A 57671-nucleotide genomic window follows, 5' to 3' on the forward strand; every position below is an offset into this window, starting at 1 on the left:
GTAGGAACTCCAATAGGAAATATGAAGGATATTACTTATAGAGCTATAGAGATATTTAATAAATGTGATATTATACTATGTGAAGATACTAGGTGTTCTCTTAAACTTTTAAACTATTATGGTATAAAGAAGAAACTGATATCTTACCATAAATTTAATGAATTTAAATTATTAGATAGGATTGTATTGGAGATTAAGTGTGGTGTTAAGTATGCTATGATAAGTGATGCTGGTATGCCTTGTATAAGTGATCCAGGTCAAATTCTTGTCAATAGATGTATAGAGGAAGGTATAAGTGTAGATGTTATTCCAGGGGCTTGTGCTGTTATAAATGGTAAAATACTGAGTGGATTTAATAATGAGATGTTTACGTTTATAGGTTTTTTACCAAGAGAATCTAAGAAGTTAAAAGATAGGGTAGATTTAATGAAAAGTATTAAAACTATTCTTGTAATTTATGAATCACCACATAGATTAATAAAAACTCTGAATATGTTTAGGGAGGAGTTTGGAGGAGAAACTCGTATATACATAGGAAGAGAATTGACAAAGATGTTTGAAGAAAACTTTAGAGGTACTATTGATGATTCTATAGATTATTTTTCAAGTAATGAGATTAAAGGAGAATGTATAATTTGTATAGAAAATAATGTGAAGATCGAGGCCATAGAAGATAATTGTATAATAGAAGAGTTTATAAAGAATAGGAAGCTAGGTATAACAAATAAAGATAATATAAGGAAGATATGTAATGAATACAATCTTAAGAAAAATTATGTATATAATTTAATTACAAATGAAATCAACCTCACATAAATGTTAAAGTGAGGTTTTGTACTACACATTGTTTATTTCTGATAAGCATGTCTTACATATATTTTTATCTTTAAATGTACTTATATCTTTAGAATTACCACAGAATATGCATGCAGGTTCATATTTTTTAAGTATTATGTGATTTTTATCTACATATATCTCGAGTAAATCTTTTTCTCCTATATTAAGAGTTCTTCTTAGTTCTATTGGAATAACAATACGTCCAAGTTCATCTACTTTTCTAACAACTCCAGTTGCTTTCATTTAAATCCTCCTAAATTAAATAATTATTAATTATGAATTATAAACATAAATATACATTTTTTTAAAATAATTGTCAACATTTTACAGTACAAAAAACGACAAAAAAAGGCTATATCTTTAAGATATAGCTTTTATTTTAACATGATGAATGTTTAGACTTAACTTTAAAAGTTGTTCCCATGAAGTTTTTAGAATGAGATATAGTAGAATCATCTAAAAATTCTTCAAATTCACTATCAACAATTATAGTTAAATCGTTTATATTAACAACAATATCATTATTATTTATTTGTTCTTCCAGAACAATTCCAAAAGCAGGACCACCTCATCCAAATCCAGCCACATTAATCCTTATATATTTTTTAGATTTTTTAGATAATTGAGCTTTTAATAGTTCACAAGTATCATTAGAAACGTTTATTTTCATTTTTTTATTCACCTCCTCTCAATTTATTATTCATAATTTGAAGATATTCATTTATGCTAATATTAATTATAGGGTAATTAGAATAATTAGTATCATCAAAATGCCACCATTCAGTGTATATTGGTTTAAAACCGTGTTTTATCATTATATTTTTTAATAATTCTGCATTTCTAATTTGTGTTTCAGATGCACCTATATAACTTCTGTGTGCTTTATCTGAAAAATTATCAAAATCAGTAGGCATGTCTATTTCTATATCATTTAAATCAGTTAATGTAACATCTACAGCACATGCCCTATTATGATTGGAACCACCAGTATATGGATTAGCTATATAATTACTATTTGGAACTATATCCCATAATATTTTTTGAATGTAAAATGGTCTATAAGCATCCCAGATTTTTATTTTATATCCAAGAGATTTAAATTCATTTTGTGCGTCTAATAATTTTTTTAGAGTGCTTTCTTGTAGTATACATGCGTCTGCATCATAGAGTACTTTATGTGTAAAATTATTTTTAGATGCATATCTAATATCCAAAATCATTTCATGATGAAAGGAATTTAATAACCTAAGACCATTTATAGATACATCATAGTTGTATGAATATTCTTTAGTATTTTCAAAATTTTTGATCATAATTTTTTTATCAATTTGTGCTAATGATTCATGTGTATAATATAGTCCACCGCTTATCAAGATGATACCAAATGATAGTATAATTATAGATATTTTATTAATAAAATTCAATATTATCACCTATGCATATTTTGCATAAAAAAAATAAAACTATGTAATTTTACATAGTTTTATTCTGAATATAATATATCATTGTAAATATAATTTTGTAATTTTTCCATTGTCTTGTTTCTATCGAAAGTCAGATACCAAATATCATTTATAATTTTACCACCATCATCATAATCTCCTTCAAAAGGAATACGAACTTGTTCAATTGTATATTTGTTTAAAAGTAAGTTTGCACCAATTGAAAGTATTTTATTTAATGATAAGCTAGTTTCTATGGCATCTATGTTTTTTTCCAATAATTTTGATAGTTTTAATGGTGAAATTGATTGGGCTTTCTCTATCATTGCCATTATTACTTTTCTTTGTCTTTCTGTTCTCTCAAAGTCTCCGTCTCCAGCAGTTCTTATGCGGGCATATGAAAGCGCCTGTATTCCAGAAAGTATTTGAAGACCTTCTTCCTTTATTACATGTTCTCCAGAGATATTTAATAAATATTGATTTTCCTTTATGTATTGATTTAAGTTATCTATTTCATATTTTTTTATATCTAATTCAATTCCACCTAGGTCATCTATAATATTAGGTAAACTGAAAAAATCCACTGAGATGTAATCTTCAACATTTATATTAAATGTATCATTAAGTGTTTTGAGAGACAATGAGGGTCCTCCATAAAAATAGGCATGATTCAATTTGTCTTTTCCAACATCATCTATATTTACATAAAGATCTCTCATTACAGATATAAGTTTAATTTTTTTTCTTGAGGTGTCAATTGTAATAAGCATTATTGCATCAGATCTTGGTATTTCATCTTTTGATCTTCTATCTAATCCGAATAAAGCAAGAGTTATAATTTTATTGTTTAGAAATTCTGAATCCATTATTGTATCATCTAGTCCTATAGAACTCTTATCTAGTTGAGTTTCAGGAGCAATTTTTGATAAAAGTTTTAAGCTTTTGCCTGTAAAGAATCCACCTATGAATAAAATAATAATAATAAGTACATATGTCGATAGCCTAATTATTTTTTTGGTATCTTTTGGAATATTATTGAACATTTGACTTACCTCTAATAATCAATTAATTGTTAAAGTATATCATAAATATAGCATAAATAAAACTTATTTATATAATTCATATACCTAATATAAATTTTTTCAATATATTGGATTTTCTAAGGATAAATTTACTTACAATAATAGGAGAAAATCCTATTAAGAATGATATTATAACTACAAGGTTATAATTTAAATTTAATAATTGGAGTAATAGTATTCTTGTGAATATTTGTGGAAACCAAGATAATAAATAGATATCAAAACTATACTTATTTAGAGTATCAAATGTATTTGATACTAGCTTAATATGTCTAAATTTATAGAGTAATATACATATTATAAAAGATACATATATTCCCAATAGGCTCTTTAAAATAAATAAAATATTTGTTAAATATTTATAAAATACATTTAATGAATTGTAATCAATGTTAAAATTCAATAAGAATAAGATAAGTGGTATTAGTATAAATAGTATATTTCTATATTGTTTTAGATTAATATTTAAAATTTTATTTCTATAATTCATGTATACTGGATATATGTAGAGTCCTATAAAGAAGAATATATAATATTTTAATATGGTAGATATAGCCAAAAACTCTATGTTATCTATAGTTAAGATTGACATAGCAAGTAGTATTGTTAGCACTAAATATTTATTTATTTTTATTAATACTGGGGCAAATAGAAACATAAAGAATAGTACATATATGAACCAAAAAAATATTATAGGGTTATTCCAAGGGAAAAATAGTATATCTTTTATAGTTTCAGAGAGTACTAAAGGTCTTTCTGAAAATTTATTTAAAATGAGTTTTATAGGTATAGTTAATGTACTTATTATAAAATAAGGTATTAGTAGTTTTTTAAATTTAGATAAAATAAATGATTTAAAATCTTTTAAGGATTTTATTTTAAAAAGTTTATTTGCAAAAAAACCAGAGATCATAAAAAATAATGGCATATGAAATGAATAAATAAGAGAATGAATATAGTTATATATTGGTGTATTTATGTCTTTTATGTATGGAAATGAGTGGCCAAGTACAACTAAGAATATACCAAATCCTCTTAAATAACTGAATTCAATAAGAGTTATATTTGATTGTTGTTTTTTCGATATCATTCAAATGTCTCCTTAAGTATAGTTGAGTTAAACATGATATTTATTTTAAACTAATTACTATACTTTTACATAAAATAATAAAAAATATCAACATTTTTATGAAATATATTTTATTTTTTATTATAATAGAGAATACTAGGATTAAATGGAAAAAATAGGAGTGAATTTATGAATATTGCTTTAGTGCATGATTGGTTACCGTTTATGGGAGGGGCTGAAAGAGTTATCACAAATTTCTTAGAAGTATTCGAAGACGCTCCGATATATACTAGTGTTTATAATAGAGATAATTTAGAAGGTATACTTAAGGATGCGAATATATATGGATCTTTTCTTCAAAATTTAAAATCTGCACGAAGAGATCATAGAAAATTTTTGCCATTAATGCCAACAGCATTTGAAACATTTGATTTAAACAAGTATGATGTTGTATTAAGTAGTAGTTCTTCGTGTGCTAAAGGGGTTGTAACTAATCCAAATACTTGTCATATATGTTATTGTCATTCGCCTATGAGGTATGGATGGGAATTTTATTATGAGTATATAGAAAATTTAGGTAAATTTAAAAAAAGTATTATAAAATACATAATGAATTACATGAGGATTTGGGATAATGCTTCATCTAATAGAGTGGATTATTTTATTGCCAATTCTAAAAATGTGGCGAATAGAATTTGGAAACACTATAGAAGAGAGAGTGTTGTCATACATCCACCTGTAAGGAGTAAATTTTTCAAAGCGTGTGAAAAAAAACAAGATTATTTTTTAATAGTATCTAGACTACAGGAATATAAGAGGGTAGATCTAGCCATTGAAGTTTTTAATGATCTCAATATACCTTTGGTAATTATAGGTGATGGACCATTGAAAGAGAAACTAGTTAATAAAGTTAAACGAGATAATATAAAATTTCTTGGAAGGCAGCCAGATGATGTCGTGAAAAAATATTATGGAGAGGCTAGGGGTTTTTTATTTCCAGGTGAGGAAGATTTTGGTATAACATCATTAGAGGCACAATGCAGTGGTACTCCAGTTATAGCATATGGCAAAGGAGGAGCCTTAGAGACTATTATTGATGAAAAAACAGGCTTGTTTTTTGAAGACCACACGGTAAATTCTTTAAAATCAGCTATAGATAAGTTTTGTAAAATAGAATTTAATCCTAATGAAATAAGAGCTCATGCTGAAAGTTTTGATGAAGATATTTTTAAACATAAGATAAGTAATTTTGTATATGATAAGGTAGACGAATTTAAGAATAATAAAAAATGGGTAGTTCTATAAAAATATACATTAATTTGGGAGACGACGTATGATTTTATTTAATGCACTTCAAAAGTCTATTAGCGCAGGTATTGGTAGATATAGTTTTGAATTATCTAAAGAGTTATATTTTCAATTGAAAGATGATATTAAAATTATAGTAAGAGAAGAGGATATTAAAGATTATGAGTTTGTTAATTCTAAATCTTTGATAATATTTAAGAATATAAAAAATTCTAAGGATAGAAATTTGTTTGAGCAAGTATATATACCTAAGCTTATTTCTGAGAAATATAGGGGTAGCATATTACATTATCCGGATAGTATGTCGCCTTTATTTTTGAATAGTAAAAAAATAGTTATAACAGTACATGACTTAGCTTTTAAATCATTAACTGGAGTTTTTACAAAGAAAACTTTAATTTGGAAGAATATGATGACTAATTTATCAGTTAAAAAGGCTAATAAAATTATATCAATAACTAATTTTACAAAGAATGAATTGCTTAGATATTATAAAGGTATAGAGAAAAAGGTAAATGTTGTGTACAATGGATTTAATAATTTGAGTAATAGTAGCATATGTGATAAAAATATTTCTGATAAAATATCAAAATTACTTGTATGTAGATATATCTTAACGGTTAGCACAATTTCTCCGCGAAAGAACATAGATACACTTATTAAGGCTTTTAATGAAATAGATAACAAAGAAAATATTAAGTTAGTTATTGCTGGGAGTAATGGATGGATGTATGAATCTATTCATTACTTGGTTTGTGATTTGAATCTTTCTGATAGAATCGTTTTTACTGGAAAAGTAAATGATGATGAGTTGAAGTTTTTGTATAAAAATGCTAGTGTGTTTGTTTATCCTTCTCTTTATGAAGGATTTGGATTACCACCACTTGAAGCTATGAGTTATGGTGTAAGAACTATTGTTTCTGATGTAACATGTCTTAAAGAAGTTCTAGGTGACTCTTCTGAGTATTTTCCACCGAAAGATTATAAATATCTCTCAAGTATATTAAATGGAATTTTTAAATCAAATAATCAAAATGAATCTTATGATTATAATTATACGTTAAATAAATATTCATGGAGAAAATGTGCAAATGAGACAATTAAGATATATAATGAGATTATGAAGGGAGTTTAAAATGTATTTTACGTTTATAGGAATAGTTGTTTTAATTATTACGGTATGTTTGTTTTTATTCACAAGAACTAGAACACTCTTCTATTTTACTTTTTTTATATCAGCTTTTACAGCAACTAGTATGATAAATTTTCCTAAATCAAGAAATTCTGTGCTTTGTTATTATATAGTTGGAAGTTTTTTAATTTTAAAGGTTATATATGAATTGGTAATACGCAGATACACCTTAAAAAAGATAAAGATATTAAATGGATTATTCTATTTTATGGTATATGTTACTATATCACTTATTTTACCAATTGTTTATTCAAATAATACATTAGTATTTACACCGGATTCTCCATTTACATATATTTCATTTTCTTCTCAAAATATAACCCAATATATATATTTATTATTTGCATTTATAATATATTTAGCAAGTTATATAGTATTTACAAATGAAATTAAGGTTGATATTAAAAAAATGATTAACGTAACATCTTTTGCAGTAATTATTTTAGGATTTTTACAATTTTTTATGAATCATATATATTTTGATTTAATATTTAGAACAAATTACTCTCATTTAGTGCAGTATTTGGAAACTGGACTTACAAGGATTTCTTCTGTTACAAATGAGCCGTCCATGTTAGCACTTTTTGTAACTCCAATAAGTGTGTATTATTTTATAAATATAATAAATGGTTTTAAAAAGAAAAATTTACATAAGTTTGATATAGTTATATTTGTTATGATTATAATTACATCTTTGTTAAATAGATCTTCAAGTTTTTATTTAGCAATAGCTATAATATTTATAGTGTTAATCATTGATTTTTTAAGAGAAATTTTTAATAAGAAAAATAAGGAATTTATACAAGCTTTTATAATGGATAAAGTGTATAAATTTATTAAGGAAAATAGGATTAAGAGTACAATAATAACTATAATTTTATTAGCTATTTTTTTGATTTTACTTAAGATAGTTGGACATAGATTTTTGATTTTGGGACTTAAACTATTGGGTCTTGATGATTCAGGTAGTACGAGAATGGAATTATTTTCATATCATATGGGTATTTTTCTTAAAAATTTATTTACAGGTGTTGGTTTTGGAACATTGCGTTCGAATGATTTATTGTCTATGTGGTGTGCTCAAGTTGGATTAATAGGAATAGTTCCTATTATATATTATTTTACTTCAAGATTTGTATATTTGTTTAAGACTAGGAATGATGGAGATAATAGATCAGTTTTCTATCTAATATTAACTAGTGTAATAATTCTTGTAACATCTGTACCTGAACCATATTTTATTTATGTGTGGATATATATAGCACTAGGAGAGGCTTTGTATAATAAGAGAGAAATTTCTAATAAAACTATAGATAAGTTAAATCAAGAATTTAATAGTTAAAAATAGAAGTGAGTAGATCTCATTTCTATTTTTTTATTTAAAAATCTAAATTTAACTTATTAGCTCTTTCTGATAATTCTGCTTCATTGCATATTCTAAGTATAATTTGAGATTTGGCAGTTTTAGGATCCATTTTATTTTGATAACTCATAAGCATATTTAACCAATAATTATAACCAGTTTGATCGGGCTTTCTATTGGCTATTATAGAGTACATAGATGTTATGAATTCCTGATTAGATAAATTTTTATCTATAAATTCTTTTTCGTTTAAAATATTTAAAATAAAATTGCGTACTGAATATTCATATGAAATGAGTTTATTATACCAATAATTGAATCCATATTCTTCAGGCATTCTTGAAAATGTGTTTTTGTATACATCTGATATAAAAATTTTAATATTGTCATCACTATTAAATTCTTTAGTTTGTATATAAGATATAGTGTTTTCAAAATCAATTTTATTTAATAGATTATCAACCATAATAGTTCTTATATTTGGTGATCCAATAAATAGTTCATCATTTGTATTTATTATTTGTAGAGGAATTTTACATTCTCTAAGTAATTTCGCTTTTATTTTAATTAATTCACATTTTCCTTCGATATTTTTACTGCTATTTATGCCGACAAATGTCTCGAAAAATTTTATTATTTTAGTATTATTATCGATATTTTTATAGTTACCTCCAAATTCTATTTCATCATTTTTTAGGCACTCTCCAGGTTCTATATATAATATTTCCATTATATTTGGATTGAATTTTAATTCAAATGTAATGGTGTACAATGATGATATATTCTCTGAGTTTAAGTAAATGTAGAATTCTTTATTTGTATCTATGGTACTAATATTGGTTGTTAATGTTAAAATATTTTTAGATGTCATTGCACTAGTTTTTACGCAGCTTAGGAGTAACAGTGAGATTGTTACGAAAAAATTTCTACATATTTTCAAAATCATCCCAACCTTTTAAAAAATATTTACTTACAATTAGATTTTTGTGAATCACCATATGGGTGTATATCTTCAAATATATATTTTTGCATTATATCTTGGGTTTTTTCTTTATTGTATTTTAGGTACCAAATATTATTAATTAGTTCACCATTACAATCCCCATCTAGGGGAAAACGCATTTGTTCAATATTATTAATTTTATTGAATATTATATTTTTAGCTAATGAAATTGCTTTTGTTGTTGTTATATTGGTTTCTATTAGTTCTGATGCTATATTGATGAATTTAAAGTAATCATTGTAAGGTATGCTCTTAGCTTTTTCGTATAATGCCATGAGTATTTTTTGTTGTCGTTCATTTCTTTCGTAATCATCTCTTCCTATTTTTCTAATTCTTGCGTAAGAAAGAGTTTGTATACCATTTAATGTTTGAAGACCTTCATTTGTTATGTAAGTGGGTTCCTTAGATTGAATATGACTTATTTCTTGTATACATTTATTTAAATAAGGTATTTCCTTAGATTTGATATCTATAGGTACTCCTCCAATTAAATCTATTATTTTCTGTACATTATAAAAATTAATTGTTATGTAATCCTTTATGTTTAATCCATAATTTTTGTTTAATGTTTTAATGGCAAGTTCATGTCCACCGAAAGCATATGCATGGTTTAATTTATCATTTCCAAATCCATCAATTGATACCAATGAATCCCTCATTATAGAATTTAATTTTATTTTTTTGTTTTGTTCATCTATTGTTATTATCGTTATGGAGTCGGATCTTTTAGGTTCATGTTCATATCTAAAATCTAGTCCAAATAGGGCTATATTAGTAATTTTTTTATCACTAAATTTATTTATAATACTTTCTTCTATTCCTAGAATATCATTTTGTAATGAAATAACATTTTCTTTTTTTAGGAAGGTATCTTCATAAAAATAGTTAAAGTAGCCTATAAAACCTAGTAAAACTATGAAAATTAATAATATTTTATATTTTAAGCTGTACATATTAACACCCCATAATTATTTATATGAGAAATATTATGTTCAATAAATTTTATAATATAAATAAATATTATTATTAATAGTTATATAAAAATTAAAATTTTATCTATTGTGATATAATAAATATTTGTTATACATTTATAGAAGTGGGTGAAATCTTGAAAAAATTATTTAAAAAGATCATATTTTTTATATGTATTTTGATAAAAAAGATGGATGATGATGAATTGATAGCTCTTTCTGCACAATTGTCATATAGTTTTGTATTAGCTTTTTTTCCATTTTTAATTTTTTTAATGACAGTAATAGGTTTTTTAAGATTAGATAGTCAACAAGTTTTGATATTTTTGCAAACACTTCTACCTGATGAAATTTATCTTTTAGTTCATAATATTGTAAAGTTTGTAATTGACTCTAGAGAGGGGTCATTATTGTCTTTGAGCTTATTTTTGAGTATATGGTCTAGTTCAGCAGGTTTTAGAGCAGTTATGAGAGGGCTTAATAAAGCCTATGATGTGGTTGATACAAGAAACTATATCGTAAAGATAATACTTTCTATTTTGTATACTATAGGACTTGTTTTGTTAATTGTATTAATGTTAATACTTGTTGTGTTTGGTGGTATAATTGGGGATTTGTTTGTCAAATTTTTTGTAGACTATGTGGATGTGAATATAGTATTGAAATCATGGTATTTAATTAGGTATACATTTATAATAACATTGATGGTTACAGTTTTTGCTGTGATATATTATTATGTTCCAGTTGTTAGAGATAAGAAACTTAGATGGGTATTACCCGGAGCTGTATTTACAACAATAGGGTGGATACTTATATCTATGGGATTTACGTATTATGTAAACAATTTATCTAATTTTTCGACGCTTTATGGTAGTATTGGAACAGTTATTGTGTTAATGATATGGCTTTTTTTAACATCGATGATAATACTATTGGGTGGAGAGATAAATGCTATATTGACTAATAAAAATTTGGAAATATTAAAGTTTAACAATACAAAAAAGATTTTAAATTAGTATAGGGGTGTCAAATCTGAAGAAGATTTTAATTTGTATTTATAATTTGCAAGGTGGTGGTGCTGAAAGAGTTCTTATAAATTTATTGAATTTATTTGCTGATGAAGGTTATAATGTAACTCTTTTAGTTTTAAGAAAAGAAGGAATTTATTTAGATAAAATTCCAAGTAAAATCAAAGTCATATATGGATTTAGAACTTTATTTGGCAAAAAAATTTCCAATAAAGTTTTAAGTTTTTTTGGTTCTAAGGTTTTGTATAAAATGTTTGTTAGAGGAAATTTTGACATTGAAATTTCATTCTTAGAAGGATTTCCAACCAAGCTTATAAGTGGATCATCATCTGATAGTAAAAAAATAGCGTGGGTCCATGCTGATTTTGGTAGTTATCATTGGACAAATAAGATGTTTTCTTATGGTGAAGAGAAGAAATTTTATAGTAAATTTCACGATATAGTTTGTGTTTCTAAACTTTGTGCCAGATCTTTTTCAGATAAATTTGGATTTACGGATAACGTAAAAACAGTTTACAATTTATTAGATAAAAATTTAGAAAATTATACAAAAATTAAATTTAATGATGTATTTAATAAATATAAAACAACAAAAATAACATATGTGGGAAGAGTTGAAATAGAAAAGTCAGTTGATAGACTTATTAAATCTTTTGAGGAAATATTAAGTATGGGATACAAAGATATAACTCTTTTTATTCTTGGAGATGGTTCATTAAAAGAAGATTTGGAAAGATATGTTTCTCAAAATAATTTAAGTAGTAATGTAAAGTTTATATCATTTAAATATAATGTTTATGACTATATATTATCTAGTGATTATATAATAATGCCATCTTATTCTGAATCATTCTCTTTGGTTTTAGCTGAATCGATTTATTTAGGAAAAATGTGTATAGCAACAGATACTGCTGGGGCTCGGGAGGTTTTAAAAAATGGAGAATATGGATTAATAGTTGATAATTCAAAGGACGGAATAAAACAAGGTATATTAAAAGTGATTAATAATCCAGAATTGAAAGATGAATACATTTTTAGAATAAATAGGAAGGATTATGAATTTAGTAGGGTAAATGTAGTTAAGAAAATATTTGATATTATAAATTTTTAAGCAAGGAATATTTTAAATGAGTGTTGATTTTAAAAAGTTGTTTAATAATAAAATTATCAAAAATTTTGTTATTGTTTTTTTAGGAGATGGATTTTCATCTATATTGACATTACTTAATTTAAGCATAATGATTAGAGTTTTAGGATTAAATGGTAGTTCTAATGTAAATTTAGCTATATCATATGTATTAGTATTTGATGCCATATTTAATTTTCAATCATTTAATTCAATAATTAAGTTTTTGCCACAATATATAATATCAAATAATATACGTAAAATTAGACAATATATTCAACAAGGGTTTGTATTGGACATTATAACATCTATAATTTCATTTATATTTTGTAACTTGTTTATAGTAATAATGTTTTATATATTTAATTTAGATAAGGGTTTAATAAAATTAATCAATATATATTCATTTTCTATACTCTTTAATTTAACAGGAACTAGTATAGGTATAATTAGGGTTTTTGATAAATTTAAGTATTCTTCATATATAAATGTAGTTGTTAATTTATTTAAGTTTATTTTTTATGTATTATCATTCTTTATAAAATCAAGTATGTTATATTTTATATGGGTTGAATTGATATTTAGTATAGTTAGTATGGTTTTTATATTTACTGTTACAAAATATATACTTAATATTAAAAATATTAAAAATATATTTAAAATTGGAATTAAATGGGATAATGAATTCTTGAAATTTAATTTTTATTGTAATTTTATGACGACGTTAGATGTACCAATGAGTCATTTAACCCCGTTTTTAATTAATAGATTTATAGGTATAGAATTTATAAGTGTTTATAAGGTTATTGAGAAAATAGGAGGGATTATTGCGAAAATTGCGTCTCCATTGGTAAATATAATATATCCTGAAATAAGCACTAAAATATCTGAAGGTGATATATATAGTTCCTTAAATTTAGTTAAAAAGTTATTTTTTTATATAGTATTATTTGGAGTATTATGTTTTATTTTTTTGGGAGTATCCTATAAAATTTGGATAAATATTTTGATATTAGATGGTGAGAAATTTATAGGAAATATAATGTTTTATTTGGCGTTTATTATATTTAAATTTTCATTTGTTGGAGTTTATCCTTTGGTTTTATCTTTGGGATGTATAAAATACAATATGTATATTGTGTTAATCGCTAATCTTGTATATTTATTATGTATACCGGTATTAGCTAATATATTTAATATAAATGGTATTATAATTTCACAGTTTATACAGGTTTCATTTGTTATATTTATGCAAATTTTTATTATAAATAGGAAATTAAGACTTAAAGTTTAATTTGCTTTGATAGACTATAAAAATATTATATGTTAAAATTATTTCGTTAATATATAAGGTATTAAATGGGGGATTGTATTGGAAAATATATATTTATTAGATGTTAATATGGATACTCATTTTATACAAATTTATAAAAAATATAAAAAGTCAATTATTTATGAAATATTAAAAAGGACTTTAGACATAATTGTATCACTGATATCTTTAATAATTTTATCTCCAATTTTATTAATTGTAGCATTATTAGTTAAAGCGGATTCTAAAGGTCCAGTTATATTTTCTCAACCTAGAGTTGGGAAAAATGGTAAAATTTTTAAAATGTATAAATTTAGATCTATGGTTGAGAATGCAGAGGATATATTAAGAGAGCTAAAAAGTAAAAATGAAATGTCTGGACCAATGTTTAAAATAAAACATGATCCGCGGGTTACTAGGATAGGGAGATTTATAAGGAAAACTAGTTTAGATGAATTACCACAACTTATAAATGTGTTAAAGGGAGATATGTCATTAGTTGGGCCAAGACCTAATCTACCGAGAGAGGTTAAGCAATTTGATAAATGGATGCTTGACAAATTGGTTGTTAGACCAGGATTAACGTGTTTTTGGCAAGTTATGGGAAGAAATTCTATTGGTTTTATTGAATGGATGAAATTGGATATTAAGTACGTTGAAGAACGGAATTTGATATTGGATATAGTTCTTATAATTAAGACTTTTAGGGTGCTGTTTGGTGATAAAACAGCAAGTTAATAGGGGAGATGTTAAAATATATGTTATGTGCTATTATAATGGCTGGTGGTAAGGGAACCCGATTTTGGCCACTATCTACGGAGGAAAAACCCAAGCAATTTCTAAACCTTTTAGGCGATAGGACTATGATAAAAATGACATATGATAGAATAAGTAGAGTTGTGCCTAAAGAAAGAATATTTATTTCTACTAGTTTAAAATATAAAGATTTAGTTTTAGAACAATTAGATGGTATTTTACCTCAAAATATAATAGTTGAACCTGAATCTCGCAATACATCAGCGTGTGTTTGTTTATCTAATTTATATGTAAAAAAGAAGTTTAATAATTGTAATGTTATAGTATTACCTTCAGATCATTTAATAAATGATGAGGAGGTTTTTATAGATGCTATATTAGATGCTAATGAGTTTTTATATAATAATGATAGAAGCATTATTACTTTTGGTATTAGACCTGACAGACCAGAAACTGGATATGGTTACATAAATTCTGATTTTAATAGTTTTTCTAAGATAAATAAAGTTAATTCGTTTGTGGAAAAACCGGATTATGATACTGCTTTAAAATATTTGGATGCAGGAAATTATTATTGGAATAGTGGTATTTTTATTTGGAATGTAAATTTAATTTTGGATCTAATAGATAAATTTTTAAATAATACATATAAGGTTTTAAGTCCAATTCTTTATCTTAACCAAGATGAATGTAATGCATTTGTAAATGATAATTATAGTTTAACAGATAACGTTTCAATTGATTATAGTGTCATGGAAAAATATAATAATATTTTTGTTATTGAGGGTAATTTTGGTTGGGATGATGTTGGAAGTTGGTCTAGTATTGATCGGTATAGTAAGAAAGATGTAGATGGAAATGTTTTAAACTCTGCAGGAGTTTTAATGAAATCTAATAATAATACTATATTGACAAAAAAGAAGATTTTGTTAAATAATGTTAATGATTTAATAATTGTAGAAACAGATGATTATATAGTGGTTTCATCTAAAAAACATGCTCAAGATATAAGATTTGCGCAAGACTATATGTAATTTTAATGGGTTAGTTATTAAATAATAATTAGCCCTTTTTATTTTAAGGAGTGGTATATTATGAGATTTTCTTTAATAATGGCTACATTGGGTAGATTTGATGAAATAAGAATATTTTTAGATTCAATAGATTTACAAAATTATACTGATTTTGAACTTATTATAGTTGATCAAAATGAGGAGAATATTTTAGGGGATATAATATTACCCTATAAGAAAAAATTTTACATAAATCATATAAGAATAAAAGAGAAAGGATTATCTTTAGCAAGGAATGTAGGTATTAAATATGCTAAAGGGGATATTATTGCATTTCCAGATGATGATTGTATATATAGTTTGGGTATACTTGATTTTGTAAATAAGTTTTTTATAGAGAATAAAAATGTAGATTTCTTAACTTTTAGATTAAGGGATAAAGAAACTGGTGATGATGCTAATTTAAGATGGTATAATAGAGATGTTGAAATAACTAGCAAGAATATTTTTAGAACAGTTATAAGTCCGTCTATATTTATAAGAGTTAAAAATATAAATGATGTATTTTTTGACGAGAATCTTGGGGTTGGAAGAAGATATGGATCAGGAGAAGAAAGTGATATGGTTTTAGAGTTGTTATACAGAGGATATAAAGGTATGTTTTTAAATAATTTTATAATATACCATCCAAATAAAAAGGATTCTATTAATAAAATTTACTCATATGGACTTGGATATGGTGCAACATTGAAGAAACATGTTAAACTTCGAAGAGGTAATAATTTGATTTTTGATTATCTAATTATTGATTCTGTCATAAAACCCATTTTTGGGATGGTTATCAATATAGCAAAATTTAATAACGAAGGATTTATTCTATATAAGGAACGAATGAGATCGAGAATTAAGGGTTATTTAGAATATGAGATTTAATAAAGGGGGATGTTGATGTGTCACTAATAAAAAAAGCGGTAATTCCAATAGCAGGTTTTGGTACTAGATTTTTACCTATAACTAAATCTGTACCTAAGGAAATGATACCTATTTTAGATAAACCGACTATACATTATATTGTAGAAGAGGCGGTTAATTCAGGTATTACAGATATATTATTCGTTACGAGTAAACATAAAAAATGTATTGAAGATTATTTTGATAATTTTAAAGAATTGGAGAATGTTTTAGAGTTATCTGGAAATTATGAAATGTTAAATATAATTAAAGATATATCTAATATGGCTAATATAAGTTTTGTTAGACAAAAGGAGCAGAAGGGATTAGGTCATGCAATATATCATGCTAAAGCTTTTGTGGGTTCAGATCCATTTTGTGTATTACTTGGAGATGATTTAATTTACAATGATAATAAACCTTGTTTGAAACAATTGATAGATATACATGATGATTATGGGGGAAGTGTGATAGGAGTTCAAAAGGTTGATTTTAAAGATGTAGATAAGTATGGTATTATTGATGGTGTAGAAGTTTATAAGGATTTATATGAGGTTAAAAATTTAATTGAAAAACCTCATGTAGATCATGCTCCAAGTAACATAGCTATTCTTGGTAGATATATAATAAGTCCCAGTATATTTGAGTTTTTAGAGGAAGGTTTGGTAGGTAAAGGTGGAGAAATACAATTGACTGATTCTATATTAAAATTGCTTACAAATGAAAAGGTATATGCTTATGATTTTGAAGGAATTAGGTATGATATAGGAAATAAGTTAGGATATTTGGAAGCAACAATTGATTATGCATTAAGAGATAATAGTATAAATAGAGATTTAACAAGGTATTTAAAAGAGAGGTAAGTTTATGATTGATATAGAGCTAGATAATGATTTAATAGTTGATTATAATAAAAGTCTTTTAATAATAATTGATATGCTTAAAGGATTTACAGATATTGGTAATTTAAAGAGTAGATATATATCGAATATAGCATTAGATATAAGAGGTTATAGTAATAGATTTTCTAATATTATTGCCATAAATGATAATCATGGAAATAGTGATTGTGAGTTTAATCTTTATCCAGCTCATTGTATAGATGGTACAAAAGAAAGTGAACTTTGTGATGAATTAATAGACCTAGATTTTGATTATATACTTTATAAAAATTCAACTAATGGATTTTTTTCATATAATTTTTCAAATGTATTTAATGATTATATAGAGAATAATTTTAATTTTATAGTTACAGGGTGTTGCACAGATATATGTATATTACAATTTTGTTTAACGTTTAAGGCGTATTTAAATCACATAAATAAAAATCTTGATATAATAGTTCCTGTTAATTTGGTAGAAACATATGATGATATTAATCATCCGAGAGATGAATTAGCGAAGTTTTCACTATATTTCATGAAAAATATGGGTATAAGGTTAATAAATACTCATATATAAATTATTAATTATATACTTAAAAATATATTGAAAATTGTATAAACTTACTGAAATTAGAAATAATTTATATAAAAGGATTTATTTGTAATTAGGAGGAACATTTAAATTGAATAAGATATTGTTAGTTGGGCGACTCGTTAAAGATCCTGAGCAACGAATTATTGAAGATTCTCAAAAAGCTTTAATAAAGATAATTATAGCTGTGAATAGAGATTATAAGGAACCAGATGGTGAGAGAAAAGCTGATTTTATACCAGTTTCTTTTTGGGGTAAAAAAGGAGAGATTATTCTTAAACACCTGCATAAGGGAGATCTTATAAGTGTAGGTGGAAGACTTAGAATGGGATCTTATGTAGATAAAGACGGTAATAAAAAATATATAAGTGATGTTGTTGCTGAGGATTTTAAATTTGTGAGAAATCAATTTAAGGTTGAAACAAAAGTTCAATAAAATATTTAAATATAGAGGCATTAAATCACTTTTATCTTTGAATATATAAAAAGGAACCACTTTTATGTTAAGGTGGTCCTTTTTGTTTGGATAAATAATTTTTATAATTATTTATTTTAATATTTATTTTTTATTAATAGATATAAATAATTTTTCTTTAAACGCACGTCCAAAATTATAAGCATCCTTTAAATCTTCTTCACACGGTTTGAAATTTATTTTAAGGGATGGGGTTAGAAGTTTCATTTTTAATTCTTTAAGCCTAGATTCAGTATTAGGAACACCCTCTCCACTCCATCCATAAGAACCAAAGGCTGCAGCGACTTTTCCACCGTGGATTATTGGATTTAAATGTGTTAATAAATCACGAATAGGTTCTAGCATATCTGAATTTATTGTTGGTGTACCAAACAATAAACCATCCGCTGAATTTATTTCATCTAATAATTTGTTTTTATCATGACTTATAACATCATACAATTTTACATCTACGTCATCATTTTCACATATAGATTTTGAAATTGTTTCGGCAAGAGTTGCTGTATAACCATACGCAGATACGTAACATATAACAACTTTTGGCTTTTCATTTTTAGGTTGAGGAGTACTCCACGCTTTGTATAAGGATATTATTTTTTGTATATCTCTCCTTAAAATAGGACCATGACCCGGACAAATATAATCTATTTCTAATTTTTTAATCTTATCTAGAGCTTTAAGCATAAATGATTTGAATGGTCCGAATATGCAGTCATAATAGTATTTTAGTGCATCCATATAATCTTCATAATTTTCAACGGAGTCATCAAAAATATTTTCTGTACAATAATGAGCTCCAAATGAATCACAAGTTATTAGAGTATTTAATTCTTCAATATATGTGTATATAGTATCTGGCCAATGTAAAAATGGAGCAGATATAAATTTAAGAGTTTTATCACCTAGAGATATTACTGAATCTTGGGTTGCTTCTAGATATTTAAAATCTTTATTAGCAACTTTTTTTAGATATTTTATGGCAGTTGGTGATGCTACGATAGTTATATTTGGACAAAGATCTATCATTTTTTCAACAGATCCTGCATGATCTGGTTCAGTATGGCTAACTATTAAATAGTCAATTTTTTCAAGATGTATATTAGTTTCTTTTAGTCTTTCAATATATTGATCGAAAAATTGAGCTTTGACAGTCTCAAAAATAGCAGTTTTTTCAGTACCTGTAACCACATATGAATTATACGTTGTACCGTAAGGCGTGTTCATTATTATATCAAACACTCTAAGTTCTGGGTCGAGGGCACCTACCCATAGTAAATCATCTTGGATTTTATAGCTTCTCATATTTAAATCCCTTCTTTTTATTTTAAAATAAATTTATATAATTAAGTTTATGTATAATATTATAAATTTTAAATAATATTTTAGTCAAAATATTATTTTCTAATTAGGGGATAAAAACAAAAAAATATATATAATTGCGATAATTGTCGTTTAAAAATATTATTTTTATATAAAAAATTTTGGAATAATGACAAATTCCCAAAAAATATTGTGATAGAATTTTGTTATGTTATATTATTTGTTAGGAAGGTATTATTTATGAAAGTAATTGAAGTTTTGAAGGGAAGAGAATATAGTTTAAGTGAGATAATTGAGTATTATTATAAAGTGATTGAAACGGAAGTTACAATAGATATTGAAGGTAATATGGATTCTAGATTGGTATATGGTATACAAATAGATAAGATTTTGATAAAAAAGGATGGACAACAGATAACTGATAGTGAAAAAGTTGAAATTATAAGTTGTAATTTAGAATTTGTTAGAGAAATTTGTAGAACTTTTCACAAACAGCTAGTATCCCCATTCCATTTAATTGATATTCTAGAAGATAATATAAGTGCGTCTTTTAGGATTAATTCTAAAATAAGGTTTAAAGAGAAAGTGTAGATATTTGTTTGAGGTAGAGTTTTGATAGTAGGTAGTGGGTGTGATATCTTAAGTATACGTAGAGTGGAGTCGCTTTTAAGATATAATAAATTTTTAGATAAGTATTTTACTGGTAATGAAATATGTATGTTTAATAATCAGAAAAATAAAAAAAATTATGTAAAGAAAATAGCTTCTAACCTTTGTGTTAAAGAAGCCTTTTTTAAATCTATATCACATAAATTTAAAAAGTTTAGTTTTAAAGATATAGAGGTGTTAAGGGATAAAGATGGAAGGCCTTATTTAAGATTGCTAAATAGCTTGAAGGAGTTTATAAATATAAATATTAATGTGACTATATCTAATGAGAGAGATTATGTTATATCATTTATTATTTTAGAAATTTAGTATAAAGAATATTAATAAGTAATAAAAAAAAATGGATTGAATAAGTATTATCTATAAATTTTTTAGAAGGGATGTACTTATTTTGAAAAGGAATATTATATTTTCTATATTATTTCTATTTATTTTAGTTTCTTGTAAACCTATAAAAATAGAAAATTCTGAGCAAGCTTTTGATTATGTTAAGGGAATTAAAAATTATACATCTGATGTAAGGATTACATTTAAAAATGAGAGAAATGAAGAGAGTATATTTTTGAGGCAGTATAGTTGTTATAATGGAAGTTATAGACTAGATTTGGAAGAGGAACGCATATACATATATGCAGATGATAAAATATTTGTAGAGGATTTAAAAAATAAGAAGAAGTATTTTTTAGAAGAAAATTTTGATGAAGTATATAAATATAGTTTTTTAAATGAATATATAAAACTAATTTATTCAATGGATCAAGTTGAGTATTTTAAAGAATTTTATGATGATGGAAACAAAAAAATTGATATTTATGGAGCTAAGGTAAATCTTCCTATTAACAATCTTAATATAAATTCTGCAACTTTATATTTGGATGGAGAGAAGCTTTCTCCTATTAGGCTTGAAATATTTGATATTAAAGGGAATATTAGAATTTTAATAGAATATCTAACGTTTGAGGTTTTAGAGGAAATTGACTTACAGTTATTTGAATATTAGCTATTGAGATTTAGGAGGAATTATGAGAATTAATTATAATGTTTATGCGGAAGTAAATTTAGATAATTTAGTTAAAAATTTAAAATTCATCCAAAATATTAATGGTAATAATAAGATTATACCTGTTATTAAGGATGATGCTTATGCTCATGGAATTATTGAAGTTGCAAATAAATTTATAGATAATGGAATTCAAATATTATCTGTTGGAGACATAAATGAAGGTATTTTATTAAGGAAATTTGGGGTTAGGGTTCCTATCTTAGTATTTGGAATTACGCCTGCTGAAAATATAGATGATTTAATAAAAAATGATCTTACACAAACAGTATCAAGTTTTGAATATGCTAATATAATTTTAGAAAAATTGTCTAGAATAAATAAGAGATTGAAGGTACATATAAAGGTTGATACTGGAATGGGAAGAGTGGGATTAATTGCAAGCGATGAAAATTTTAAAATTGTAAATAATATATGTAGTAATCCCTTAATTGATATTCAAGGTGTATACTCTCATTTTTCGGATGCGGGGGGAGAGGATAAGAATTACACAGTTAATCAATATAAATTATTTAAAATGTTTTGTAATAATTTATCAAAATTAAAACTAGATATTAAATATAAACATATATGCAATAGTGAGGGAAGTCTAAATTATAGATTTGATGATATTGAATATATAAGACCAGGACTTTCGCTATATGGATATAGTATGGGTAAAAATTATGAAGAACTTAAACCTGTTATGAGTCTAAAGGCTAAAGTTGTACATATAAAGAAGGCTAATAAAGGTGAATATATAGGATATGGTAAGACATATAGAGTTGATAAAGAAAGTTATATTGCTACTTTAAACATTGGGTATGGTCATGGATATCCTAGATATTTGTCTAATAAGGGAAGAGTAATAGTTAATAATGAGTTTGCTAATATTGTTGGTAGTATATGTATGGATCATTGTATGATTGATATTACAAATATTATTAATATTAAATTGTTTGATGACGTTATATTGATAGGTAGTAGTGGAGAAAAGAATATAGATGCACATGAAATAGCTAGGTATGGTAATACTATTTGCTATGAGGTATTATGTGGTATACGTAGGAAGGTTCCTAGAGTTTATTTGGAGGATAATAAGATAAAATATATTAGAGAAGGGTATTATTAGAACTTTTATTAACTAAAGTTCTATAAAGTTGTAAAAAATTAGAAGATAGTATATAATTAAAGAAGTACGTAATTAGATAGAAATGAGCTATAATTGTAATTTATAATTATGGGGGTACTTCTAGGTGAGTATATATAAAAGACCATTCTCTAAGCCACGTGTAAGAAATGTTAAATTAGAACAAAAATGTAGCATAAATTTGAAGAATAGCATATTAATATTTATTAGAAATAGGAATTGGAGAACTATAAGAAAAGGATATGAATGTATGGGAGATATAAATATAGAATTATCTGAATATGGATTTTTATCAGCTTTTGAAGAATTAGTTAAATATGAGATAAGGCTTTCGGAGAGTGATAGTTTAGATGACTACAATGGTAGTAAAAAGAGGAGACATATTTTATGCTGACTTGAGTCCTGTTATAGGGTCTGAGCAGGGAGGGATACGACCTGTTATAATAATTCAAAATGATATAGGAAATAAGTATAGTCCTACTGTTATAGTTGGAGCAATAACTTCCCAGATCAATAAAGCTAAGTTACCTACTCATGTTGAAATTTCGTCTGAAGAATATGGATTAAATAAAGATTCTGTAGTTTTGCTAGAACAGGTAAGGACTTTAGATAAAAAAAGACTTAAGGAAAAAATAGGTCATATGACTAAAAGTGATATGAAGAAGGTGGATAAAGCATTATTTATAAGTTTAGGATTAGAATGAAAAATATAAAAATATTATTATATATAGAAAAGTATATTAATGGCATTTTAAAAATGCCATTAATGTTTTTTGGAGATATATTTTATGAAAATTGTTAAGAGGATCTCGTGTATATTTTTGATGATGTTGTTTATCTTTTGTTTTGAATATACTGTATCTCAAGCAATAAATTTTGTTAATACTGATTATATACATGAATTTAAGCAAGACATAAATAATTTGTTGGATGATAATATCGATACATATTTTACATTACCTGATTTTACTAATTATTTAGAATTTAAATTAGAAAATCATAGTGGAGTAAGTGGTATAGAATTGGTTTTTGATGATACTGAGTTTGATTATAAATATAAAATATATTCCAGTAACGATGGATATACGTATAACGAAGTTGCACTTGATAGGGAAATTATAGACTCAAATACTGAGGTAGCTTATGTTGATATAAAGGATATTTATGTAAGATTGAGAGTTTTAAGTAGTAATAGTGAAGATTATGTACATATAAAGGATATTAATTTTTTTAACAAAGATGGAAATAGGATTAGTAATGTAGAGATAGAGAAAGATGAGCCGGTTATAAATGAATATAAGTTTCAAATGGAAGATGTATATTATAAAGATGCGATTAATGGTTTAATATCTAGGACATTAGGAAAAGAGTATGTAAATTTTTTTGATTTATCTCTCTTGCCTGATGATAAAGGTAAGGATTATTTTGTTATATATACAGAAAATGATAAAGTGATACTTAAAGGTAATAATATTAATTCTATAAGTGTTGCTCTTAATTACTATTTTGAGCATTACTTGGAACAAACATTTGAAAGGTTTGGTAATTCTAAGATAAAGGTTACATTACCTTTACCTCAAATAGAGGGTGTAATAGAAAAAAGTATAGATATGAAGTACAGATATAATTATAATTACGTAGCTTATGGATATACTATGGCTTATTGGACGTTTGATGAGTGGGAAAGAGAAATTGACTGGATGGCTTTAAATGGTTTCAATATGGCATTAAATTTAGTTGGTCATGAAGAGGTTGTTAGAAGATTTTTAAAAGAATTTGGGTTTAGTTTCTTTGAAATAGTGAATTATTTAACTTCTCCAATATATTTGCCGTGGCAATTTATGGGAAATATAAGTGCTGTTGGAGGTGAATTAACACCTAAGTGGTTTGAGGATAGAGCTAAACTTTCTATAGATATTCAAAAAAGGATGCTTGAAGTTGGAATAGAACCTATACATCAGATGTTTATAGGATATTTCCCTTACAAAGAAAATAGTGGGGTTAATGTTATAAATGGAGGATATTGGAGTAAAATAAAGGGACCAGATAGGTTGGATTTTAATAATAATAACGTAGAATTTATTAGTAGTGTATATTACGAGAAACAGAGAGAATTACTTGGTAAATCTAAATATTTCGCAGGCGATTTGTTTCATGAAGGGGCTAATTTATATGGATATGATGCAGGAGAGTTATCAAATAGAGTTTTAAGCTTGCTTAAAAATAATACTGGAGAAGATTCTGTATGGATCATACAGTCTTGGGCTCATAATCCTTCATCAGAGAGTATAGAGAATCTTAATAAAGATAATATATTGATATTGGATTTACACTCTCAGTTAAATACTAGATGGAAGGGAATATCTAAGTTTAATTATATGTCATGGGATAATAAGGAGTTTGATAATTCAAATTGGATATTTGGTATATTAAATAATTTTGGAGGAAGAAATGGCTTGTATGGTCATTCAAATCATTTATTAAGGCAGTTTTATGATGCAAAGTATAATTCAGATTATTTAAGTGGAATAGCAAATACCTCTGAAGGTGTTGGATTTAATAATTTTATCGATGAACTTTCAACTGAATTAATATTTTCAGATGAAGTTAATATGGATGAATTTGTAAAAAGATATTTAAAGAATAGATATGGGAAAAGTGATAGAGATTTATTGGTAGCGTTTAATATTTTGTTAGATACAGTTTATAATCCGGTAACTGATATTTATCATGAAGGAGCTTCAGAGTCAGTCATAAATGCTAGGCCTTCTCTAGAAATTAATAGTGCGTCTAAGTGGGGAACTATTCATAAAAATTATGATTCCAGGAAGTTAGAGAGAGTTATTGAAATTTATATTTCTAAGTATGATGAATTCAAAGATAATGAAGGATATATAATTGATTTGATTGATATAGCAAGTGAAGTTATAATTAATTTGGCAAGCGAGTATTATCAGATTATACAAGAATATTATAATAATGGTAATATTAAGTATTTGCAATTGATATCCAAGAAATTTTTAAATCTTATTTTATTACAAGCAAATATATTATCGTATAATGATAAAAAAAGTCTCCAAAAAATAATTAATAAGTTGGATGCTTTAGATTATGATGATTATTTTAAAGATACCTTAAAATATAATAAGAAAATGATATTAACTACATGGTATGATAAATTAGTTTCTGAAGATGGTGGGCTTAGAGACTATGCAAATACTGATTTTTATGATATCGTAGGAACTCTTTATTATAATAGATGGAAAAGATTTTTTGATGAGATATCAAGTAATGAGTTAAAAGGATTTTATGATGATTATAGATTTGATGTTAAATGGATAAATGATGATGATTCATTAAACTTTAATAAGTCTGATAAATCTTTAAATAGTTTAATGGATTTATTATTAGTTGAGATAGGTATTTATAGAAATAATTTTTCATTCTTAGGAGATTTGATATATTCTATAAATGATTTATTTTAATAGAGGACAGTAAAAATGCTGTCCTCTTAAATTTTTTAACATCTTAATATATAAACTAGGAAATATAGTGTTAAAATTTATGTTATAATTAAGTATATAGCATAAACATAGGAGAATTTGTTATGATTGATTTTATAAAGGTATCTAAGATATATGAAAAAAACGTAAAAGCTTTGATAGATGTTAGTGTATCTATAGAACAAGGTGAATTTGTTTTTTTAGTTGGGTCAAGTGGGGCTGGTAAGTCTACTTTTATAAAAATGATCCTAAGGGAAATAAAACCTACAAGTGGGAAGGTTATAATAAATAATAAAGATGTAAGTTTGATAAAAAGAAGGGATATTCCTCATCATAGGAGAAGTATAGGAATGGTTTTTCAGGATTTTAAATTAATATCTAATTTAAATGTTTATGAAAATGTTGCTTTTGCTATGAGAGTGGTTGAATCTGATGAAAAAGAGATTAGAAAAAGGGTTCCTGTTGTTTTGAGTTTAGTTGGTCTTTCAGATAAATATAAGGTTTTTCCTCACGAATTATCTGGTGGGGAACAACAAAGGGTGTCTCTTGCAAGAGCAATGGTTAACAATCCATCGATATTAATAGCGGACGAGCCTACAGGAAATTTGGATCCGGATACTTCGCTTGAGATAATGGCGCTTCTTCAGGATATAAATAGAGGTGGAACTACTGTTCTTATGGCAACGCATGCTAAGGATATTGTGGACAGAATGAAGAGAAGGGTTGTGGCAATTGAAAGAGGAGTAGTTTTAAGAGATGAGAAGAGAGGAAAATACGAGTAATGAAAGTTTCAAGTTTTAAAGGATTTACTATTGATGCTATTAAGAGCCTATTTAGAAATAAGACTATAAGTATAGCAACTATAGTTAATATAGTTGTTACTCTAACAATTTATGGTATATTTTTAATACTAATGAATGTTATTGTTGCGAATGTAAATGATGTTGAATCTCGTCTTCAGCTTAAGGTTTATTTAAAGGATAATATAACTGTAGAGCAACAGCAGCAGATAAGGGATGCTATAGGTAGTGTTGAAGGTATAGATGATGTATACTATGAAAGTAAAACAGAGGCGTTAATTAATTTTAAAAATCAACTTAAGGACTATGCGTGGATGATTGAGGGATATGATGAGAATAATAATCCTCTCCCAAGTTCATATGTTATTAAAATAAAAACACCAGAAGTATCAGAACGTATAGAGAATGCAGTTGAAGGATTTGATGGTATTGATGATATCGGGAGTGATAAGGTTCTTGTTAAGGAAGTATCTAAGATATCCACGTTTATTAGAATTGCATGGGCTATTTTATCATTTATTTTGATAGTGGTTTCTTTATTTTTAATAATGAATACAATTAAACTTACTATATATTCTCGTAGAAAAGAAATATATATAATGAAATTTGTTGGTGCTACAGATTGGTTTATAAGATGGCCATTTGTGATAGAGGGAATTATTTTAGGAGTTATAGGAGCGATTATTTCTCTTGGGATTATATATTATGGTTATTTTTCTGTATATAGTTTCTTAAATGATAGGAATTTATTTTCGTATTTAATTTCACCTAATGTTATTTTGATACAATTAGTTATGCATTTTTTCTTAATTGGTATATTGGTTGGTATTGCAGGAAGCATATTTTCACTAAGAAAGTTTTTGAAGGTTTAGTTTATTATATATATAATTTGAATATTTAGGAATAAATAGGGGAATAACTAAAATTAGTTGTTAGTTGGTTTGGAGGAATTTATGGATATTAATGATAATGACAAAGATATATCAAATGGTAAACAAGATACATCGATAAATTCAAAAAAGAATGTAGGAGTATTTAACAATAAGTGTTTAATTGTGATTTTTACCGCACTGTTGTTTCTTATTAGTAATGTTTTGTTTTATATATTTGGTCTAAATTTTTCCTCTGGATCCTATTTGTCTTCAGGAGGATTAAAAGCACTTTCAGGTGATATATCCGATTATAGGAAGCTTATGCTTGTTAAAAATATTATAAGTAGGACTTATAATCCATATAGTGGTGCTGTTGCTTCTGACATGATGGATAGTGCTATAAAAGGTATGGTTGATTCATTAGGTGATCCATATACTGTTTATATGGATCAGAATGAATTTTATGATTTTAACTTAAGGAGTAAAGGTAATTACGTTGGAATTGGTATACAGGTTGCTCCTAAAGAGGGCAAGATATTTATAATATCAGTGTTTAAGAATTCTCCAGCAGAGAAATCTGGTATTAGAGCTGGAGATTATATTATAAATGTTTCAAATGAAAATGTTTATGAAGATAGTATTGATAGAGCGATATCTCTTATAAAAGGAGAAGAAGGCAGTAGTGTGAATTTAACTGTAGAGAGAGAAGGAAAGCATATACAATTTAATGTTAATAGAGAAAAAATAGATGTTATGCCTGTGGAGTATGAAAAAATTACTGAAGATATTTTATACATAAAAATAAATTCATTTGATGAAAATTCATCAAAAGGTGTTAATGAAGCTTTAATTAGTTCTAATTATAGAGGTATTATTTTAGATTTGAGGGGTAATCCAGGTGGACTCTTAAATGAATGTGTTGATATAGCATCACAGTTTATACCTGAAGGGAAAGTTATAGTTTCAATGGATGATAAATATGGTAATAGAGAGTTTATTAATGCTAAAAAAGGAATAGCAGAGGATAAAGAAATTGTTGTACTTGGCGATTCTGGAAGCGCTTCGGCATCAGAGGTATTGATAGGTGCTCTTAAAGATCATAATAGAGCTATTTTTGTTGGTGAAACTACATTTGGTAAGGGATTAGTACAGAGAGTTTTTGAACTTGGAGATGGTAGTGGTGTTAAGGTTACAGTTTCTAAATATTATACACCGTCTGAGGAATATATAAATAAAGTTGGAATACATCCTAATGTTGAGGTTATATATTCTCAAGATGAAATTCTAAGACATAAACAAATGTCTAATGGTGATTATGTGAAGATGAGGGAACTAGATCCACAATATATAAAGGCTCTAGAGATATTAAAGGAGAATATCAGTAGTTAATGGTTTTATATGTTTATTTAATATCTTTTGTTTTAAATTTGATTAATATATATTGGAGAAATAAGGTGGGAATTTATTGCCACCTTATTTTAATATGTAAAAACATTTTGTTAATACTTTTTTTTAATCTCGTATTTATGGATGTGACTAATAGGACTGGTTTCCATTTTTTAGATAAAAGAGTTTTAATAGGAATTTGTTTATTTAGTTTATTAAATTATTTTTTAATAAATAAGTATATATGCATATCATTTAGTGGGATTATATCTTATTTGTTTTTAAAGTTATTGGGTATTCAAGTGTGCGCTGGTTCAATAGTTTTATTGGTTGGAATGTTACATATATTTGAGGGAGTATTTATTTGCTTGAATTTTGATAGTGATAATAACAAGCTTTATTTACCATTGTATTTTGGGAATATTCCTATAGTATTTTTTATTTTTTTTAGAAGAGGTTACTTAAATGATTTTAAATATAGTAAATTTATATCAGGATTGTTTGTTTTTGTATATGGTTTGATTGTTATGATATTATATGAGTTCATAAGAAATTTATTTTCATTGATAATTATTTGTGTTCTTCACGAATTTATGATTGTATTAGAAAAGAGAGTTATTAAAGAGATTTGTAAGATTATTTAGGAGATATATAAATGAAAGATTTTAAGATAAATTCAAAGTTAAAACCCATGGGAGATCAGCCTAAAGCTATAGATGAACTTGTAAATTCTATTAATAGTGGTAATAAATACCAAACTCTTTTGGGTGTTACTGGATCTGGAAAGACTTTTACTATGGCAAATGTTATAGAGAGGTTACAGAGACCAGCTTTAGTATTGGCTCATAATAAAATATTAGCAGCACAATTATGTTCGGAGTTTAGAGAGTTTTTTCCAGATAATTCTGTTGAGTATTTTGTGTCTTATTATGATTATTATCAGCCAGAGGCCTATGTTCCTCAAACGGATACATTAATAGAAAAGGATGCATCTATTAATCAGGAGATAGATAAATTAAGGCACTCTGCAACATCTTCTTTAGTTGAAAGAAGAGATACCATAGTTGTGGCTTCTGTATCTTGCATATATGGTTTAGGAAATCCTATAGAGTATAAGAAGCTTGTAGTAAATCTAAGAGTTGGTATGATTCGTGATAGGGATGACGTTGTAAGGCAACTTGTTGAGATACAGTATGAGAGAAATGAGATAGATTTTGCTAGAGGGACATTTAGGGTTAAGGGTGATGTTCTTGATATTGTCCCAGCATCTTCTTTCAGTGTTGGAATTAGGGTTGAATTTTTTGGAGATGAGATAGAGAAAATAAGTGAATTTGATGTTTTGACAGGAAAAGTATTTTCTAAATTAGCTCATATTTCTATATATCCAGCTACTCATTTTGCTACATCTAAAGGAGTGATTGAAGAAGCTATAAGTGAGATAAATTTGGAACTTGAAGAGAGAATTAGGTATTTTAAAGAAAATGATAAACTCTTGGAAGCCCAGAGGATTAAAGAGAGAGTTAATTATGATATTGAGATGATGAGAGAAATCGGGTATTGCAGTGGTATTGAGAATTATTCTAGAATTTTAGATGGAAGAGAGAAGGGGAGCAAACCTTATACTTTGTTTGATTATTTTCCGTCTGATTATTTGTTGTTTATAGATGAGTCTCATGTTACTATACCACAAGTTAGAGCAATGTATGCGGGAGATAGATCGAGAAAGGAGTCCCTTGTTAATTATGGATTTAGACTTCCTTGTGCTTATGATAATCGTCCTCTTAAATTTGAAGAATTTGAGGAAAAGATAAATCAAGTAGTTTTTGTGTCTGCAACACCATCAGATTATGAAAAAGAGCATCAAGAATTTATAGTAAATCAAATTATAAGACCAACGGGACTTTTAGATCCCTTGGTTGAGGTTAGACCCATTGAAAATCAGATAGATGATTTATATGAGGAAGTTATAAAAACGATAGAAAAGGGATTTAGAGTTTTAGTTACAACTCTCACAAAAAAGATGGCAGAGCATTTAACTGATTATTTAAATGATTTAAACATTAAAACTACATATATGCATTCTGATGTAAAGACTATAGATAGAATGGAGATAATAAAATCTTTAAGAAGTGGGGAATTTGATGTTTTAGTTGGTATAAATTTATTGAGAGAGGGACTTGATATACCTGAAGTATCTCTTGTGTGTATTCTTGATGCTGATAAAGAGGGATTTTTAAGATCTGAAACAAGTCTTATCCAAACGATAGGAAGAGCTGCAAGAAATGCAGAGAGTAAGGTTATATTGTATGGTGATGTTATAACTAAGTCCATGAAAATGGCAATTGATGAAACAAAGAGAAGAAGAGCAATACAAATGGAACACAATAAGAAGTATGGAATAACTCCTAAAACTGTTATAAAAGGTATCAGAGAAGTAATACAAGCAACGAAGATATCAAATGATGAAGTTAGTAAGAAGAAGGTTAATATTAATATTCCAAAAGATTTTGATGAGTGTATGAAGCGTATTGGTATGCTTGAGAAAGAAATGAAGAAATGTGCGAAAGAACTTGATTTTGAGCGTGCTATGGAATTGAGAGATGAGATAAAAGAAATTAAGAAGATTATATTTATTTAGGAGGAATAATGGAATATATTGAGATAAAGGGTGCTAGGGTTAATAATTTGAAAAATTGTGATGTTAAGTTTCCAAGGAATAAACTTGTTCTATTTACTGGAGTTTCAGGATCTGGTAAAACTTCCTTAGCATTTGATACTTTGTATGCGGAAGGGCAGAGGAGATATGTTGAATCGTTGTCTACATATGCAAGGCAATTTTTAGGTCAAATGGATAAACCAGAAGTTGATGCAATAACTGGGTTATCTCCAGCTATATCAATCGATCAAAAAACAACTTCAAGGAATCCAAGATCTACAGTTGGTACTGTAACTGAGATATATGATTATTTAAGGCTTTTATATTCAAGAGCTGGAACTCCTCATTGTTATAAATGTGGCAAAGAGATAAAAAGACAAACTATAGATCAAATAGTAGATAGTATAATGGATATTGGTGAAGGATCTAAGATTCAGATATTTTCTCCTATTGTTAAAAATCAAAAAGGTAGACATGAAAAGCTTATAGAGAATATTAAAATGCAAGGATTTGTAAGGGCTCGCATAGATGGAGAAGTTTATGATTTATCAGAAGAAACTATAGATTTAAATAAAAACAAGAAACATACCATAGAGATTTTGGTTGATAGAATTGTAATTAAGAATTCATCAAGAGGAAGAGTTTTTGAGTCTGTTGAGAGTAGTTTGAAATTTTCTGATGGACTTGTAATTGTTGATGTTGTGGGTAGAGGAGAGATACTTTTTTCAGAGAAATTTTCTTGTATTGATTGTCAAATAAGTATATCAGAGCTTGAGCCAAGAAGTTTTTCTTTCAATGCTCCTTTTGGTAAATGTGATGAATGTGATGGTATTGGTAGGAAGTTTGAGATAGATAAGAAGTTACTTGTAAATGAAGAACTTTCTATTTTAGAAGGATGTATAAATAGTATTGGAGAAAATGCCTTAAAAGAGAGTAGTTGGAGTTTTAAGATATTTAAGGCTTTGAGTGAAAAGTATAATTTTTCTTTAGATGAACCGTTTAAAAATTTGAATGACGAGGTAAAAGATATAATATTAAATGGAGTGAAGGAGAAGGTATGCGTTAAGTATGGTGATGAAGGAAATACATATAATTATAAATTTGAAGGAATTATAAATATTTTAAAGAGAAGATATAGGGATAGTTCATCAAATAATGTTAGACAAGATATTGAAAGATATATGTCAAATAAAGTTTGTGAGAAATGTAATGGTGCCAGGCTTAAACCTGAAGTTTTAGCTGTTAGGTTTAATGGAATTAACATATATGAATTAACTTGTATGAGTATAGAAGATTCTATAAAGTTCTTAGATGGAATTGAGCTTCATGGGAAAAATAAAATTATATCAGAAGCTATAATTAATGAAATTAGGAGTAGACTATCTTTTTTAAACAATGTTGGATTATCTTATTTAAATTTGGCTAGAACAGCCTCCACTCTTTCAGGTGGTGAATCGCAGAGAATAAGACTTGCAACACAAATAGGATCAAGTTTAGTTGGAGTTTTATATGTTTTAGATGAGCCAAGTATTGGTCTTCATCAAAGAGATAATGATAAGCTCATAGAGACTCTTAAAAATTTAAGAGACATTGGGAATAGTGTTGTAGTTGTCGAGCATGATGAAGATACTATAAGAGAGGCGGACTTTATAGTAGATATAGGTAAGTTTGCAGGAGATCAGGGAGGAGATGTTGTTTATCAAGGAGATTATTGTGGAATTCTAGATTGTAAGGATTCTATAACAGGAGCTTATTTAAGAGGGGAAAAAGTTATTTTAGTTCCAGAGTGTAGGAGGAGCGGTAATGGTAAATTTATAGAAGTTTTGGGTTGTAGCGAAAATAATTTAAAAAATATTTCAGTAGATATACCACTTGGGACATTAACTTTAGTCACAGGGGTTTCTGGATCTGGAAAAAGTACTTTTGTAAACCAGATTTTGTATAAAGGGATAAATAAAGAATTAAATAATTCTAAAGATAAGCCTGGAATATTTAAAGAGATAAAAGGTATAGAAAATATAGATAAAATAATTGATATAGATCAGTCTCCTATTGGGAGAACTCCTAGATCAAATCCAGCTACATATATAGGAGTATTTGATTATATAAGAGAATTGTTTGCGACAACAAATGATTCAAAGGTTCGAGGATATAAGCAGGGCAGGTTTAGTTTTAATGTTAAAGGGGGAAGATGTGAGGCTTGCCAAGGTGATGGAGTTATAAAAATAGAGATGCAGTTTTTATCTGATGTATATGTGAATTGCGAGGTGTGTAAGGGTACAAGATACAATAAGGAAACACTAGAAGTTAAATACAAGGATAAGAATATATCTGATATTCTTAACATGACTGTACATGAGGCTATGGAATTTTTTGAATCTATACCTAAAATATATAATAAGATAAAGACATTGAATGATGTGGGATTATCTTATATAAAACTTGGTCAAAGTTCTACTACATTATCAGGTGGAGAAGCACAGAGAGTTAAGCTTGCGAATGAGTTATCTAAAAAGAGTACTGGTAGAACTCTTTATATATTAGATGAACCAACAACAGGTCTTCATGTATATGATGTAAGTAAGCTTGTAGAAATTTTACATATGCTGGTTAATAATGGGAATACTGTAATTGTTATAGAACATAATTTAGATGTTATAAAGAATGCTGATCATATTATTGATTTAGGTCCTGAAGGTGGATCTTTAGGTGGAGATATTATAGCTAAGGGTACACCAGAAGAAATTTGTTTAGTAAAGAAGTCTTATACAGGTAAATATTTAAGGAAATATTTGAACATTGAATAGGATTTTATATATGAATTTTTGGGAATTAATTTCAAAAGGTATATCTATATGTGGAGTGTTTTTGATTTTTTATATAGTTTTGACGCTCATAAAAAATTATATATTTAATGATTTTTGATTTGGAGAATTTTTGATATTAGGATTTTTTATAAAAATTTGGATTATGGGGAGTGAAGATGGTAGAAAACGTAAATGAAAAGAAACTATACTTTGTACTTAACCTGATCTTATCTATTATAGTATTTTTAAATTTACTTGTAGGTAAAAGGAGCATAGATTTTTATCTATGCTTTATATCAATATCGTACATATTAATCATATCTATTGTATCCTTATTGCAATTTTTAGTATTTAAAGTGGATAGTTCTTTAAACTTAATTGTGAATTTATTTGTCCTGCTTGGGCTCACTATTATATATAGAATAAATCCAGCTATGGCCTTTAAACAGTGTATATTATTTTTGTTTGGATATATATTCTACTTGCTTATTATGTTTTTCGGGAGAAATATACATGAGTTTGTTAGATTTAAATGGATATACTTTTTTTTATCTCTTGTACTCATGAGTTTATCCTTTTTATTTGGGGAATACATAAATGGATCTAAAAATTGGATTTCTTTTTTTGGTATAACATTTCAGCCTTCTGAATTTGGTAAAATTTTTGTAATTTTATATCTTTCATCTATACTTAGAAATAACAGGGATAAGATAGATAAATATATGGCTATATTTTTGATATTATTTAGTTTGATATTTTTAATACTTCAAAAGGATTTGGGTACAGCTATTATTATAATTTTTTTAAGCATGCTTATGTATTATATAAGAACCTCTAAATATAAGTTTTTATTAATTATAATTATAGCTACTTTAATACTTGGAGTACTTGCGTATATTAATTTTCCTCATGTAAGGGTTCGCATTCATGCTTGGCTAAATCCTGAAAGTGATCCTAATTTTACGACATATCAGGTTTTACAAGGATTTTTTGCTATGGGATCTGGAGGTTTTTTAGGAAGGGGATTATATCGAGGTAATTTAGAGCTTATACCTGTCAATTATACTGATTATATATTTGTTTCTATTGTAGAGGAGCTTGGTATATTTACAGGTATACTTATAACTTTGTTGTATTTTTTATTTTTTATTAAGGTTATGAAAAATAGTATGAAAATGAAAGCTAAGGATGAGAGTAAGCTTCTTATGGTTGGGTTTAATATAATAATTGCACTTCAGACTACAATTATTTTGGGAGGAGTGTTGAATCTAATACCTTTAACTGGAATAACACTACCTTTTATAAGTTATGGAGGGAGCTCAATTATAAGCATGTTTATTATGTTTGGTATTATGCAAAAATTATTAGAAGGTGATTTTTTATGAATAAGAACTTGAAAATAATATCATTTATGTTTTCGTTTTTATTCCTAGTTATTATATCTTCTTTAATATATTTTTTGGTATTTAGATCTACATATTATTCGAATCATAGTTTAAATAAAAGAATATCACAAGAAAGATCTAAGTTTATCAGAGGGAAAATTTTAGATAGAGATGGAAATGTGGTAGCGTACACAACTGAAGATGGACAAAAAAGGATTTATCCTTATGGTGAGGCTTTAGTACATCCAATAGGTTATGCAGATATTAAATATGGGATGTCTGGAATTGAAAATGATATGGATGAGTATTTGAGGGAACCAAGAGGATTTATAAGCAGTATCAAATCTTTTTTTGGTTATGAGGATGTACATGGTAGTGATGTTAAATTAACTATAGATAGTGAACTTCAGAGTTACGCATATGAATCTTTAGGAAATAATAAGGGAGCTATTGTTGTTATGAATCCTAAAACTGGGGAGATTTATGCTCTTGTGAGTAAACCATCGTTTGATCCAAATAATTTAAATGAGATTTGGGATAGTTTGATAATGGAAGGGACTGCTCCTTTGTATAATAGAGCGATAAACGGTAAGTATCCACCAGGATCTACCTTTAAGGTTATAACATCAGCTTCATCTATAGAAAATATTGATGGTGCACTTAATAGAAAATTTAAGGATGATGGTTTTATTGATTTTAATGGAGTAGATAAATTATATAATCAAAACAGGATAGCCTTTGGAGAGATGAGTTTGAAGGATGCCTTTATAAGATCTAGTAATGTTGTATTTGGAAATTTAGCGTTAGAACTTGGAAATAGTGAACTTAAAAAGTATGCTGAAAGATTCTATTTTAATAGGGATTTGGATTTGAAAGGGTTAAATGTTTCTAATAGTTATTTTCCGGAATTAAATGATCATGAGACTGGACTTATTGCACAAACTGGAATTGGTCAGGGGTCTATATTAGTTACTCCGATTAATCTTGCTTTAATATCGAGTGCGATTGCAAATAATGGTATTATGATGAGGCCTTACATAGTAGATGAAGTATTAAATTCATATGGAGATATTATAAACAAGTGTTCAAAGTTTATATTATCTAAGCCTATAAAATGTAAGACTGCATCTATTATATCTTCATATATGAGGGGCGTTGTTGAGAATAATTTATCTCATATAAGTGAATTTTCATCTATTAAGGCAGTTGGAAAAACGGGAACTGCAGATTATAAAAATGGAGATGAAGATGGTGTTCCTCATTCTTTATTTATAGGTTTTGCCCCATATGATAATCCTAAAGTTTCTATATCAGTAGTAGTTGAAGGTGGAGGAGAAGGTAGAGGAATTGCATCTGAGATTTCTTCTAATGTTATGAAAAAAGCGATTGAATTGATTGAGTAATATGTGAGTTTTAGGTGGTGTTTATGTGTTTGATATAAAGTATAATATTAGTATTTTGCCAGAATCTCCTGGGGTTTATATAATGAAAGATAGCAATACGAATGTTATATACATTGGTAAGGCTAAGAATTTAAAAAAAAGAGTTTCGCAATATTTTAGAAAAACTCAGAATCATTCAGAAAAAACTAGATCTCTTGTAAAAAATATATTAGAGTTTGAATACATAGTAACCGAAAATGAGATAGAAGCATTGATATTAGAGGATAGTTTGATAAAGAAGTATCAGCCTAAGTATAATATTTTACTTAAAGATGATAAGACATATCCATTTATAAAGATAACAACAAATGAGGATTTTCCAAGGATATTTTCTACGAAGAATTATATAAAAGATGGAAATTTATATTTTGGTCCTTTTACTTCTATGAATTCTGTTAATGAGATAATATCACTTGTTAAGAGTTATTTTTTAATAAGAAATTGTAAAATACATATAAAAGATGGAGTCATATCATGTAGACCATGTATTTATTATCAAACTAAGAGATGCAAAGCACCTTGTTATGGACTTATATCAAAAATTGAATATAATGAAATGATAAAAGAAATTATTGATATATTAAGTGGTAAAAGTAAAGACTCTATTTTAAATTTATTGAAGAATCAAATGCTTAGACACTCTGAAAATTTGGAGTATGAGCAGGCTATGAGTATAAGAGATAAAATAGAGGGTATAAAACTAATTTTTGAGAAGCAAAGCATTTTTTCTGGGAGAGAGAACTCTGAAGATTATATAAATATTTTTAGATATGATAATGAAGCGTGTGTACAGATATTTTTTCTAAGGAATGGAAGAGTAGTTGGAAGAGAGCATTTTATATTTGAAAATATTATGGGTGATAATGATGAACATATAATTGAACAGTTTATTAAGAGTTATTATGGAGGCACCACTCAAATTCCCAATTATATATATTCACCAGAGTTTTTAGATAAAGATAATATAGAGAAATGGATTAATATAAAATCTAAAAGGAAAGTTTATTTTAAATCTCCAAAGAGTGGTGAAAAAAAAGAGTTATTTGATTTAGTAAGGAAAAATGCAAGAATTATGCTCGATAAATTTAAGAATAATAAGTATTTATGTTCAGTTGAGAGAAAGAGTGAGTATTTGGATGAACTTAAAGATGTTTTAGGTTTAGAATTTAAGATAGATAGAATTGAAGCTTATGATATTTCCAATATAAGCGGATTTGATTCAGTTGGTAGCATGGTTGTATTTAATAATGGAATACCTAATAAAACTCAGTATAGAAGGTTTAAAATAAAAAATGTACAAGGTTCTGATGATTATAAAAGTATGAAAGAAATATTGAATAGGAGATTTGAGCATGCCTTGAAAGAAATTAAATGTATACAGGAAGGTGAATTAGAGCATACTTATGGGAAATTTTGTATATTTCCAGATTTGATATTAGTAGATGGTGGACGTGGACATATTAGTTCGGTAGAAGAGGTTCTTGAAAAGTTTAATATAAATTTACCTGTTTGTGGAATGGTTAAGGATGATAGGCATAGAACTAGGGGACTTGTATATAAAAATCAAGAGTTGAATATTTCAAGTACATTGATTAAATTTATTACAAGAGTGCAAGATGAAGTTCATAGATATGCTATAACTTATCATAGGAGTTTAAGAGATAGGAGAAGTTTGGGTTCTATACTAGATGAAATACCTAATATTGGGAGTAAAAGGAGGAGAGAACTTTTGATGTATTTTAATAGTGTTGATGCTATTAAAAAGGCATCAATAGATGAGCTTTTAAAGGTCCCAAGCATGAATAAATCAGCAAGTGAATCGATATTAGAGTTTTTTAATAAGAGTAGATAGACTTAATTATAAGGGGAAAATTTGTATGTATAGTGATTATAAGATTTTATTAGAACGGTTAAAATTTATTTTATCCTCTGAAAAAATAAGGATGGATGAGTTGATGAAAAAACATACAACTTTTAAATTAGGTGGAATTTGCGATATTATGATTTTTCCATCAACTGAAGAAGAACTTATAGAATCTATAAAATGTATTATAAAGAATAAAGTTCCTTACTTTATTCTAGGGTGTGGATCTAATATTTTAGTTAAGGATAAGGGTATTAGGGGAGTTGTGGTAAATCTAACTAAATTTAATAAAATAGTTGTCGAGAATAATATAATAAGAGCTCAATCTGGGTCAAGTTTATCAGATATAGCTACGATTGCAAAAGACAACTCACTATCTGGATTTGCTTTTGCCTGTGGAATACCTGGAACTATTGGAGGCGCTGTAAATATGAATGCGGGAGCATATGGTGGAGAAATGAGTAATATTGTACTTGGAGTTAGGGTTATTGATTTAAATGGAGAAGTATTTTATATATCTAGGGAAAATATGGAGTTCGGATATAGAACAACTACAATAATGAAAAATAAGTATTTAGTTATAAGTTGTGATATATCTTTAAAAAGGGGTAGAAAAGAAGAAATTTACGATGAAATGAAGGAATTAATGTACAAAAGAAAATTGAAACAACCTATTGAGTATCCTTCAGCAGGAAGCATTTTTAAACGTCCTGAAGGTTATTTTGCAGGAAAGCTTATAGATGATTGTGGTCTTAGAGGTTATATACACAAAAATGTAATGGTATCTGAGAAACATTGTGGATTTATTGTCACAAGAAATGAAAATGCCACAACTAGTGAAGTTTTAGAATTAATAAATATAGTAAAAGACAAGGTATACAATAAATTTAATGTTATATTAGAGATGGAAGTAAAGGTTGTTGGAGAGGATTAGGATGGAAATTATTATAGTTACAGGGCTTTCAGGAGCGGGGAAGACTCAAGTAATTAGAGAACTTGAAGATTTAAATTATTTTTGTGTTGATAATATGCCACCACAATTTGCACAAAAATTTGGTGAATTATGTAAACAGACGAATGGTAATGTTTCTAAACTTGTTTTTGTTATAGATATACGGGGCAGGGAATTTTTTGATTATATAGATAGTGTTTTAGAATGGTTTGAAAATAATTCTATAATTTATAAGATATTGTTTTTAGATTGTTCTGATGAAATTTTAATTAGAAGGTTTAAGGAAACTAGAAGGTTACATCCATTATCTTATGATGGTAAGATTTTAAGTGGAATATTGAAAGAGAGGAAAAAATTAGAATTTCTTAGGAAAAAGTCTAATTTAATTATAGATACTTCGGACTTAAAAGTACAGGAATTGAAAAAGAGAGTAAGAGATTTTATATGTGGAGAGTATATAGAGAATGATTTTATAGTACAAATAGTTTCTTTTGGATATAAATATGGAATACCTTTAGAATGCGATTTAACATTTGATGTTAGGTTTATAGAAAATCCATTTTATGTAGCAAATCTAAAAAAGTTAACAGGAATTGATAAGGAAGTTAGGGATTTTGTATTAAAAAATTACGTGTGTAAGGAATTTTTGATAAAGTTAGAAGATATTATAAAATTTTTATTACCAAATTATAGAAAAGAAGGCAAAAAACACTTAACAATTGGGATTGGATGTACAGGAGGACAACATAGATCTGTTGCTATATCAGAAGAATTATATAATATTTTGTATAATTATAAAAATTATAAGGTTATTGTAGAGCATAGAGATGTTAGTAAAAATATTAATTAAAACATAAAATTGGGAGATTTATAAGGTGGAGTTATTTAATAAATTTTGCAATAATCCTAAAGTTGTGGTTATAGGAGGTGGGACAGGCATTCCGACAATTCTTAGGGGAATTAAAAAGTTTACCAATTGCATTACATCAGTAGTTACTGTCGCTGATGATGGTGGAGGATCTGGGATTTTAAGAGATGAGTTAGGGATATTACCACCTGGGGATATAAGAAATTGTTTGATAGCACTTGCAAATACAGAACCTATAATGGAAGAACTTTTGAAATATAGGTTTAGTGATGGTAATCTAAAAAATCAAAGTTTTGGGAATCTATTTATAGCAGCTATGATAGGAATTACTAATAATTTTGAGAGTGCAATAAAGGCTATAAGTGATGTTTTAGCTATAACAGGTAAGGTATTACCTGTTACTAATGAGAATATAGTTCTTGAAGCTAAACTACATAATGGAATTATTGTTAGAGGTGAATCTAAAATTCCTGAAGAGGTAATAAAATATAATAGCAATATTAAGGAAATATCAATAATACCTAGTGATGCAAAACCTATAAATGATTGCATTAATGAAATATTAAATGCTGATGCTATTGTTTTTGGACCAGGAAGTTTATATACAAGTATATTGCCTAATTTAAAGATAAAAGGAATTTGTGATTCTATAAACAAAAATAATGGAAAGCATATTTATGTGGCTAATATTATGACTCAATATGGTGAAACTCAGGGTTATACTCTATATGATCATGTTAAAAGCATATTTTATAATACGGATATTTTAAAACTAGATTATATTATTGTAAATGATGGCAAATTATCTAGAGAATATGAGAAAAGATATAAGATTAAAAATTCTGAGCTTGTATATTGTGATTATGAGAAATTTGAGAATATGAACGTAAAAATAGTTAAGGATAATTTGATAAAAATAGAAAATGGTTTTATAAGACATGATGAAGATAAAGTATCTAAAATTATAATGAATATTATTAATCATGATTTCAAATAAGTAACAGGTGGTATAATGACTTTTTCATATTTTGTTAAAACTGAGATACTTGAGAACTGTTTTAGATCATACAAACAAGCAGTTAGTGAATTAATGGGTGTGGTTTATGGTACAAGGTATACTATAAATAATAACGAGATTACTGTAAGAATAGATAATCATCTTTTAGTTAATTACTTGGATAATATGCTTAATATTATTAATGGATTTGGTTATAGTGTAAATGAAGATAATGTAAAGTCAAATACATATATATTTAAGAGTTATTATATGTATAAGTTGTTATTGTATGTTGATAATGGAGAATTTAAACATAATATTAATTTAATTATTGAAAATAAAATAATTGATAGAGCTTACCTTATTAGAGGATTATTTTTGATATGTGGGAGCATTATTAATCCAAATAATAGTTATCATTTAGAATTTTGTTTGTATAATTATGATTTATCATATTTCTTAGATTTAGTGCTAAATTTTTTTTGTATTAAGAGTAAGATGATAAAAAGAAAAGATAGGTTTATTATATATGTAAAGGAAGCAGAAAGTATATCGCAGTTTTTAAAGGTAATAGGGGTGCATAGATCTGTACTAGAATTTGAAAATATTAGAGTATTGAAAGAGTATACTAATAATAAGAATAGACTTAAGAATTGTATTCAAGCTAATGAGGATAAATCTATAATAGCATCTGTAAAACAAGTTAGAGCTATTATGTATATTGATAAATATATTGGTTTAGATAAGTTATCTAGTAAGCTTAAAGAAATTGCTATGGTAAGATTAAAATATAAGGAGGCACCACTTGGTGAACTTGGCAAATATTTAAATCCACCTATTGGCAAATCTGGGGTACTTCATAGATTAAAAAAGATAGAGAAAATTGCTAGTGAGTTAGAAGATAAATATGGCGTTTAAATTTTAACTATTAGTTTGATTTTGGGGTGTGGTTATGGAAAAAGTTAATATTGCAGAGATTAATTATAAAAATTATAATAATTGTTTAAGGATTACAAATAATTTAGTAGAAGTGATTGTTTTTATGGAAAATACTATAAGAATTGTAAAATATGGGTATGTGAATGGTAATAATCAATTTGAGGATATTTTGATAGATAATGATAGCAGAGACATAATAGGAGGAGGGCATAGTTTTAGTTATATACCACAAATAGATCAAAATGTTGATTTTATTGATAATCAAGGTATAACGTATGAAAGAATATCAAGTGGTATTAGATTGATTCAAAATATAGAAAAGTGGACCCAAATAAGAAGAGTAATTGAGATAATATTTTATGAGAATTCTACTAAGATTAAAGTAATACATAAAATACTATCTTTGAATGCGTTTGATATAAATATAGCAATATGTTCAAACACTGTAGTTAGAAATGGAGGAATAGAGATTATTCCATTTAGTATTGGGAATAATAGAGATGTACCAAATAAGTCATTAGTTTTTTGGCCATATTCAAATCTTAAAGATTCTAGAGTTTATTTAGGAGATAAGTATATTGCTATGAAGGTTAATGAAAATATATGTGATAGATTTAGAATGGGTGTAAATACTGATTTAAGGTATGTGTTATACTATAATAATAATGAGATGTTTGTTAAAGAATTTGATGAGATTAAGGGTTGTTATGAGTATCCTAACATGGGGTGTAAGTATGAATCTTTAATTACTACTAATTATTTAGAAATGAAGAGTAATTCTCCTATATATAAGTTAAGCACTAATAATTATATTACACATATTGAAGTTTGGAATATTTACAAAGATATAAATCTGGATTTTATAGATAAATTTATAGATCAATATAATAAATAAGTTATTCGCCCTATTTAGAAAAACTAAATATGGCGTTTTTGTATCAAAATTTAATTATGTTCATAACATAAAAATATCAATAAATTAAATTCTAATATATTAGGAGAAATATATGTGTGGGATAACTGGATTTTCCAATTTTAATAAGGATATAAGAAGTGAGTTTAATAATATATTAATGATGAATGATTCGCTTTATCATAGAGGACCAGATGAATTTGATTATTATAAACATAAAAATGTGGTTTTGGGACATAGAAGGTTATCTATAGTTGACCCTAATGGTGGGAAACAACCAATGCAAAGGATTGTAAATTTTCATAAATATACGATTGTTTATAATGGTGAAATATATAATACTGATGAGATTAGAGATGATTTGGTAAGTAAAGGTTATAGTTTTTATACTTATTCTGATACAGAAGTTGTCTTAATAAATTATATACACTATAAAGAAGAGTGTGTGAGTAAATTAAATGGTATATTTGCGTTTTGTATATTTGATGAAGATAGGAATTGTTTATTTATGGCTCGAGATCAGTTGGGAGTTAAGCCCATTTTTTATAGTTTTAAAGATGGATATTTAATTTTTGGATCTGAGATAAAGTCTTTGTTAAAACATCCTAAAGTTAGTCCTATAGTTTGTGGTGATGGGATATTAGATCTTTTGGGTTTAGGACCAAGTCGTAGTCTTGGAGAAGGTATATTTAAAGACGTAAAGGAAATACCACCTGCACATTATTTATTTATATATAAAGATAGGATAACACTTAAAGAATATTGGAGACTTGAGTCGAAGGAACATAATTTGACTCTCGAAGATACAAAAGAAAAATTATCTTTAATGCTTGAAAATGCTATAAAGAAGCAAATGGTATCAGATAGGGGGATTTTTTCTTTTCTATCAGGAGGTATAGATTCATCTCTTATATCAGCTGTAGTATCAGATGAATTTAACAAAGAAGGTAAGATTTTAGATACATTTACTGTAGATTATGTAGATTATGATAAGGATTTTGAGGGTAATGAGTTTGAAGTTACAAGTGATAAATATTTTGTTAAAGTTGTTAATGAATCTATAAAATCGAATAATAGAATTATTACAATTAAAAATGAAGATTTATTCTATGCTTTAGAAGATGGGCTTTATTCAAGTGATATTCCTTCTATGGCTGACATTGATACTTCCTTGTACTTATTTTGTAAAGGAATTAAAAATTATGGTACCGTTGGATTATCTGGAGAATGTGCAGATGAAATATTTGGAGGTTATCCTTGGTATTTAAATGAAGAAGATTTGAAGTTAAATAAGTTCCCTTGGAATAGATTTTCGGGTATAAGGAAAGAACTTTTTAATGATAAGATTAAAAATTTAGACTTCGATTCTTATATTAAAAATAAGTTTGATGAAACTTTAAAGGATGTTTGTATTTTAGATAGTGATAGTGAACTTGATGCAAAAATAAGAAAGATGACTACTCTTAATGTTAAGTGGTTTATGGTAACTCTTTTAAATAGGAAAGATAGAATGAGTATGGCAAATAGTTTGGAGATAAGAGTTCCTTTTGCAGATAGAGAGCTTGTTGAATTTTCTTATAATATTCCTGCTAAATTTAAATTCCTAAATGGAAGAGAGAAGGGTATACTTAGAGAAGTAAGTAGAAAATTTTTACCAGATTCTATAATAGATAGAAAAAAGAGTCCTTACCCTAAAACTCAAAGTGCTATATACACTAATCTTGTAGTAAATGAATTATCAAATATTTTGGATAATAAATCTAATCCTATTTTTGAGATTATAGATGAAAAAAGTGTTAGGAAATTAATTGAGAGTAGAGGAAATTCTTATACGAAACCTTGGTTTGGTCAACTTATGAGAGGGCCTCAGCTTATGGCATATTTAATACAAATTAATATGTGGCTTAAGAAATATAATATAAATTTATCTTTGTAAATTATAAACCCAAGTGGACTATTCTTTCCATTTGGGTTTTTTAATTTTTATTATATGTGGTAAAATTCAATTATATATTATTTGATTAAGGAAATTTGGTATGAATGATTTTGTTCATTTACATGTACACTCAGAGTTTAGTTTGTTAGATTCTTCATGTAAGATTAGAAATTTAGTTGAACGGGCGAAAGAACTTGGTATGACATCTCTTGCTATAACAGATCATGGTGTTATGTACGGATGTTTGGAATTTTATAAAGCATGTAAAATGTATGGCATTAAACCTATAATTGGTTGTGAGATCTATGTTGCGAATAAATCTATGGATATAAAGAATGCAGACAAGGATAATTTCACTAGTCATTTAGTTCTTCTTGTGAAAGATGAGATTGGATATAGAAATTTATTAAAAATAGTTAGTGACTCTTTTATCCGAGGATTTTATTATAAACCGAGGGTTGATATAGAATATTTGAAAGAACATTCAGAGGGTCTTATTGCACTTAGTGCTTGTTTGAGTGGTGGAATTTCTAAATATATTTTAAGAAATGATATAGATGGTGCGAAAAATTTATCAATTATATATAAAGAAATATTTAAGGAAGATTTTTATTTAGAAATTCAAGATCATGGGATAGAGGACCAAAAAAAGGTTAATAATTTGCTTTTGGAATTTTCATCAGAGCTTGATATAAAACTCGTTGTTACAAATGATGTTCATTACATAAAAAAAGATGATGCAAATGCCCATGATGTGCTTATTTGCATACAAACAGGTAGCAATGTAGATGAAGAAAGAAGAATGAAATACCATGGTGATCAGTTTTATTTGAAATCAAAAGATGAGATGTATGAAGCGTTTCCTAATTATATGGATGGACTTTTAAATACCATTGAAATACGAGATAAATGCAATTTTGAGTATAAATTTCATGAGAATATGCCTCCAAAATATATTATGGATAATTCACTTGAGCCTTTTGAGTATTTAAAGAGGCTATGTTATCTTGGGCTCATAAATAAATATGATGAATTTTCACATGAGATTGAAATATTTAAAATTGAAGATATTTTAGATGACTCTAAGTTTGAAATATTAAAAGAAGAGATAGGTAAAAATATTACAGATACTAAGAAAAAATTAGTAGATAGGGTTAAATATGAACTTAATTTGATAAATTCTATGGGATTTGTTGATTATTTTTTAATTGTGTGGGATTTTATAAAATTTTGCATGGAAAAGTCGATACCAACAGGACCTGGAAGAGGAAGTGTTGCTGGATCTATCGTTGCATATGTGCTTAATATAACAAAAGTTGATCCTATAAAGTATAGTTTAATATTTGAGAGGTTTTTAAATCCTGAAAGAATTTCTATGCCAGATATAGATTCCGATTTTTGTAATGAGAGAAGAGAGGAAGTCATTAGCTACGTAAGAGATAAGTATGGTGATCAGAATGTGTCTAATATTATAACTTTTGGTACAATGGCTGCAAAAGCTTGTATTAGAGATGTTGGAAGAGCTATGAATTACCCATATGGTGAGGTTGATAAAATAGCTAAGATGGTTCCCAATATGTTAAATATAACTATAGATTTAGCGCTTCTTTATAATAAAGAATTAAATGATTTATATAATAATGATCTTAGAGTTAAGAAGTTGATTGATATATCAAAGAGGCTTGAAGGTCTTCCTAGACATACATCTATTCATGCTGCAGGTGTTATTATCAGTCCTTATAATTTAACGGATTTAATACCCGTAAAAAAAGATGGCGATATGCTTGTAACTCAATTTCCTATGGCAAATCTTGAAGAGCTTGGACTGCTTAAGATGGATTTCTTAGGTCTTAGAACTTTAACTGTGATAAACGATTGCATTAAGATTATTGAGAAAAATAAAGGGATTAAAATAGATTTAGACAATATTGATTTTGATGACCAAAATGTATTTAATATGATTGGAGATGGCAAAACTTGTGGAGTATTTCAGCTCGAATCATTTGGAATGACTAGTTTTATGAAGGAATTAAAACCTAATTCTATTGAAGATATAATAGCAGGCATTAGTTTATATAGACCAGGGCCTATGGATGAGATACCAAATTACATAAAAAATAAAAATAATATTGGAGATATAAAATATTTAACAAAAGAACTTGAAGATATATTAAATGTTACATATGGAGTTATTGTTTATCAGGAACAAGTAATGGAGATCGTTCAGAAGTTATCTGGATATTCTTTGGGAAGGAGCGATCTTGTACGACGTGCTATGGCCAAAAAAAAGCATGAGGAGATGGAAAAGGAGAGGAAGAAATTTGTTTATGGATATAAAGATGGAGAAGAAATAATAAAAGGATGCGTAAATAATGGGATTGATGAAAAAATTGCTCATAAAATCTTTGATCAGATGGTAGATTTTGCCTCTTATGCCTTTAATAAGAGTCATGCTGCTGCATATGCGATTATTGCTTATGAAACTGCATATTTAATGAGGTATTATAAATCTGAATATATATGTGCACTTTTAAATAGCGTTATAAATAATATGGATAAGGTTTGCTATTATATAAGATTTGGAGAAAGTATGAATATAAAGATTTTTCCTCCATGTGTAAATAATAGTCACAATAAGTTTATAGTTGAGGGTGAATATATATATTTTGGATTGTCAGCTATTAAAAATTTAGGAGAAGGTGCATGTGAAAAAATCGTTTATTATAGAGAAAAATATGGAAAGTTCAAGAATGAGTATGATTTTTTTAAGGCTTGTGTAAAATGTTCAATCAATAAGAAAGGCATAGAGAGTATTATAAAATCAGGAGCATTAGATGTTTTTAATATTTCTAGGTCATACCTTCTCATGAATTTTGAGAAGATTGTTGATGGAATATCTAAAGAATTTCGAGAAAATTTAGAAGGTCAAATGAATTTATTTGGATTAATTGGCAGGGAAGATGATAAAACATTTAAATTAAATAATCGTGATGATTTATATGATGATAGTGATAAGAATCTTTTATTTGAAAAAGAGGTTTTAGGCATATATATTTCTGGACATCCTATACACAAGTACAAAGAAATATTAGATAAAGTTTGTACAAATTCTATTTCTGATTTTTATGATGATGATATGAAAATTAATGATGGATATGAGGTTGTAATAGGTGGATCAGTGAGAGAATTTAAGAAAATTATAACTAAAAATAATTCTATGATGTGCTTTTTATATGTTGAAGATAAGTATTCTTCAATAGAGTGCGTTGTTTTCCCTAAGGTATATGAAAAATTTAATTATTTAATAAATGATAATAGTATTGTTATAATAAAAGGTGTGTTTAAAAAAAATGATGATGTATTTAAAATTATAGTAAATGAGATAATAGGAATTGAAGAATATGATAGGTTTAAGTTGTATATTTTATGTAAAAGCTTGAAAGAGATAACAAATTCTTTTAATAAGGCTAAGGATATTTTAATTAGTAATAGGGGACATGTTAATGTTAATTTGTATTCCTTGGAGGGAAAGAAGGTTTTTAGAGTGAATGATTATGGTGTTAATTTAAGTAATAGTCTTATTTGTGAGCTGAACAAAGTATTTTCACAGGAATTTGTAAAGGTAATTATTACTAAATAAATGTCTATATATTGGAGGTTTAATTATTATGAAAAAGATAGCGATTTTAACAAGTGGTGGAGATGCTCCAGGAATGAATGCAGCTGTTAGGTCGGTTGTGAGATATGCTTTAAGTAAAGATATAGAGGTTCTTGGAATACATAGAGGATACCATGGACTTTTACACGGTGAAATAGAATCTTTAAGTAGAAGATCCGTTTCTGATATTATAGATAGAGGGGGAACATTCTTAAAAACTGCAAGATGTCTCGAGTTTAAACAAGAAGAAGTGAGAGCTCAGGCCTATGAGATATTAAAAAGTCATAATGTTGATGGACTTGTGGTTGTAGGTGGTGATGGATCATTTACTGGGGCTCATTTGTTATCAAAGTTTGGTTTATCTACAGTTGGTATACCTGGAACTATAGATAATGATCTTCCTTACACAGACTATACGATTGGATTTGATACAGCTCTTAATACAATATTGGATGCTGTGAGAAAATTGAGAGATACATCAAGTTCTCATGAGAGAGTTAGTATTGTTGAAGTTATGGGAAGAAATTGCGGAGATTTAGCATTATATTCAGCTCTTGCTGGTGGCGCTGAAGCGGTGATTGTTCCTGAGTATCCTTTTAATCGTGAGGGATTATGTAAAACTATATTAGAGTCTAAGAAAAATAAAAAGCTTCATAGCCTAATAATTTTAGCAGAAGGGGCAGGGAATGCAGAGGATCTTAGAAAGTATATACAACAGAAAATAGGACTTGATACTAGGGCGACAGTTCTTGGACATATACAACGTGGAGGGATACCGACTGGACGCGATAGAGTTTTAGCATCTGTAATGGGAAGAAAAGCTGTAGATACTCTTTTGAGCAATGAAGTTTGTGCAAAAGTTATAGGTGTTAAAGAAAATACAGTGTTTGATATGGATATAGAGGAAGCTCTAAAGATTGAGAAGAAATTTAATAAAGATTTATATGATCTTGTTAATAAATTGGTATAAGCTAAGATTTGAAAGGAGTTTTTTAAAGTGAGGAAGACAAAAATAGTATGTACAATAGGTCCTGCTAGTGATAAATATGATATTTTAAGAGAATTGATTGAAAAGGGAATGAATGTCATGAGACTCAATTTTTCCCATGGTGATTTTGAAGAGCATGGTAATAGAATAAAATTAGTTAGGCAAATTAGTGAGGAATTAAACAAAAATGTAGGTATAATGCTTGACACAAAAGGACCTGAAATTAGAACTAAGAAATTTGAGGGTAAGGTTTTATTAAATCAGGGAGATAAATTTGTTATATATACAAAGGAGGATATAGTTGGTGATTCAACCAGATGTTCTGTTACTTATGAAGATCTTTATAAAGATGTAGAAGTTGGAGGTAAAATACTTATAGATGATGGTTTAGTAGCCCTTGAAATTGAAGATGTGGAAGATGGTAAAATAAGTTGTATTGTTTTAAATTCTGGTGAGATTTCAAGTAACAAGGGTGTTAATTTACCAAAGTCTAAGATAAAATTGCCTGCACTTACAGAAAAGGATAAGAATGATTTGTTATTTGGTATAAAGAATGATGTTGAATATGTTGCTGCTTCTTTTATAAGGAAATCTGATGATGTTATACAAATCAGGAAATTTCTTGATTTAAATGGAGGAGATTTTATAAAAATCATATCTAAGATAGAGAACCAGGAGGGACTTGATAATATAGATGAAATCATAGATAGTTCTGATGGAATAATGGTTGCTAGAGGTGATTTGGGAGTTGAGATTCCTATTGAAAATTTGCCTCATTGGCAAAAGTTAATTATAAAGAAATGTAATGATAGAGGAAAATTTGTAATAACTGCAACCCAAATGCTTGACTCTATGATTAGGAATCCAAGACCCACGAGAGCTGAAGCTTCGGATGTAGCTAATGCTATACATGATGGTAGCGATGCAGTTATGTTGAGTGGAGAAACTGCAAATGGTAAATATCCATTAGAGGCGTATGAAATAATGGATAAGATTATAGTTACAACTGAACAGAGTTTAGATTATGAAGGGAAACTTCAGAAGAAATTATCTAAAATAGAATATAAAGATGTACCTAATACGATTGCATTATTTTCTTGTACTACAGCAAATGAAGTTGGTGCTAAGGCTATACTTGCTTGCACAAAGTCTGGTGCTACAGCGAAGTTTGTATCTAGATTTAGGCCGGAGTGTCCTATTATTTCTATAACTCAAATGAAAAAGGTTGCTAGAATGTTGTCTATTTATTGGGGCGTATATACTCAAACAATAAGTGAGACAATTGATAATACAGATATGTTAATTGATTTATCGGTAGATAAGGCTAAAAAAGAGTATAACTTTAAAGATGGCGATTTAGTAGTTGTTTCGGCAAGTGTTCCCGCAAATTTTAAAGGTCATACAAATATGCTTAAGGTTCATGAAATTTAAAAATTCACTAAAAATTAACATATGTATAATAAATAATTAACAAATTAATTACTGGGTAAGTATATATTATAAGTAGGTTTTACAAATTAAATATATTTTTATTGGGTAAACTGATTCAAAAAAACATTAGTATCTTTTGATACTAATGTTTTTTTTGATTAAGGAGGAAAATTTTTTAAGTATGGTGGATGTTGCTAATAAGTACATAGTAAAGATTGAGGATTATGATAGTAAGGGAAATGGAGTTTCACATATAGACGATTTAGTTGTTTTTGTACCTAATACCATAGTTGGCGAAATTGTTGAGATATGTATAGAAAAGGTAAATAAGAATTTTTTAAGAGGTAGAGTTAATGAAGTGCTTTCAGTATCTGAATCAAGAGTATTGCCTATATGTGAGATATATGAAAAATGTGGTGGATGTAATATTCAGCACATGAATTATAAGGAGCAAATTAGATTTAAAGAAAGTAAAATAATAAATACATTAAATAAAATAGGTGATATACGGAATATTAAGATGGAAAAATTCTATGCGATGTCTATTCCATATGAGTATAGGAATAAAGTTCAGGTACCATTTGGATTAAGTGATTCTGGTGTTAAAGCTGGATTTTATGAAAAAAATACTCATAATATTATCAATATGGACTTCTGTCATATACAGTTTCACGAAGGTAATGATATTGTTAAGGAAACTAGAGAATATATAAAAAAAAATAATATAAAGCCTTATGATGAGAGTGCTAATTATAAAAAAGGTTGTGATTATGGTCTTGTAAGACATTTGCTCATTAGAAAGGGATATAATACAAATGAAATCATGCTTGTAATTGTGTTAACTAGAGATGACGAGGAATTTTTAAATGGGTATATGGATTTTATATTAGAAAAATTTAAGAATATAAAGACAATAATAGTTAACGTAAATAATGAAATAACAAATGTTATTCTTGGAAAATACGAGAGGGTATTGTATGGTGATGGTTATATAAAAGACAAGATAAATGATTTTATATTTAGAATACATAGTAAATCATTTTTTCAGGTTAATACAAAACAATCTGAGAAGTTATATTCGGCTGCAATTGAAATGTGTGATTTAAAATTTGGAGATATTCTTCTAGATGCTTATTGTGGGATTGGTACCATAGGTATATGTGCAAGTAGAAAAATAAAGCAGGTCTATGGTATAGAGGAAGTTAAAGAGAGCATAGTTGATGCTAATGAAAATAAGATTATAAATAATATTAAAAATATAGAATTTATACATGGTAAGGTTGAAGATGAAATATTTAATTTAGTAAATAGCGGGGTTAATATAAATGCTGTTATTTTAGATCCTCCAAGAAAGGGTGTAAAGGAGAGGGTCTTACATAAAATAAGAGATATTAACTGTAGAAAAATAGTTTATATTTCATGTGATGTATCGACTCTCTCTAGAGATGCTAAGATATTAAATTCCCTTGGCTATAAGATTGATAAAATTAGAGGAGTTGATATGTTTTGTCAAACATATCATGTAGAAACTATTGTTAGATTTACTTTGCGACCATCTGGATTTTAAATATTTGTGAATCAAATTTTATTAGTTTTGACTACCTTTTGCCTACATAAAATTAATATGTAGGCAATATTATATTTTCAAATATATCTACTGATTGTTTAGCTAACTTATCTGTATTATGGGTATAAGTATTAAGTGTAGTTTGAATATTATTATGTCCTAGTCTATGTTGTACATCTTTAATGTTAGCACCATTTTCAACTAGTAATGTAGCGTGGGTGTGTCTTAATGAGTGGAAATTAAAAGGTATACCTAATTCATAATTAATAACACGCGACGCGTATTTAAATGAATCTGGTGTTAATAACATTCCGTTACTTTTTACGCACACCATATTTAATAAATGTTCTTTTAAATTTAGAGAACTTGTTGTGATTTTATCATTTATGTTGTATTGTTTTATATAATGTTCTCCGTATTCTAAGCGTTTAATATCAATATATCTTTTATGATACTTTAGTGCGTTTTTCAAGGTATTACCTATATTAATTATTCTGCTAGAGGAGGTGGTCTTAGGTTCACCAAAATACCAAGACGTATCCTTTTTATATATTAGTTTGTTAATATTGATTGTGTTATTATCTAAATCAATGTCATCCCACGTTAAACCCATTGCTTCACCTATGCGACAACCAGTATGATAACCAATCATTAAAGGGATATAGAAAGATGATCTTTCGGGAAAGCGTTTTATTATAGCGTTAAAATCATCATTAGTTATAATTTTATGTTTATCTGTAGTTTTGGTATTATTATACTTAGGAATTTTAACATATTGCATAGGGTTATTCTTTAGAAAATTCATAGGATGTACTGAGTAGTTAAGGGAACCACTCAATAAGGATATTATATTATTTAGATGATTTTTTGATATACCAGTTAAATATTTGCTATTTATAAAATCTTGTAATTTACCAGGAGTTAAAGAAGTTAATTTTAAAATGCCTAAAGAGGGTTTAATATGTTTATCTATTATTAATCTATAAGAGCGTTGAGTATTGTATCTGCAATTTAACAGTACATAAGCATCAAACCATAAATCCATATAATCTGATACTGATATATTTGTTTTTTGAAGTTGTTCACCATTTTCGTAATCTTCCAAAGCCTTTCTTAAAGCTGCTTCAGCTTCTTTTTTGGTTCTACCTCCAACTCTTTCAATCCTTTTTCTTTTTCCGTCGACCCTAGCTGCCTCAAACGAGTAATACCACTTGTCTCCTCGTTTTCTAACACTTCCGGTCATTTTTATATCTCCTTTTTGATTTAATTTTACACGGGATTATATATAAAAGTAAATATAATAGTAAATGTGATAGTTTATGCTGCGAATTAATCATAAATAGTTAATTGATGCTTTGTTTAATTTTATAATATTCTGAAAAGCATATCAATTCCTATTAAATTGTTATAAAATATAACCATAATAATTGAATATATTTAATACTAAAATATTATAATATTAAAGGGTGGTGATCTTATGTTTACTGGTATTAAGCTTAAGAATTTTAAATCACTAGTTGATTTTGAAGTTAAATTCCCTAGAAATAGAAAATTAGTTATAATTTATGGAGAAAATGGTGTTGGAAAATCTAATTTTATAGATGCCTTTAGTATTTTGAGAAAACTAGTTACTGGTAGACCCTTTGATGTAGATGATTTTTTGGAATTGGCAAATCTTAAATTCAATCACGGTCTTAGTAATATAGACATGGATGCTGAAGTTATTACAGATTTGTTTAAGACATCTAACCTTAAAAGGATTATTGAGTCATGTAAGACTATAAACTCAGAAGGCGAAAATATGGTATTATCATTTGACTTTACTTTAAGAGGAAAAAAAGGATCGTATATTATAGAAACTGATGATAATAGGCTAATATCTGAGAGATTAGAATATGTATATAATAAGCAAATTGTTGAATTCTTTAATGTTAATAATGATGAAATTTATTTAAACGAAAAAGTGATAAAAAATAAAGAATATTACGAAGAACTGATAAATAATTGTGAAAAGTATTGGGGTAAAAATACTTTGACGTCTATGATATTTAAAGATATACAGTCAAAAAACGATAAGTATATGTCTAAATCTCTGACTAAGAATATGATAGAGATAATCGATTACTTTAGTAGTTTAAATATTAGTGTCAGTGGTCAAATCTTATTTCCTGGTTTACATTTAGGTGAAGGAATTACACAGATGTCAAATCAGGCAGAACTAGATAAGAATGAAAAAATTTTGGATGATATATTCACTCGTTTATATCCAGATATAAAACAGGTGTATTACAAAAAAGAGATAATTGATGATGGTAAAATAAATTATAAGTTGTACTTTAAAAAGCTTGTAGGTAATAAAATTTTAGATATAGATATTGAACGAGAGTCTAAAGGTACCAAACAAGTATTAAATATAACGAAACAAATTTTATATGGTTTAGATAAACAAGTGTTAATCATCGATGAATTTGATACAGGTATACATGATATATTAGCTAAATCTATGTTGCAGAGTTTATATGATAGTTTAGATATGCAAATAATTATTACTACGCATAATACATTACTCATAGAAGCTAAAGACTTATGTAAAAACGCATATGTACTAACGCATAATATTGATGGAAGTAAGGATATGATAGCTATATCTGATTTTGAAAAAAGAATCCATAGTAATTTAAATATTAGAGATAGATATCTAAGAGGAATGTATGGAGGTGTGCCAATCCCGCTCGATATAGATTTTTCTGATTATAGTGATGCTAATTTGGAGGATTGTTAGATGGGAGGTAAGAAAGCACAAATACAGTATTTACGCTGTATACTAATTTGTCATGGCAAATCAGAAAAAGAATTTATGGAGACTATAAAGCAAAATTTACGTTTAAAGATACACATAGAGTCAGATAAAAAAGGAAGTAAGTCTATTCAGATAAATAGTCTGAATAAGACTTTGAAAAATCACAAGTATGGTAAACGTGATAATTTTTTAAGATATTTTGAGGATATAGAATTAATAAAAGGTAAAATAACATCTGAGTTTAAAATTTTTACGTTATTGGATACGGATGATAAAGAAAAAGAAATAAACTTGATAAAATATTTGAATAAAGAAATGTTTAAAGAGCATCATCTTTATGATCATATAGTACCTATTTATAATACTCCTAATTTAGAAAGTGTTTTTGAAGAAATTGGTCATGTATTTAAGAATAAAGGCGAGGCAAGAAAAAGAGAGTATAAAGATTTATTGAAACCATATCCAACCCCTAAACTTGCTCGGAATTATTTAAAAGATTTATCGGGAAAATTTGAAAAGAGCAAAAACACTAATCTTAATCATGTTATTAATTTTCTCCTTAATATATAACCCTTAAATAATTGCGAAATATAAGCTTACATTAAATTTATAAGTGCTTCGCGAAGCTATATTAATACTTGATTGTAGTAGAATACTTGGTATTGCTATTCATAGATGAATTATGTAGAATATTAGTGTTCGCAAAAATAGTATGTCTATTTATGATTAGCAGCTGTTTTTAAATTTAACGGTCGCACCTCACGCAGGTGCGTGGATTGAAATGAGGATAAAGGAGTTGGCAATTTACATAGTGCATCGTCGCACCTCACGCAGGTGCGTGGATTGAAATTACGTAGTTCTATAACTTTACCAATTATGTGTAGTCGCACCTCACGCAGGTGCGTGGATTGAAATATATCTAATATTTTAGCTAACTCTAACTGAGTCAGGTCGCACCTCACGTAGGTGCGTGGATTGAAGGTGCCAGACATATAATAAAACCCCACTTGAAATTAATCAGGTGGGGTTTTAAAATCTCCGTCTAAGTTCTACGACCTTTCCGATTATGTGTATAGGTTTATCTGCAATGTCATTTTTATCGTAGTACATAGGCTCATATCTAGGATTTAACGACACAAGGCTTATACCGTCCTTGTGTTTTATTATTTTTTTACACGTTGCCTCGTCACCATTAACGCAGACTATAGCTATGTCTCCAGAGTTAACGTCTTGCTGTTTCCTGACTATTACGACATCTCCAGCATCCATTGTGGGAGACATCGAATCACCCTTGATTACGAGAGCAAAATACTCTCCTTGAGATG

49 protein-coding genes and 2 pseudogenes (2 of these 51 cut by a window edge) are annotated in these 57671 nt (G+C 27.2%); 42 read left to right on the top strand and 9 right to left on the bottom strand.

The features are described 5' to 3' along the window. Positions 1-816, top strand: partial view of a 16S rRNA (cytidine(1402)-2'-O)-methyltransferase gene (rsmI, locus tag SFBM_RS00275; RefSeq protein WP_005807653.1) — the 3' portion only. 15 nt of this gene lie to the left of the window's left edge; only the last 816 of its 831 coding nucleotides appear in the window; the start codon falls outside the window, past its left edge; its stop codon occupies positions 814-816. A 21-nt stretch (positions 817-837) separates the two neighbouring features. On the opposite strand, the gene SFBM_RS00280 is transcribed toward rsmI, so the two are convergent. The 4 genes from SFBM_RS00280 to SFBM_RS00295 all read right to left on the bottom strand — a co-directional run bounded on the left by SFBM_RS00280 (position 838) and on the right by SFBM_RS00295 (position 4451). After that, a complete protein-coding gene (locus SFBM_RS00280) occupies positions 838-1080 on the bottom strand; it encodes an AbrB/MazE/SpoVT family DNA-binding domain-containing protein (protein ID WP_005807651.1) in 243 nt (80 codons plus the stop codon). 431 nt (positions 1081-1511) lie between these two features. Next, positions 1512-2270 carry a M15 family metallopeptidase gene (locus SFBM_RS00285; RefSeq protein ID WP_005807649.1) on the bottom strand — a complete coding sequence of 253 codons (759 nt, stop codon included), beginning with the start codon at positions 2268-2270 and terminating at the stop codon, positions 1512-1514. Between the two features lie 50 nt (positions 2271-2320). Further along, positions 2321-3322, bottom strand: a complete 1002-nt coding sequence (locus tag SFBM_RS00290) for an LCP family protein (protein ID WP_014017790.1) — start codon at positions 3320-3322, stop codon at positions 2321-2323. A 76-nt stretch (positions 3323-3398) separates the two neighbouring features. Beyond that, positions 3399-4451, bottom strand: coding sequence for an acyltransferase family protein (locus tag SFBM_RS00295; protein WP_014017791.1), 1053 nt, complete (start codon positions 4449-4451; stop codon positions 3399-3401). 168 nt (positions 4452-4619) lie between these two features. Here SFBM_RS00295 and SFBM_RS00300 point away from each other — a divergent pair, with 168 nt between their 5' ends. Genes SFBM_RS00300 through SFBM_RS00310 form a run of 3 tightly spaced genes read left to right on the top strand, consistent with a single transcriptional unit; the run spans position 4620 to position 8272 of the window. Further along, positions 4620-5735, top strand: a complete 1116-nt coding sequence (locus SFBM_RS00300) for a glycosyltransferase (protein WP_005807645.1) — start codon at positions 4620-4622, stop codon at positions 5733-5735. A gap of 28 nt (positions 5736-5763) precedes the next feature. Continuing rightward, positions 5764-6873 (top strand): glycosyltransferase family 4 protein, encoded by a 1110-nt coding sequence (locus SFBM_RS00305; protein WP_005807644.1) that lies wholly within the window; start codon positions 5764-5766, stop codon positions 6871-6873. Between the two features lies 1 nt (position 6874). Continuing rightward, positions 6875-8272 (top strand): hypothetical protein, encoded by a 1398-nt coding sequence (locus tag SFBM_RS00310; RefSeq protein WP_007440576.1) that lies wholly within the window; start codon positions 6875-6877, stop codon positions 8270-8272. 37 nt (positions 8273-8309) lie between these two features. Here SFBM_RS00310 and SFBM_RS00315 read toward each other — a convergent pair whose 3' ends face one another. Beyond that, positions 8310-9239, bottom strand: coding sequence for a DUF4214 domain-containing protein (locus tag SFBM_RS00315; RefSeq protein WP_007440577.1), 930 nt, complete (start codon positions 9237-9239; stop codon positions 8310-8312). A 20-nt stretch (positions 9240-9259) separates the two neighbouring features. Further along, positions 9260-10249, bottom strand: a complete 990-nt coding sequence (locus SFBM_RS00320) for an LCP family protein (RefSeq protein ID WP_005807640.1) — start codon at positions 10247-10249, stop codon at positions 9260-9262. A 155-nt stretch (positions 10250-10404) separates the two neighbouring features. Here SFBM_RS00320 and SFBM_RS00325 point away from each other — a divergent pair, with 155 nt between their 5' ends. The 9 genes from SFBM_RS00325 to SFBM_RS00365 all read left to right on the top strand — a co-directional run bounded on the left by SFBM_RS00325 (position 10405) and on the right by SFBM_RS00365 (position 18365). Then, positions 10405-11283 (top strand): YihY/virulence factor BrkB family protein, encoded by an 879-nt coding sequence (locus tag SFBM_RS00325; RefSeq protein ID WP_007441285.1) that lies wholly within the window; start codon positions 10405-10407, stop codon positions 11281-11283. Between the two features lie 7 nt (positions 11284-11290). Next, entirely contained in the window at positions 11291-12406 is a 1116-nt protein-coding gene (locus SFBM_RS00330; RefSeq protein WP_005807637.1) for a glycosyltransferase, read from the top strand. Positions 12407-12422: 16 nt separating this feature from the next. Further along, positions 12423-13715 carry an oligosaccharide flippase family protein gene (locus tag SFBM_RS00335; protein ID WP_005807635.1) on the top strand — a complete coding sequence of 431 codons (1293 nt, stop codon included), beginning with the start codon at positions 12423-12425 and terminating at the stop codon, positions 13713-13715. 78 nt (positions 13716-13793) lie between these two features. Then, entirely contained in the window at positions 13794-14471 is a 678-nt protein-coding gene (locus tag SFBM_RS00340; RefSeq protein WP_005807634.1) for a sugar transferase, read from the top strand. A 20-nt stretch (positions 14472-14491) separates the two neighbouring features. Continuing rightward, complete coding sequence (locus SFBM_RS00345) at positions 14492-15523, top strand: mannose-1-phosphate guanylyltransferase (RefSeq protein WP_007439789.1); 1032 nt, start codon at positions 14492-14494, stop codon at positions 15521-15523. Positions 15524-15583: 60 nt separating this feature from the next. After that, positions 15584-16435: a glycosyltransferase family A protein gene (locus tag SFBM_RS00350; RefSeq protein WP_005807631.1), complete on the top strand. Its 852-nt coding sequence runs from the start codon at positions 15584-15586 to the stop codon at positions 16433-16435. A gap of 17 nt (positions 16436-16452) precedes the next feature. After that, positions 16453-17316: a UTP--glucose-1-phosphate uridylyltransferase GalU gene (gene galU / locus SFBM_RS00355; RefSeq protein WP_005807630.1), complete on the top strand. Its 864-nt coding sequence runs from the start codon at positions 16453-16455 to the stop codon at positions 17314-17316. A 4-nt stretch (positions 17317-17320) separates the two neighbouring features. After that, positions 17321-17914: a cysteine hydrolase family protein gene (locus SFBM_RS00360; RefSeq protein WP_005807629.1), complete on the top strand. Its 594-nt coding sequence runs from the start codon at positions 17321-17323 to the stop codon at positions 17912-17914. 106 nt (positions 17915-18020) lie between these two features. After that, on the top strand, positions 18021-18365 hold the full coding sequence (locus SFBM_RS00365) for a single-stranded DNA-binding protein (protein WP_005807628.1): 345 nt from the start codon (positions 18021-18023) through the stop codon (positions 18363-18365). A 123-nt stretch (positions 18366-18488) separates the two neighbouring features. On the opposite strand, the gene SFBM_RS00370 is transcribed toward SFBM_RS00365, so the two are convergent. Next, a complete protein-coding gene (locus SFBM_RS00370) occupies positions 18489-19706 on the bottom strand; it encodes an FprA family A-type flavoprotein (RefSeq protein ID WP_005807627.1) in 1218 nt (405 codons plus the stop codon). A 258-nt stretch (positions 19707-19964) separates the two neighbouring features. Between SFBM_RS00370 and SFBM_RS00375 the strand changes: the two genes are divergently transcribed. From SFBM_RS00375 to rlmD, 27 genes and pseudogenes are all read left to right on the top strand, one after another. Further along, positions 19965-20315, top strand: a complete 351-nt coding sequence (locus SFBM_RS00375; protein WP_005807626.1) for a DUF6514 family protein — start codon at positions 19965-19967, stop codon at positions 20313-20315. A 21-nt stretch (positions 20316-20336) separates the two neighbouring features. After that, positions 20337-20702 (top strand): holo-ACP synthase, encoded by a 366-nt coding sequence (gene acpS / locus SFBM_RS00380; RefSeq protein ID WP_005807624.1) that lies wholly within the window; start codon positions 20337-20339, stop codon positions 20700-20702. A gap of 82 nt (positions 20703-20784) precedes the next feature. Further along, entirely contained in the window at positions 20785-21393 is a 609-nt protein-coding gene (locus SFBM_RS00385) for a germination lipoprotein GerS-related protein (RefSeq protein WP_005807623.1), read from the top strand. A 22-nt stretch (positions 21394-21415) separates the two neighbouring features. Beyond that, positions 21416-22564: an alanine racemase gene (gene alr / locus SFBM_RS00390; protein WP_005807622.1), complete on the top strand. Its 1149-nt coding sequence runs from the start codon at positions 21416-21418 to the stop codon at positions 22562-22564. 124 nt (positions 22565-22688) lie between these two features. Further along, on the top strand, positions 22689-22976 hold the full coding sequence (locus SFBM_RS00395; RefSeq protein ID WP_005807621.1) for a hypothetical protein: 288 nt from the start codon (positions 22689-22691) through the stop codon (positions 22974-22976). Then, entirely contained in the window at positions 22933-23286 is a 354-nt protein-coding gene (locus SFBM_RS00400) for a type II toxin-antitoxin system PemK/MazF family toxin (RefSeq protein WP_005807620.1), read from the top strand. Before SFBM_RS00395 ends, SFBM_RS00400 begins: the two co-directional genes overlap by 44 nt. 84 nt (positions 23287-23370) lie before the next feature. Further along, positions 23371-26067 (top strand): alpha-N-acetylglucosaminidase TIM-barrel domain-containing protein, encoded by a 2697-nt coding sequence (locus SFBM_RS00405; RefSeq protein ID WP_014017792.1) that lies wholly within the window; start codon positions 23371-23373, stop codon positions 26065-26067. 122 nt (positions 26068-26189) lie between these two features. Continuing rightward, positions 26190-26867, top strand: coding sequence for a cell division ATP-binding protein FtsE (gene ftsE / locus SFBM_RS00410; RefSeq protein ID WP_005807615.1), 678 nt, complete (start codon positions 26190-26192; stop codon positions 26865-26867). Beyond that, a complete protein-coding gene (ftsX, locus tag SFBM_RS00415; RefSeq protein ID WP_005807614.1) occupies positions 26867-27757 on the top strand; it encodes a permease-like cell division protein FtsX in 891 nt (296 codons plus the stop codon). The genes ftsE and ftsX overlap by 1 nt, the downstream gene beginning before the upstream one ends. 81 nt (positions 27758-27838) lie before the next feature. Then, positions 27839-29146: a S41 family peptidase gene (locus SFBM_RS00420; protein WP_005807613.1), complete on the top strand. Its 1308-nt coding sequence runs from the start codon at positions 27839-27841 to the stop codon at positions 29144-29146. Continuing rightward, positions 29146-29787, top strand: coding sequence for a hypothetical protein (locus SFBM_RS00425; protein WP_005807612.1), 642 nt, complete (start codon positions 29146-29148; stop codon positions 29785-29787). Before SFBM_RS00420 ends, SFBM_RS00425 begins: the two co-directional genes overlap by 1 nt. 11 nt (positions 29788-29798) lie before the next feature. Further along, positions 29799-31706, top strand: a pseudogene (gene uvrB, locus SFBM_RS00430) (excinuclease ABC subunit UvrB); the annotation flags it as partial. A gap of 12 nt (positions 31707-31718) precedes the next feature. Continuing rightward, a pseudogene (locus SFBM_RS08275) lies at positions 31719-31781 on the top strand (UvrB/UvrC motif-containing protein); the annotation flags it as partial. A 5-nt stretch (positions 31782-31786) separates the two neighbouring features. Then, positions 31787-34606: an excinuclease ABC subunit UvrA gene (gene uvrA, locus SFBM_RS00435; RefSeq protein WP_040055343.1), complete on the top strand. Its 2820-nt coding sequence runs from the start codon at positions 31787-31789 to the stop codon at positions 34604-34606. A gap of 176 nt (positions 34607-34782) precedes the next feature. Continuing rightward, positions 34783-35991 carry an FtsW/RodA/SpoVE family cell cycle protein gene (locus SFBM_RS00440; protein ID WP_007439898.1) on the top strand — a complete coding sequence of 403 codons (1209 nt, stop codon included), beginning with the start codon at positions 34783-34785 and terminating at the stop codon, positions 35989-35991. After that, the gene (locus SFBM_RS00445) at positions 35988-37394 is read left to right on the top strand and encodes a peptidoglycan D,D-transpeptidase FtsI family protein (protein WP_005807605.1); all 1407 of its coding nucleotides are present in this window, start codon (positions 35988-35990) and stop codon (positions 37392-37394) included. Before SFBM_RS00440 ends, SFBM_RS00445 begins: the two co-directional genes overlap by 4 nt. A gap of 25 nt (positions 37395-37419) precedes the next feature. After that, on the top strand, positions 37420-39285 hold the full coding sequence (gene uvrC / locus SFBM_RS00450) for an excinuclease ABC subunit UvrC (RefSeq protein WP_005807603.1): 1866 nt from the start codon (positions 37420-37422) through the stop codon (positions 39283-39285). Positions 39286-39310: 25 nt separating this feature from the next. After that, positions 39311-40231, top strand: a complete 921-nt coding sequence (gene murB, locus SFBM_RS00455) for a UDP-N-acetylmuramate dehydrogenase (RefSeq protein ID WP_014017794.1) — start codon at positions 39311-39313, stop codon at positions 40229-40231. A gap of 1 nt (position 40232) precedes the next feature. After that, positions 40233-41099, top strand: a complete 867-nt coding sequence (gene rapZ / locus SFBM_RS00460; RefSeq protein WP_005807598.1) for an RNase adapter RapZ — start codon at positions 40233-40235, stop codon at positions 41097-41099. 25 nt (positions 41100-41124) lie between these two features. Continuing rightward, positions 41125-42114 (top strand): gluconeogenesis factor YvcK family protein, encoded by a 990-nt coding sequence (locus tag SFBM_RS00465; protein ID WP_005807596.1) that lies wholly within the window; start codon positions 41125-41127, stop codon positions 42112-42114. A 15-nt stretch (positions 42115-42129) separates the two neighbouring features. Then, the gene (gene whiA, locus SFBM_RS00470) at positions 42130-43032 is read left to right on the top strand and encodes a DNA-binding protein WhiA (RefSeq protein ID WP_005807595.1); all 903 of its coding nucleotides are present in this window, start codon (positions 42130-42132) and stop codon (positions 43030-43032) included. A gap of 34 nt (positions 43033-43066) precedes the next feature. After that, positions 43067-43948 carry a hypothetical protein gene (locus tag SFBM_RS00475; RefSeq protein WP_005807592.1) on the top strand — a complete coding sequence of 294 codons (882 nt, stop codon included), beginning with the start codon at positions 43067-43069 and terminating at the stop codon, positions 43946-43948. 112 nt (positions 43949-44060) lie between these two features. Next, positions 44061-45902: an asparagine synthase (glutamine-hydrolyzing) gene (asnB, locus tag SFBM_RS00480; RefSeq protein WP_005807590.1), complete on the top strand. Its 1842-nt coding sequence runs from the start codon at positions 44061-44063 to the stop codon at positions 45900-45902. Between the two features lie 100 nt (positions 45903-46002). Continuing rightward, complete coding sequence (locus SFBM_RS00485) at positions 46003-49542, top strand: DNA polymerase III subunit alpha (protein ID WP_005807588.1); 3540 nt, start codon at positions 46003-46005, stop codon at positions 49540-49542. Positions 49543-49570: 28 nt separating this feature from the next. After that, positions 49571-50530, top strand: coding sequence for a 6-phosphofructokinase (pfkA, locus tag SFBM_RS00490; protein ID WP_005807586.1), 960 nt, complete (start codon positions 49571-49573; stop codon positions 50528-50530). A 27-nt stretch (positions 50531-50557) separates the two neighbouring features. Beyond that, positions 50558-51979 (top strand): pyruvate kinase, encoded by a 1422-nt coding sequence (gene pyk, locus SFBM_RS00495; protein WP_005807584.1) that lies wholly within the window; start codon positions 50558-50560, stop codon positions 51977-51979. A gap of 181 nt (positions 51980-52160) precedes the next feature. Further along, the gene (rlmD, locus tag SFBM_RS00500; RefSeq protein WP_007439944.1) at positions 52161-53546 is read left to right on the top strand and encodes a 23S rRNA (uracil(1939)-C(5))-methyltransferase RlmD; all 1386 of its coding nucleotides are present in this window, start codon (positions 52161-52163) and stop codon (positions 53544-53546) included. Between the two features lie 52 nt (positions 53547-53598). Here the strand turns inward: rlmD and SFBM_RS00505 are convergent, their stop codons facing one another. Further along, complete coding sequence (locus SFBM_RS00505; protein ID WP_005807580.1) at positions 53599-54789, bottom strand: site-specific integrase; 1191 nt, start codon at positions 54787-54789, stop codon at positions 53599-53601. 234 nt (positions 54790-55023) lie between these two features. Here SFBM_RS00505 and SFBM_RS00510 point away from each other — a divergent pair, with 234 nt between their 5' ends. Together SFBM_RS00510 and SFBM_RS00515 are read left to right on the top strand one after the other, a co-directional pair. After that, a complete protein-coding gene (locus SFBM_RS00510) occupies positions 55024-56328 on the top strand; it encodes an AAA family ATPase (RefSeq protein WP_005807578.1) in 1305 nt (434 codons plus the stop codon). After that, positions 56329-56916 (top strand): hypothetical protein, encoded by a 588-nt coding sequence (locus SFBM_RS00515; RefSeq protein ID WP_005807576.1) that lies wholly within the window; start codon positions 56329-56331, stop codon positions 56914-56916. It abuts the gene before it with no gap. Positions 56917-57375: 459 nt separating this feature from the next. Here the strand turns inward: SFBM_RS00515 and SFBM_RS00520 are convergent, their stop codons facing one another. Then, positions 57376-57671, bottom strand: partial view of a LexA family protein gene (locus tag SFBM_RS00520; RefSeq protein WP_371137054.1) — the 3' portion only. The gene runs 148 nt beyond the window's last position; only the last 296 of its 444 coding nucleotides appear in the window; its start codon lies off the right edge, out of view; its stop codon occupies positions 57376-57378.

This window comes from Candidatus Arthromitus sp. SFB-mouse-Japan, assembly GCF_000270205.1.
GTDB lineage: Bacteria > Bacillota > Clostridia > Clostridiales > Clostridiaceae > Dwaynesavagella.

What these genes read in the sequence shown, in the direction of transcription:
- SFBM_RS00375 (WP_005807626.1), top strand. Translation starts at nt 19,965, where the DNA reads ATGAAAGTAATTGAAGTTTTGAAGGGAAGAGAATATAGTTTAAGTGAG.
- SFBM_RS00280 (WP_005807651.1), bottom strand. Translation starts at nt 1,080, where the DNA reads ATGAAAGCAACTGGAGTTGTTAGAAAAGTAGATGAACTTGGACGTATT.
- SFBM_RS00370 (WP_005807627.1), bottom strand. Translation starts at nt 19,706, where the DNA reads ATGAGAAGCTATAAAATCCAAGATGATTTACTATGGGTAGGTGCCCTC.
- SFBM_RS00300 (WP_005807645.1), top strand. Translation starts at nt 4,620, where the DNA reads ATGAATATTGCTTTAGTGCATGATTGGTTACCGTTTATGGGAGGGGCT.
- SFBM_RS00315 (WP_007440577.1), bottom strand. Translation starts at nt 9,239, where the DNA reads ATGATTTTGAAAATATGTAGAAATTTTTTCGTAACAATCTCACTGTTA.
- SFBM_RS00350 (WP_005807631.1), top strand. Translation starts at nt 15,584, where the DNA reads ATGAGATTTTCTTTAATAATGGCTACATTGGGTAGATTTGATGAAATA.
- SFBM_RS00510 (WP_005807578.1), top strand. Translation starts at nt 55,024, where the DNA reads ATGTTTACTGGTATTAAGCTTAAGAATTTTAAATCACTAGTTGATTTT.
- SFBM_RS00445 (WP_005807605.1), top strand. Translation starts at nt 35,988, where the DNA reads ATGAATAAGAACTTGAAAATAATATCATTTATGTTTTCGTTTTTATTC.
- rapZ (WP_005807598.1), top strand. Translation starts at nt 40,233, where the DNA reads ATGGAAATTATTATAGTTACAGGGCTTTCAGGAGCGGGGAAGACTCAA.
- SFBM_RS00320 (WP_005807640.1), bottom strand. Translation starts at nt 10,249, where the DNA reads ATGTACAGCTTAAAATATAAAATATTATTAATTTTCATAGTTTTACTA.
- whiA (WP_005807595.1), top strand. Translation starts at nt 42,130, where the DNA reads ATGACTTTTTCATATTTTGTTAAAACTGAGATACTTGAGAACTGTTTT.
- SFBM_RS00310 (WP_007440576.1), top strand. Translation starts at nt 6,875, where the DNA reads ATGTATTTTACGTTTATAGGAATAGTTGTTTTAATTATTACGGTATGT.
- SFBM_RS00420 (WP_005807613.1), top strand. Translation starts at nt 27,839, where the DNA reads ATGGATATTAATGATAATGACAAAGATATATCAAATGGTAAACAAGAT.
- rlmD (WP_007439944.1), top strand. Translation starts at nt 52,161, where the DNA reads ATGGTGGATGTTGCTAATAAGTACATAGTAAAGATTGAGGATTATGAT.
- alr (WP_005807622.1), top strand. Translation starts at nt 21,416, where the DNA reads ATGAGAATTAATTATAATGTTTATGCGGAAGTAAATTTAGATAATTTA.
- SFBM_RS00400 (WP_005807620.1), top strand. Translation starts at nt 22,933, where the DNA reads ATGACTACAATGGTAGTAAAAAGAGGAGACATATTTTATGCTGACTTG.
- SFBM_RS00405 (WP_014017792.1), top strand. Translation starts at nt 23,371, where the DNA reads ATGAAAATTGTTAAGAGGATCTCGTGTATATTTTTGATGATGTTGTTT.
- SFBM_RS00335 (WP_005807635.1), top strand. Translation starts at nt 12,423, where the DNA reads ATGAGTGTTGATTTTAAAAAGTTGTTTAATAATAAAATTATCAAAAAT.
- SFBM_RS00290 (WP_014017790.1), bottom strand. Translation starts at nt 3,322, where the DNA reads ATGTTCAATAATATTCCAAAAGATACCAAAAAAATAATTAGGCTATCG.
- SFBM_RS00440 (WP_007439898.1), top strand. Translation starts at nt 34,783, where the DNA reads ATGGTAGAAAACGTAAATGAAAAGAAACTATACTTTGTACTTAACCTG.
- ftsE (WP_005807615.1), top strand. Translation starts at nt 26,190, where the DNA reads ATGATTGATTTTATAAAGGTATCTAAGATATATGAAAAAAACGTAAAA.
- murB (WP_014017794.1), top strand. Translation starts at nt 39,311, where the DNA reads ATGTATAGTGATTATAAGATTTTATTAGAACGGTTAAAATTTATTTTA.
- SFBM_RS00515 (WP_005807576.1), top strand. Translation starts at nt 56,329, where the DNA reads ATGGGAGGTAAGAAAGCACAAATACAGTATTTACGCTGTATACTAATT.
- ftsX (WP_005807614.1), top strand. Translation starts at nt 26,867, where the DNA reads ATGAAAGTTTCAAGTTTTAAAGGATTTACTATTGATGCTATTAAGAGC.
- SFBM_RS00305 (WP_005807644.1), top strand. Translation starts at nt 5,764, where the DNA reads ATGATTTTATTTAATGCACTTCAAAAGTCTATTAGCGCAGGTATTGGT.
- pfkA (WP_005807586.1), top strand. Translation starts at nt 49,571, where the DNA reads ATGAAAAAGATAGCGATTTTAACAAGTGGTGGAGATGCTCCAGGAATG.
- SFBM_RS00485 (WP_005807588.1), top strand. Translation starts at nt 46,003, where the DNA reads ATGAATGATTTTGTTCATTTACATGTACACTCAGAGTTTAGTTTGTTA.
- SFBM_RS00425 (WP_005807612.1), top strand. Translation starts at nt 29,146, where the DNA reads ATGGTTTTATATGTTTATTTAATATCTTTTGTTTTAAATTTGATTAAT.
- SFBM_RS00345 (WP_007439789.1), top strand. Translation starts at nt 14,492, where the DNA reads ATGTTATGTGCTATTATAATGGCTGGTGGTAAGGGAACCCGATTTTGG.
- SFBM_RS00505 (WP_005807580.1), bottom strand. Translation starts at nt 54,789, where the DNA reads ATGACCGGAAGTGTTAGAAAACGAGGAGACAAGTGGTATTACTCGTTT.
- SFBM_RS00360 (WP_005807629.1), top strand. Translation starts at nt 17,321, where the DNA reads ATGATTGATATAGAGCTAGATAATGATTTAATAGTTGATTATAATAAA.
- SFBM_RS00475 (WP_005807592.1), top strand. Translation starts at nt 43,067, where the DNA reads ATGGAAAAAGTTAATATTGCAGAGATTAATTATAAAAATTATAATAAT.
- SFBM_RS00295 (WP_014017791.1), bottom strand. Translation starts at nt 4,451, where the DNA reads ATGATATCGAAAAAACAACAATCAAATATAACTCTTATTGAATTCAGT.
- asnB (WP_005807590.1), top strand. Translation starts at nt 44,061, where the DNA reads ATGTGTGGGATAACTGGATTTTCCAATTTTAATAAGGATATAAGAAGT.